The following is a 55,272-nucleotide window of genomic DNA, read 5'->3' on the forward strand; positions in this document are numbered from 1 at the left end:
TGCCCGTTTGGTGGCGATGGCGGAGGGGTTCCACACGTACCCATCCCGAACACGACCGTTAAGCCCTCCAGCGCCGATGGTACTTGGACCGCAGGGTCCTGGGAGAGTAGGATGCCGCCAAGCAAAAATAAAGAGCACTGCCGTATTATCGGCAGTGCTCTTTTTCTTTTTTTATCCTTTTTGAAGAGTAGATCTAATCTTGAACAATAAAAGAATCTAGCTTTAGCTTTTTGAGAAGGACCTTTTTAGAAGACTTATACATGTGAAGCTAGGGGGATTCATTTTGAAGAAGATATTGATTGCTGGCGTGTTTGCTTTATTGCTACTGTTAAGCGTCTGTGAATGGCAACCTCAAAGTTTATACATCGCCGCCTACCGATCAGCCATGGAAGGTGGCCTGGGATTATTTCAGGCTGCGTGGCGAACAAAATTATGATGAAGCCAGTCAAACTGTTGGATGGATACGACAGAGAGGATGAAGGGGCGCGGATTATAAGTCATTTACCTGGAAATGACTTTTAAAAGAAGGGGTACGTTGTCTGCAGAACAAACGGATATCAGAAACGGCTTAAATATTTATGCGATACATGTTAGGGAAGATGAAATTGGCGGCCCTTGGAAAATCGATATGATTGGTGGTTCCCCCAAGATGGACGATTAGGTAATCCGAAGACTGCTGTTGATAATATTAACAGTGGTCCTTATTTAATTCGCAGAATGAAGAGATTTGTTGTCTATACCAGCTTGTTATCCCCAAATTCTCATCCCCCCCCGTTATTGGATTTTCTTTTTATCTCCTTTCATACACATTTTATCCATAGCCGTGTATAAATTCGAACAAAGGTCGAGAACATTCTCCACAAATTCACAAACTCATCCCCATAATCCCCTTTTTAGTTTCGCTAACTCCAAGTATTAATTCGCTGAGAGGCTTAATCTGGCTTTTTGAAAGCATTTATCCACAGGAAAGGACTCAATCTCGATAAGTTTATTCTTTTGGCTTAGGGATAAGTCGAGCATGGGGGAATTTGTTCGTAAAAACGGAAATCGGGTAATAATAAAGACGACTGTAGTGACAACGGTGATTTTGAATGGGCGACTAATTTAGTCCTTAAATGAGGATTTTATCGAGGATCAGTGCTTCAAAATCCCCGTGCAGCAAGAATAAATAATCTCCTGTAAGCCCAAACTAATGATAAAAACGAAAGCACTTGGCAAAAAAGAAAATTGTGCTATAATATGAATAAAGTCAAAGAAAGTCAAAGTCAATAATAGGCTTTTTCTAAGGTTTAAGTAAAGGTAAGTAAGGGTCTAAGTAAAGGTTTAGGTAGAAGTTTAAGGTTTTTTGTAATACTGAGGAGGGGAAGGGATTGCGCAACATCTCGGATATTATTGAGAAATATCTAAAAAGCATGATGCATGATAGTCCTTCCGGAGCTGTAGAAATTCAGCGGAATGATTTGGCTGATAAATTCTCCTGTGTGCCTTCCCAGATTAATTATGTAATAAGCACTAGATTTACGCTGGAGAAAGGTTACCTTGTGGAGAGCAAGCGCGGCGGCGGCGGTTATATCCGCATCAGGCGCGTAGAGCTTCCGGGACCTATGTCGCTTCATACCCATCTGCATCAGACGATCGGTTCCGAAATGGGACAGTCGGCGGCGGAAGGATTGATTTATCAGCTGGAGGAAGCGAAGGTGCTGACGCCTCGCGAAGCCAATCTGATGAGAGCGGCCATTTCCAGGGAAGTGATAGCCTTGAAGCTTCCGTATCGGGATCAGATCAGGGCGAATATCATGAAGGCGATGTTGATTTCGCTTTTGAGCAAGTAACGGAGTCAACGAGTATGAATAGTAAAGAAGAAACTCCTGCAGGAATTGTACAGCAATGTTCAGCCATTTCGTTAAGGAGGGATGCCGAATGCTTTGCCAGGAATGCGGGAAGCGACCGGCCAGTCTTCATTTCAGCAAAATTGTAAATGGAGACAAAAGCGAATATCATTTATGTGAATCCTGCGCCAGGGAAAAAGGGGATTTAATCCCGGGCACATCCGGCGGGTTTTCGATTCATAACCTTTTGTCCGGGCTGCTTAATTTCGAAACTGCCGAGCAGGGAAAACGGGCAACAAGCCCCGAGAATTTAAGATGTGAGGTCTGCGGCATGACTTATTCCCAATTCAGCAAGCTGGGAAGATTCGGCTGCAGTTCTTGTTATAAATATTTTAATGACCGTTTGGACCCGCTTTTCAAAAGAGTTCACGGCAGCACGGTCCACACCGGCAAAGTGCCGGTAAGGGTTGGCGGAGAAATCCGGACGAAACGCCAAATCGCTGATTTGAAACGCCGTTTGCAGGAGAGCATCAACCAGGAGGAATTTGAGGCGGCTGCCCAGCTCAGGGACCAAATCCGGGAGCTCGAGAGACAAATCAGCGAGTGATAGGGGGTCAAAACAATGAGTGCTATCCGTTTTACCGAGCAGCCGCTTAGCCACTGGATGAAGACGACCGGCGCCGAGTCGGAGATCGTCATCAGCAGCCGGGTGCGGATTGCCCGCAACCTGCAGCAGCATCCGTTTCCTCTGCTGGCTACGAACCGGCATTTGGAGGAAGTTCAGGATGAGCTGAAGGAAGTGCTTGAGGATCCAAGGCTTGAGGTTTACGGCGAAATTCATCCCATTGAGCTTTCTGCGCTTGATGAGCTGAACAAGAAGATGCTGGTTGAGAAACACCTGATCAGTCCGAACCTGGCCAATGAATCCCGAAATGGCGCTGTATTTATTAGTGATGATGAAAGCTTAAGCATCATGGTCAACGAAGAAGACCATCTCCGCATCCAATGTTTGTATCCGGGTTTTCAACTTAAGGAAGCCTGGGAGAAAGCGACGGCTGTGGACGATATTTTTGAAGACCATGTCAATTTTGCTTTTGATGATAAAAGAGGGTATCTGACCAGCTGCCCCACGAATGTGGGTACCGGTCTCCGCGCATCGGTCATGATGCATTTGCCGGCGCTGGTGCTGACGCAGCAGATTAACCGCATTTTGTCGGCCGTATCCCAAATCGGTTTGACGGTCCGGGGAATCTATGGCGAAGGCAGCGAAGCGATGGGGAACTTGTTTCAAATCTCAAATCAGATTACACTGGGACAAAGCGAAGCGGAAATTATTGATAATCTCCGCAGCGTAGTGCTCCAAATCATCGGTCATGAGAAAACGGCCCGCGAAAGATTGTTGAACGAATCGCGGCTCCGGGTAACCGACCGGGTGATGCGTTCCTTCGGCATTTTGTCCTATGCGGCGATGATCGACTCGAAGGAGGCGGCCCAGCGGTTGTCGGATGTGCGGCTCGGCATTGATCTTGGGCTGATTGAAGGCATTACCCCTCAGTGCCTGAATGAACTGATGGTGCTTACCCAGCCAGGCTTTTTGTACAATAACTACGAAGGCAGCATGGAACCTGGCGAAATGGATACATTTCGTGCCAGACTGATCCGTGAGAAACTGGGTAAAGGTTTAAAGTGACACCTTAGAGAAACCTAAAGATACATCTGAAGAAATACCTAAAGTAAGAAAAGGTAAATTCACCAATCATGGAGGTGCAGGAGAATGATGTTTGGACGATTTACGGAACGTGCGCAAAAAGTGCTGGCCTTGGCTCAGGAAGAAGCGGTAAGGCTCGGCCATAACAATATCGGTACAGAACATATTTTGCTGGGGCTGATTCGTGAAGGAGAAGGCATCGCCGCTAAAGCGCTTGTCGGACTCGGCCTTGGACTTGAGAAGATTCAGGATGAAGTAGAAACTTTGATTGGACGCGGCCAGGAACAGCCGACCAATATTGCATATACACCACGCGCTAAGAAGGTCATCGAGCTCTCGATGGATGAAGCTCGGAAGCTCGGTCATACTTATGTAGGCACAGAGCACATTTTGCTGGGACTGATTCGTGAAGGAGAAGGCGTAGCGGCCCGCGTGCTGAACAACCTGGGCATTAGCCTGAACAAAGCCCGCCAGCAAGTGCTGCAGCTGCTGGGCAGCAGCGAAGCGGTATCCAGCCACCATGGCCAGCCGGCGAACGTCAATACGCCAACGCTGGACAGCTTGGCCCGCGATCTTACCGCTTTTGCTAAAGAAGGCAATCTGGATCCGGTCATCGGACGTGCGAAAGAAATTGAACGCGTGATTCAGGTGCTCAGCCGCAGGACCAAAAACAATCCGGTGCTGATCGGTGAACCGGGGGTTGGTAAAACAGCCATCGCCGAAGGTCTCGCTCAACGGATCGTGGATAACGAAATTCCGGAAACGCTGCGCGATAAACGCGTTATGACGCTGGATATGGGTTCTGTCGTAGCCGGAACCAAATACCGCGGCGAATTTGAAGACCGCCTCAAAAAGATCATGGATGAAATCCGCCAAGCGGGCAATATCATCCTCTTCATTGATGAGCTGCATACGCTAATCGGTGCAGGCGGCGCGGAGGGTGCGATCGACGCCTCCAACATTCTGAAGCCGGCTTTGGCCCGCGGCGAGCTGCAGTGCATTGGCGCCACAACGCTGGATGAATACAGAAAATATATTGAAAAAGATGCGGCGCTGGAACGCCGGTTCCAACCGATCACGGTTGACCAGCCGTCTCCGGAAGAAGCCATTCAAATTCTGATGGGTCTGCGGGACCGCTATGAAGCGCATCACCGCGTGAAAATTACCGATGAAGCGATTGAACAGGCCGTTAAGCTGTCCGACCGTTACATCTCTGACCGGTTCCTGCCGGACAAAGCGATCGATTTGATCGACGAAGCAGGTTCCAAAGTCAGATTGAACTCTTATACGGCTCCGCCAAACCTGAAACAGCTTGAAAGCCGCCTGGAGGACATCCGCAAGGAGAAAGACGCTGCGGTTCAATCCCAGGAATTCGAGAAAGCGGCGGCTCTCCGCGATACGGAGCAGAAGATCCGCGAAGAGCTGGAGACGACCAAAAACCAATGGAAAGAAAAACAAGGCCGTACCGATTCAGAGGTAACGCCTGAAGATATCGCTCAGGTTGTAGCCAGCTGGACCGGTATTCCGGTAAACAAACTGAAAGAGGAAGAAACCGAACGCCTCTTGAATATGGAGCAGATCCTGCATGAACGCGTCATCGGCCAGGAAGAAGCCGTTAAGGCTGTCAGCCGCGCCATCCGCCGCGCCCGTGCGGGTCTGAAGGATCCAAAACGTCCGATGGGTTCGTTTATTTTCCTTGGGCCAACCGGCGTAGGTAAAACCGAGCTTGCACGCGCGCTTGCGGAAGCGATGTTCGGCGATGAAAATGCGGTCATCCGGATCGACATGTCCGAATACATGGAGAAACATTCGACTTCCCGTCTCGTCGGAGCGCCTCCGGGATATGTGGGTTATGAAGAAGGCGGCCAGCTGACGGAAAAAGTACGCCGCAAACCTTACTCCGTAGTTCTGCTTGATGAAATCGAAAAAGCACACCCTGAAGTGTTCAACATCCTGCTTCAAGTGCTTGAAGATGGACGTCTGACAGACTCCAAAGGCCGTGTGGTTGACTTCCGCAACACGCTGATCATCCTGACGTCCAACGTCGGCGCCGAAGCGATCAAACGGAACACGACTATGGGCTTTACCGCTGCGGTTGACGCAGGTGCGGACTATGACAACATGAAAGGCAAAGTGATGGATGAGCTTAAGAAAAGCTTCCGTCCGGAGTTCCTGAACCGGATCGACGAAATTATCGTCTTCCATTCCCTGCAGGAAGCCCACATTGCCGAAATCGTTACGCTCATGTCCGAAGAGCTGCGCAAACGGCTCCGTGAATACGACGTCGATTTCCTGCTCACCGACAAGGCGAAAGCGTTCCTGGCCAAAGCCGGATTTGATCCGGCCTACGGCGCACGTCCGCTCCGCCGCGCCATCCAGAAGCATATCGAGGACCGTTTGTCCGAAGAGCTGCTGACGGGTAACGTGAAGAAAGGCGATTCCCTCATCATCGATGAAGAGAACGGCGAACTGACGGTAAATCCGGCAGGAAAAATTTCATCGGAAGCGTAAGCTTCCTTTGGAATTCTAACGGGGCACAGAATAAAATAACCCAAAGGCCGCTCTGACACCGGGTGTCAGAGCGGCCTTTTTTTCGTTTTGCCGGGATGCCTTTCGACTGCTAAATAATTTTGGATTTTTGCCGATGAAAAGGTTAGGAAAATAGCGCGGGAGGAACTTTTGTTCCGTCTTGAGAAGTGGTAAACTTTTTAATGGTGACTATTGTATAGGGAGAGGTCAATGGCTAAAACTAAAACAAAATTTTTCTGTACGGAATGCGGCTACGAAACCCCGAAATGGTACGGAAAATGTCCGGGCTGCGGCGCATGGAACTCCATGGTGGAGGAACTGGACACCGTGGTCAAAACGCAAGGCATGTCGTCCGGCATTTTCCAAAGTAAAGAAAAGCCGCTTCCCATCATAAGCATAGATAGTGGTACGGAGCAGCGGGTGCAAACCGGCATCGGCGAGTTGAACCGGGTGCTGGGCGGAGGTCTGGTGCCGGGTTCGCTGATTTTGGTCGGCGGGGATCCGGGCATCGGGAAATCGACCCTGTTGCTGCAAACGTCGCATGAGCTGGCCAAGTCAGGCCTTAGAGTGTTGTATATTTCAGGCGAAGAATCCGTTCGCCAAACCAAAATGCGCGCAGAAAGACTGGGGGCTTTATCTCCGGAGCTGTACGTACTGTGCGAAAGCAGCGTGGAACGGATCGAGGAAGCGATTGACAGCGTAAAACCTGACTTTTTGGTGATAGATTCGATTCAAACGGTTTATTTGTCGGAAATTACGAGCGCACCGGGCAGCGTATCCCAGGTCCGGGAATGCACGGGCCGTTTTATGCGGATAGCCAAAGGGCAGGGCATTGCCACCGTGCTGGTCGGACACGTTACGAAAGAAGGAGCCATCGCAGGCCCGCGGATGCTGGAGCATATGGTGGACTGCGTCCTTTATTTCGAAGGGGAACGACACCATACGTACCGGCTGCTTCGGGCGGTGAAAAACCGCTTCGGCAGTACGAATGAGATCGGGATCTTCGAAATGAACGAATCCGGTTTGGCGGAGGTGTCGAATCCTTCCGAGCTGTTTCTGTCGGAAAGATCGGCGGGAGCGGCGGGCTCGACAGTTGTTGCCAGTATGGAAGGAACAAGGCCTATGTTGGTGGAATTACAGGCGCTGATCGCAGCCACACATTTTCCGGCTCCGAGAAGAATGGGAACCGGCGTAGACCTTCATCGGATGAACCTGATCATCGCGGTGCTGGAGAAACGGATGGGCATGTTCCTGCAAAACCAGGACGCTTACTTGAATGTGGCAGGCGGAGTACGGCTCGACGAGCCGGCCGTCGATCTGGCGATTGCGGTGAGCATCGCTTCAAGCTTCAGGGATGTGCCGACGAAGCCGGAAGACGTGATCTTCGGTGAAATCGGCTTGACGGGCGAGGTTCGGGCGGTGTCCCGGGCAGAGCAGCGGGTGCGGGAAGCGGCAAAGCTCGGCTTTAAGCGGGTTATTTTACCGGAGAAAAGTTTAAAGGGGTGGAACAGCCCCAAAGAAATAAAGGTCATTGGCGTAAATACCGTAGCTGAGGCGCTGTCGGCCGCGTTAAATTAGGGGGCAAGAGGGAATGAAAGAACCGAATCAACTGGAGAAAATGAATGACCTGCTTAGGCTGGTTGCGCCGGGAACCGCTTTTCGCGACGGGCTTGAAAACGTGCTCCGCGCCAAAACAGGCGGCCTGCTTGTCGTCGGCTACAGCCCTGAAGTGATGGAGGTAGTGGAGGGCGGATTTTTCATCAACTGCGATTTCTCGCCGAACTATTTGTATGAGCTGGCCAAAATGGACGGGGCGATTATTCTCAGCGAAGATTTGAAACGGATTTTGTATGCCAACACGCAGCTGATTCCGGATTCGTCGATTTCCTCTTCAGAAACCGGGATCCGGCACCGTACCGCCGAGCGGGTGGCCAAACAGACCGGCAAGCTGGTGGTCTCGATTTCCCAGCGGCGGAATATCATTACCTTGTATCAAGGCGGGCTGCGGTATTCGCTGAAGGAAATCGGCGTAATCCTGACGAAAGCCAATCAGGCGATCCAGACGCTGGAGAAATACAGATCCGTGCTGAATCAGGCTTTGACGAACCTTTCGGCTTCGGAGTTTGAAGAACTGGTTACGCTGCCGGAGGTCATTAACGTCATTCAAAGGGTCGAAATGGTTATCCGAGTCAAGCTCGAAATCAAACGTTTTATCAACGAGCTCGGCACTGAAGGAAGACTGATCAGCATGCAGATGGAAGAGCTGGTCAGCAATATGGAGGAAGAAGCCTGGCTGCTTTATAAAGATTATGCCAAAGAAGACGACGACGAAGCGATTCGTGATATCATTATGGGACTTAAACGCTCAAGCGATGATGAGCTTCTCGACGTTCACCATATTACGCGCCTGCTGGGTTATCCCTCTTCCGCAGCGACCTCCGAAGAGATCATTGCTCCAAGGGGTTACCGGATTTTGAACAAAATCCCGCGCCTGCCGAATGTGATCATTCATAATTTGGTGGAGCGTTTTGATCAGCTGCCGGGAGTTATGATGGCTTCCATCGGAGAACTGGACGAAGTGGACGGTATTGGCGAATCCCGGGCCAGAGCGATCAAAGACGGTTTAAAACGATTGCAAGAGCAGGTATTTATTGACAGACAAATCTGATTGGATTAGAATACATGGATGCGGCTTTTGGAAGGTATCATCTTATGTCGATCCTGCAAGAGGAATTACCAGCGGCTGCTGGTATTCCCAAGTAACCTCCGGAAGGTTTCATGCTGAATCTCAGGAAGGTTGGGGAACAATAAATTAGAGGTGAAGAAATGATAACAAAATCAATTCCGAACATGTTTACGCTCGGTAACTTGTTTCTCGGAATGATCGCCATCATGTTGACGCAAAGCGGGAAGTACAGTTTGGCGGCCATCATGGTCATTGTGGCGATGCTGCTGGACGGACTCGATGGGCGTGCTGCACGAGCGCTGGGATGCCAAAGCGAATTCGGCAAGGAGCTTGATTCATTGTCAGACGTCATTTCTTTTGGCATTGCGCCGGCCATGATTATGTACAGTATCTCCTTCCACAGCGTACCGACTGCACTTGCCTGGATTGTCACCGCGATCTTCCCGATGTGCGGCGCTCTCCGATTGGCCCGTTTCAACGTAAAGCCCGGCATTCCGGGGTATTTCGTAGGTCTGCCGATTCCGGCTGCGGGAAGCGTGCTTGCAACGCTGTCTTTGTTCCACAAAGAAATCAGCGCTCTTTATTTTATTATCGCCATGCTGCTGTTGTCTTATTTGATGGTCAGCACGGTTCGTTATCCTAATTTCAAGAAAATCGGGTTACCCCGCAAGGCCGTTTGGATTGCTCCATGGATTGTTATGGCGGCGATCGTTATTGCGGTCAAGTTTCCGGAGGAATTGTCGAAGCTTATTTTTGTCCCGCTGGTCCTTTATGCCCTGTATGGCTTCAAACAAAACATTGAACGCCTGTTTAAACGGAAAAATCATTCCTCCGAAGAAGTATATCGTTCGAAGAACTCATAATATAAACCTGATTCAGCAAGAAAAGCCGTCCGGCTCGCCGGGCGGCTTTTTTGCATTTGCTTATATAGACTAAACCAGGCTCAAGACAAGTTAAACAAACCAAGCGTACTGCATTTTTTGGATTCGTTTTCGACGACTTCATCCATATTGATATCAAGCAAATTGCACAGTGCGGACATGTAGAACAAATTTCGGCCCAATTCGGCGCTGATGGCTTCCCGGCAAGCGTCGCACAATTGTCCGTGGACATGTTTGCCCGCGACTTCCTTCGCCTGCTCAAGGCTCATTTCCGGTTCGAGAATTTGTTTGGTCGCATGGAGTTCAATGCAGCCGCATTCCGTTACCGCTTTGACGACAGCTCGATTGACAGAAGCGCTGCTCTGACCGTTTTTGGAGAGAACATCCAGCAGACTGCGGTGACGGAGCAGCAATTCAGAGACTTGTTCTTGAAAAGACTGTAAGGTTAATGCGCTCATTTTTCCATCCACCTTTATCAAGTTAAGTTGCATTTATTATAGTCTAGGCCCAAAACCATTTTCAACCAAAAAAGAAAAGCTTCGCCTAACTGAAAATCCCTGTTCTGAAGCAAATTGAAGCTAACAAGGCTGGAATTCGGCAGCAGTCCGGCATAAAAAATTTTCCCCGCGGGGATTGAAATACCAGTATTTGGTTCATACTGGGTAACAAAAGGAGGTGAAAGGACTCCATGATAAAGAGAGCCTTTCAAATATTAGCAGGCCTTTGCGGGGCCTGGGCTGGCTATACGAATGAAGCCTTGTATCCCTATTTGCCGCAGTCATTCCAAAATGTATTGGTCTCTATGAATGAGTTGAGCGTTCATCTTATTTTTGCTGCCGTAGGTGCTTGCCTCTTTCTTTTGATCTTCTCTATCTTTGCAAAAATGATTTCAGACCGTGTGCTTTCCGGCATCACTTCTTTGTCCAGACAACCTATGGATCAGCTTGCGGCCGGCGCGGCCGGGCTGATGGCGGGACTGCTTATTTCACTGCTGCTGTACCCGGCAACGACATGGCTTGGAGACATGAGCGATTGGGTAAGGCTGGCCAGCGCCTGTCTGCTTGGTTATGCGGGTTTGCGTATCGGGCTGGAGAAAAAAGAAGAGCTCGGCTCCTTCTGGAAGTCCGGCAAATGGAATGCCGTGCAAGCGGAAGAGAAGTGGGCCCATGAACACAAAATCCTGGATACCAGCGTCATAATCGACGGGCGGATCGCGGATATTTGCAAAACCGGTTTTATTGAAGGTACGATCGTGATCCCTCAATTTGTACTGGAAGAACTTCAGCATATTGCCGATTCTTCGGATTTGCTCAAACGCAACCGGGGACGCAGAGGGCTGGATATCCTGAACAAGATCCAGAAAGAGCTGGATGTGCAGGTGTTGATTTATGAGGGGGATTTCGAAGAGATTTCCGAAGTGGACAGCAAGCTGGTCAAGCTTGCCAAACTTCTTCACGGCAAAGTCGTCACCAACGACTTCAACCTGAACAAAGTGTGCGAGCTGCAGGGCGTGTCCGTGCTGAATATCAATGACCTGGCTAATGCGGTTAAACCGGTTGTGCTGCCGGGCGAAGAGATTATGGTCCAGGTGATCAAAGACGGGAAAGAATACGGGCAAGGCGTAGCTTATCTGGATGACGGGACTATGATCGTCGTCGAGGGAGGACGCGATTTTATCGGCAGCATCACCGAGGTTCTGGTGACGAGCGTGCTGCAGACCTCGGCGGGACGGATGATTTTTGCGAAACCGAAACTGTTGGAAAAAGCCCAATAACAAGGTATGATGGATGAAGGAAATCGGCGGATATAAAGCCGGAGCCGGATTGCGGCGGTTAATGCCGCATTGGAACGGCACCGGATTCCGCACATCATATTAAGCAGGGCAGGAGATACGTTTGACGGAACCGGGAATGAGGCGGCAGGTCGGCGCCGTGATTGTGGCGGCGGGCCGCGGCACAAGGATGGGAACAACCGAAAGCAAGCAGTACCTGCTGCTGGACGGCAAACCGATTATTGTACATACGCTTGAAGTTTTCGAGCAGGAGCCCCTTATTTCAGAGATTGTACTTGTGACAGGGGAACAGGATGTGGAACGCTGCCGCAGTTGGGTGGCCAGTTACGGACTCCAGAAAGTGACCACGGTCATTTCAGGCGGTGCGGAACGCCAGGATTCGGTATATAAAGGGCTGCAGCAGTTGGCTGCCGAGTGGGTGCTTGTTCACGACGGAGTCCGTCCGTTTGTGTCCGGCGCTCTTATTCGTTCGTGCTGCGAAGGGGCCTGGGAAAGCGGAGCCTCGGTGCTGGCCGTTCCCGTTAAGGATACGGTGAAGGTCGTGGGTGCGGACGGTTTTGTGAGTGCTACACCGGACAGGCGGAGCTTGTGGGCCATTCAGACCCCACAGGCTTTTCGGCGTTTAGAGCTGATGGAGGCGCATGAGGACGCCCGGAGGAACGGCTTTATCGGCACCGACGATTCGATGCTGGTTGAACGGATGGGAACCCGGGTTAAAATTGTGCAAGGCGATTATACCAATATTAAAATTACAACCCCGGAGGATCTGGATTATGCGGCGTTTATCCGGTCCGTGCGGGGACGGCAGGGAGAGGACAAGAAATGATTAAAGTGGGACAGGGATTTGACGTCCATCAGCTGGTGGAAGGCAGGCCGTGTATTATTGGGGGAGTAACCATTCCTTATGAAAAAGGGCTGCTCGGCCATTCCGACGCGGATGTGCTTCTGCACGCGATCAGCGACGCCATACTTGGCGCCATTGGCGAAGGAGATATCGGCCGTCATTTTCCAGATACGGATGCGGCTTTCAAGGATGCGGACAGCCTGAAGCTGCTGGAGCAGGTGTGGGCGATGGTGGAGAAACGGGGCCTGAAGCTCGGCAACCTTGATGCCACGATTATTGCCCAAAAGCCGAAAATGGCTCCGTATATTCCTCAAATGGTGGAAATCATCGCCGGCGCCTTGAAGGCGGAACCGGCCAATGTGAACGTCAAGGCTACTACGACGGAGCAGCTCGGATTTGCCGGCCGCGGGGAAGGCATTGCTGCGCAGTGCATCGTTTGTCTGACGGCCTAATCTATTGTCTGTGCGGATTAAATTATGCTATGATCGTGGAATGAACCCGGGATTTCAGGCGTGAATACGCTGATGCCGGGTAATTACTTTTTACCGAAGGAATAGAAATCGTGGAGGGGACTTACCAATGAGCGAAGTACGTGTCCGTTATGCACCGAGTCCGACGGGGCATTTACATATCGGCAATTCGAGAACCGCTTTGTTTAACTACTTGTTCGCCCGCAGCCAGGGCGGAAAATTCATTATCCGGATCGAGGATACGGACGTGAAGCGGAACGTGGCCGGCGGGGAAGAAAGTCAGCTGAAATATTTGAAATGGCTTGGCTTGGACTGGGACGAAAGCGTGGACGTGGGCGGCGAATATGGTCCTTATCGTCAGACTGAACGTCTGGAAATTTATAAAGAGTACTGGCAGGATCTGCTGGACCGCGGTCTGGCGTACAAATGTTATTGTACGGAAGAAGAGCTGGAGGCGGAACGCGAAGCCCAGCAGGCCAGAGGCGAAACGCCCCGCTATTCCGGCAGATGCCGCCATTTGACGGATGAGCAGCGTGCTGCTTTTGAAGCGGAAGGCCGTGTGCCGAGCGTTCGGTTCAGCGTGCCGCAAGGACGGACTTTTTCCTGGGACGACCTTGTTAAAGGCACGATAAGCGTAGAGTCGGATATTTCCGGCGACTTCGTCATTGTGAAGAAAGATGGAATCCCGACTTATAATTTTGCGGTGGTGCTGGACGATCATCTGATGAAAATCTCGCACGTGCTGCGCGGGGAAGACCACGTATCCAATACGCCCCGCCAGCTGATGATTTATGACGCGTTCGGCTGGGAGCCGCCGGTATTTGCGCATATGACGCTTATTGTGGGCGAAAACCACAAAAAGCTGAGCAAACGCGACGAATCGATCATCCAGTTCATCGAGCAGTATGATAAACTTGGGTATCTGCCGGAAGCGCTGTTCAACTTTATTTCCCTGCTTGGCTGGTCGCCGGAAGGGGAAGAGGAGTTTTTCACGCGCGAACAGCTGATTTCGATCTTCGATGCCAAACGCCTGTCACGCAGTCCGGCCGTGTTTGACACGAACAAGCTGGCGCATTTGAACAACCATTACATTAAAAATTCCGACCCGAAACGTATTGCCGACCTCGCGATCCCGCATCTTCAGCAGGCGGGCCGTCTGCCGCAGGAGCTTTCGGCTGAGCAGCGGCAGTGGGCGGAAGCCCTGGTGGCGCTGTATCAGGAGCAGATGACGGCGGCTTCCGACATCGTCGGGTTGTCCGAATTGTTTTTCCGCACACATCTGGAGCTGGATACCGAAGCCGCGGCGATTCTGGCGGAAGAGCAGGTGCCTACGGTGCTTAAGGCCTTGCTGGATAAGCTGGCTGCGACCGAAGAGTTCAGCGCTCCGCATATCGCGGCTTTAATCAAGGAAGTGCAGAAGGAAACCGGCTTTAAAGGAAAACAGCTGTTTATGCCGATCCGCGTTGCTTTGACCGGGCAAATGCACGGCCGCGATCTTAACCAAACGATTTATCTCCTGGGCAAAGATACGGTGCTCGACCGTTTAAAAGCCCAAATTAAAGGTTAATTCCGCTCGCTTCTTGTCAGATGTGCGGCTTTTGAGTAAGATGAAGGCATATGAAACCTATATAAACCAGCGATGAACAGGAGAAGTAAGCCTGGCAACGCGCCTTACAGAGAGGATGACCGGCAGCATGAAACGAGCTGCGCGGCTGAGAGTCGTCCGGTGAGCGTTCGGCCGAAATGCACCTTGGAGCTGCCGCTTGAATGCGCGGGGACTGAGAGATGTCCGCTCGCCGCTGTAGAGTGCGCCGTTTTGTCCCCGTTAAGGACACCGGAGAGGATCTGGCTCTTGTCTGTCCGCCTTTTGCTTGCATGCAAAAGACGAGGGGGGATCAGATAAGCAGAGTGGGACCGCGTTTATAAAGCGCCTCTGCAGCATGATGCTGCAGGGGCGTTTTTTCATTTTGGATCGGGAAGAGTCGCGATCGAAAGAAAGTTCCGGGTTCCTGAACCTTTTTTATAGGGATCGGCTCAACCACAAACCACAGAGCACCAGGGTTCTCTTGAACCGATGGCATCATGCATTTCATGCTTTACCGAAAGTTGGAAGATGCAGGCAGCGGAAAAGGCTGCAGGGTATTGACAGGGGGAGGGATCAGGTATGTTCAAGGCGTTCAGATCAGATATCCAGGCCGTGTTTGACAATGATCCCGCGGCTAGAGGATGGTTTGAAGTGGTGTTCACTTACTCGGGGCTTCATGCGATATGGAATCACCGCGTCGCCCACTGGTTTTATAAACGGCGCTGGTTTACCATCGCCCGGATTATTTCTCAGGTGAGCCGTTTCTTTACCGGCATTGAGATCCACCCGGGGGCGGTAATCGGGAATCGATTATTTATCGACCATGGCATGGGGGTCGTCATCGGGGAAACCTGCGTGATCGGGGACGATGTTGTTCTTTATCAAGGGGTAACCCTGGGGGGGAGCGGGAAAGAAAAAGGAAAACGCCACCCCACAATCGGCAATAATGTAGTTATCGGCTCCGGGGCGAAGGTGCTTGGTTCTTTCAAGGTCGGGGATCAAAGCAATATCGGGGCCAATTCCGTTGTGCTTCGCGAGGTTCCTCCGAATACGACGGTTGTAGGCATTCCGGGCAAGGTTGTCAAACAGGGCGGCAAACGGACGGACCGGCTCAATCATGAACTGCCGGATCCGATCATCGACGCGCTCCAGAGCATGAACAGCGAAATCGAAAGGCTGCGGGAAGAGGTGCGGGAAATGCGGGGCCGGCTCGGGGAACGGCAACCGGAAGCGGTAAAGGAGCCTTAGCCTCAGGGGCAGGGAGTTTCCGGGCAATCGGAATGACTTTGACGGTTTAAGGATACAATGGGGAACAAATCTTGACTTAGGGATGCAGTTATCCCTCTTTTGGATGCTGCGCGAAAGGATTGATGCTTTTATGGCTCTTCAAATTTATAATACGATGACCAGAACAAAAGAAATCTTCACCCCTCAAACGGAAGGGAAAGTGTCCATGTACGTTTGCGGACCGACCGTTTACGGGTATATCCATATCGGCAACGCCCGTCCGATGATCTTTTTCGACGTGGTTCGCAGCTATTTGGAGAATCGTTCCTATGACGTCAACTATGTGGTGAACTTCACCGACGTAGACGATAAGCTGATCCGTGTAGCCAAAGAGATGAATAAAACGGTTCCCGAAGTGGCTGACATGTTTATCCAGGCTTATTACGAGGACCTCGACGGTCTCGGCATTCCGCGGGCGACCGCGAATCCGCGGGTGACGGAGAATATGGGCCTGATCATCGACTTTATCTCCGAATTGGAGCAAAAAGGCTACGCCTACGAAAACGGCGGGGACGTGTTCTACCGGACGGCTAAATTTGAGGATTACGGCAAGCTGTCGGGACAAAACATCGGGGAGCTGCAGTTCGGCATCCGGATCGACGTAGACACGCGCAAGGAAAATCCGGAGGACTTCGTCCTTTGGAAAGCCGCCAAGCCCGGCGAAATTTCCTGGGCCAGTCCATGGGGCGAAGGCCGTCCGGGCTGGCATATCGAATGCTCGGCCATGGCCCGCAGCCTGCTTGGAGACACGCTCGACATCCATGGCGGCGGCCAGGACCTTCAATTTCCGCACCATGAATGCGAATGCGCCCAGTCGGAAGCTTTAACCGGCAAACCGCTGGCGAACTACTGGATGCACAACGGATATATCAACATCGGCGGGGAAAAAATGTCCAAATCCCTCGGTAACGGGGTATTGGTTAAAGATCTTCGCCAAAACTATAAACGTACGGCGATTCGTTATTTCATGTTGTCCGGCCATTACCGCAATCCGCTGAATTATACGGATGAAGTGATGGAGCAGGCTCAGCGCAGCGTAGAGCGGATTGCCATCGCAGTCGGCAACGTGAAGCACCGCCTGAACGGTCAAGAGGGCAGCCCGGAAGAAGCGACGCCTGAGTTCAAAGAGAAGCTGGAGGCCATCCTGGAGCAGTTCCATGAGAAAATGCAGGATGACTTCAATACGCCGGATGCCATTACCGCCGTATTTGACTGGGTCAGCGAAGCCAATCTGCTGCTGCAGAAGGCTCACTGCAGACCGGCAGATCTGCTGGCCGCTTTGGCGGCGTTTGACGAAATGAACAGCGTGCTGCGGGTTTATGAGGAAGAAGCAGCCGAGCTGCCGAGTGAAGAAATCGAACGCCTTATCGTGGAACGGACGGAAGCCCGCAAAGCGAAAAACTGGGCGAGAGCGGATGAAATCCGCGACCAGCTGGATGCGCAGGGCATCATTTTGGAGGATACGACGCAGGGTATCCGGTGGCGCCGGAAATGAGCCAAGACGATCTGACTCCGCAAGACGGTTTGACTTCTGAAGGGGGCGGCGGCCTTTCGCCGCTCTGGTTCCCTTATCCGGCATCCAAGCCCGTAAAGCTGCTTCCCCCGCTGGTGCTGGCCTATATCGGCGACGCTGTTTTTGAGGTGGCAGTGCGGCAATATCTGATTTCGCGGCCGAAGCTGAAGCCGCACCATCTTCACGTGCAGGCGACCCGGTTCGTCTCGGCGAAATCGCAGGCCAGGCTGCTCGCGCTGATTGATCCGCAGCTGACGGAGGAGGAGCAGGACGTCGTCCGGCAGGGGCGCAATGCCAAGTCGGGCAGCGTGCCGAAAAATGCAGACGTCATCGATTACCGTCATGCGACCGCCCTGGAAGCCCTGGTCGGCTTTTTGTACTACAGCGGCCGGCATGAACGGCTGCAGCAGCTGGTCGACCAGGGGATGAAGCTGCTGGAAACGGACAAGTAAGGACGGAATCCGCTCTTTTTTGCGGGATCAGCTTTAGATAGTGTTTTTTCAGGGAATATGTAGGGAGGAAAAGGAATGGAACAAGAACAACAGGAATGGATCGGCGGCAAGCACTCGCTGCTTGAGGCTTTGCGGGCCGGCCGGACAATCAATAAAATTTGGATTGCGGAGGGTGCTCAGAAACATCTGACCGCGCCAATTATCGCCGAAGCGCGGAAACTCGGCATTATTACGCAAACGGTCGATAAACGCAAGCTGGATCAAATGGTTCCCGACTTGCAGCACCAGGGCGTAGTTGCGCAGGTAGCGCCATATGCTTATGCCGAAGTGGAAGATCTGCTGGAAGCGGCGAGCGAATCAGGGCGTCCCCCTTTTCTGCTTATTTTGGATGAAATCGAAGACCCGCATAATCTCGGCTCCATTTTGCGTACGGCCGAATGTACAGGGGTTCACGGGGTTATTTTGCCAAAGCGTCGTTCGGCTTCCATCACGGCTACCGTGTCCAAAACCTCGGCGGGTGCCGTTGAATATGTGCCTGTAGCCCGGGTCACGAATCTGGCCCAAACCATCGACCAGTTGAAGGAAGCCGGCGTCTGGGTAGTTGGCACGGACGTGGAAGCGCGCGAAGAAATCTATGACACTAATATTTTTACAGGTCCCGTAGCGGTGGTGATCGGAAACGAAAACAAAGGCATGGGCAGACTGATCAAGGAAAAATGCGACGTTCTCGTCAAGCTCCCGATGGCCGGCAAACTAAACTCCCTGAATGCGTCCGTGGCTGCCGGAGTCGTCATGTATGAAGTGCTGCGCCGGCGCGCTCAAGGCTAGAGTCCATGGCAGAGGTGCAAAATGTGCTCCTCGTGGACGGCTACAACATGATTGGCGGCTGGCCCGAGCTGGCGGAGCTGGCCAAAATCGGCATGCAGGAAGCGCGGGACCGGCTGCTCGAGCGGCTGGCCGATTTTCAGGCTTTTTCCGGCTGGAAGGTGATCGCCGTGTTTGATGCCTACCAGGTGCCTGGTTTAGGTAAAGCTTTTAAACAGCGGAATGTGCAAATCTATTTCACGAAGGAAAAAGAAACCGCCGACGAATGCATCGAACGCCTCGTGCGTGAACTGAGCAACCGGCTGCGCCGGATCTATGTCGCAACAAGCGATATGATCGAGCAGCACGTGATCTTCGGACAGGGGGCCCTGCGCCTTTCGGCTCGGGAACTGCTGACGATGCTCGAACAGAACGAGCGTGAACTGAAGGAAAGGATTGTCGAGGAGGGTCGAACTTCTTCCAGAAATACGGTGGCGGGCAAGCTTTCTCCGGAACTGCTGATGGAGCTGGAACGCCTGCGAAGGCAATGATTTTCGTGACTCTAAGTACTGCTCCCAGATGCTCTTGACAAACTTCGACCTGACATAATTTAGGACTTTTGTGGTTGACGCTGTGTATGCTCTCCTATATACTGATCGTATACTTGACTAGAGTGACGGAGCACCGTGCGTTGCGGCCGGAGGGATTGTATTGAGTGTCGACCTCAACTTATTCATAACATCAGATTATGAAATTCTGAGTGATGAAGATATCGTAGAATCTGTCCGCAGTGGGGACAGCGAAGCCTTGGAGTATCTGATTCATAAATATCGGAGTTTCGTCCGCGCCAAAGCAAGATCCTATTTCTTGATCGGAGCGGATCGGGAAGACATTATTCAAGAAGGCATGATCGGTCTCTATAAGTCTATTCGGGACTACAAAGGGGATAAGCTTTCCTCCTTTAAAGCGTTTGCCGAGCTGTGCATCACGAGACAAATCATTACCGCAATCAAGACGGCAACGAGGCAGAAGCATATTCCGCTGAATTCTTATGTCTCCCTGGACAAGCCTATTTATGATGAAGATTCCGATCGCACGCTGCTGGACGTCATTTGCGGCTCACAGGTATGCGATCCGGAAGAGCTGATCATCAACCAAGAGGAGTTTACCGGCCTCGAGGACAAAATGTCCGAGATTTTAAGCGATCTTGAACGCAAAGTGCTCATGCTTTATCTGGACGGTCGTTCCTATCAGGAAATTTCCGTAGATTTAAAGCGGCATGTGAAGTCGATTGACAATGCGCTGCAGCGTGTTAAGCGCAAGCTGGAACGTTACCTTGAAGTGCGTGACGGTTTGTAAATTAATATCAGTAAATTAATATCAGTAAATCAATAGCTGTCAATCAATACCTGGAATTATTAACTTCGTAACTCAATAACGTTGATTATGGCAAGCGAATTTGCATGACGTGAATCTGCAAGCCTTTTTAGGAAAGGACTCGGCACCGGGTCTTTTTTAGTATGAAAGTCATGATGGATTGTTTCTCGCAGGGCAGTTAAATCGGTTGAGGCAGTTAAAACCGTTCAAGCAAGCTTTAATTATGTTCCAGACACCCCAGCTTTGAGGGGTGTTTTTTTTGCACCTTCAGTCGGAGGAGCGGGAAGAGGCTTAATTGACGCTGGCCGTAATTGAATTTTTGTTCAGCAGCCGATTATTCTTCGCCGTTCAGGTTTAACAAGGGGCTTAAGTGATTATACTTGGGAAATGGTGCGTCAAACAGTTCAGGAGAACATTGGAAAACGGCCTCCGCGCAGGCTGCGTAGAGGGTCAAGGAACTTATTCTTGCGTTGACACGGATGTTGGAAATATGATAAAGTGTTTCGAGTAGGCCTAAATTCATGCTTATTTGGCATGGATAAGAAAGTATAGCTGCAAGTTCCCTATTTTCTTATCCATACCGCGCTGAATGAAGACCTGCTTTTGCCGGTTAGTCCGGATATTAAGAGACTTCTAACTTGATTAAGATGTCTTCGGGAGGTGCACATCATGCGGGTAATTATTACGTTGGCTTGTACGAATTGCAAACAAAGAAACTACACGACAACAAAGAACAAGCGTAACCACCCCGACCGCATGGAGATGAAGAAATTTTGCAAGTTCTGTAACGAGCAAACTCCTCATCGCGAAACCAGATAGTCTGTGGAGGTGTAGTCGCGCATGAAACGCAGTTTCAAGTCGATGTTTTCTTTTTTCTCCGAAAGCTGGGCTGAACTTAAAAAGGTTCGCTGGCCCAATCGTAAAGAGTTGACGAATTACACGCTGATTGTGCTGGGTACAATTGTAGTTGTCGCCGTTTACTTTTGGGTTATTGACATCGGTATCTCCGCTGTGATCGAAGCGATAATTTAAGAAGGGTCCTTAGGTGGCTTGATATGGAAAAAAGATGGTACGTAGTTCATACCTATTCCGGGTATGAGAATAAGGTCAAAGCCAATTTGGAGAAACGCGTCGAGTCGATGGGTATGGAAGACAAGATTTTCCGGGTTCTTGTTCCTATGGAAGAAGAAGTGGTAAACAAAGACGGTAAGAAGAAGACTGTCATGCGCAAAGTTTACCCTGGTTATGTCTTGGTCGAAATGATCCAAACTGACGATTCCTGGTACGTTGTCCGCAATACGCCTGGTGTGACCGGCTTTGTCGGTTCTACAGGTTCCGGCTCCAAACCGACTCCGCTCCTTCCTGAGGAAGTGGAACAAATTCTTCATCATATGGGCCTTCAAGAGCCTAAACCGACTATTGAGTTTGAGATCAAAGAATCCGTACGGATTAAAGTGGGTCCATTTGCCAATTTCGTCGGCTCTGTTGAAGAAGTGCTTGCCGATAAGAGCAAGGTCAAAGTTCACGTCAACATGTTTGGCCGGGAAACCCCGCTTGAACTGGACTACACTCAAGTCGAGAAGCTTTAGCATCATGTTTTTATGCAGGGACTGATTTTTTGACTCTGCATTACTAGGTCAAGGAGGTGTCTTACATGGCTAAAAAGGTAATTAAAGTTGTAAAACTGCAAATTCCTGCGGGTAAAGCGAATCCAGCTCCTCCAGTAGGTCCGGCTCTCGGTCAAGCAGGTGTTAACATCATGGCTTTCTGTAAGGAGTTTAACGCTCGTACAGCTGACCAGGCTGGTTTGATTATCCCGGTTGAAATTTCCGTATTTGAAGACCGTTCTTTCACATTCATTACGAAAACTCCACCGGCTGCAGTATTGCTTCGCGTAGCTGCTAAAATCGAGAAAGGTTCCGGCGAACCTAACAAGAAGAAAGTAGCAACGGTTAAACGTGATACTGTTCGTCAAATTGCAGAACAAAAAATGCCTGACCTGAACGCAGCTTCCGTTGAAGCAGCTATGCGTATGGTTGAAGGTACTGCCCGCAGTATGGGTATCACAATCCAAGACTAATCTTGGGCTTGCAACGAAAGTTGCTGTTTGCAACAGAAGTTGCCTTTAATTCATTTGTTAGCCTTCGGAGAACTAAATGAATTAAAGATAGTGGGAGGAATTTCCGCTAATACCACACAAGGAGGAAAATTTCATGGCTAAACACGGTAAAAAATACCTGGAAGCTGCTAAGCTGATCGACAGCGAAGCAACTTATGAGCCTTCTGAAGCTGTTGAGCTTGTGAAGAAGGCAGCTACTGCGAAGTTCGACGAAACTGTTGAAGCTGCAGTACGTCTGGGCGTTGACCCTCGTAAACAAGACCAAGCCGTTCGTGGTGTCGTTGTCCTGCCTCATGGTACGGGTAAAACACAACGCGTTCTGGTATTCGCTAAAGGCGAGAAAGCAAAGGAAGCGGAAGCTGCTGGCGCTGACTTCGTAGGCGATCAAGACATGATCAACAAAATCCAACAAGGCTGGTTCGAGTTCGATGTCTGCGTAGCTACACCGGACATGATGAGCGAAGTTGGTAAATTGGGCCGTCTTCTCGGCGGTAAAGGCCTTATGCCTAACCCTAAAGCCGGCACAGTTACGTTTGACGTAACGAAAGCCGTTCAAGAAATCAAAGCAGGTAAAATCGAGTACCGTCTGGACAAAGCGGGTCAAATCCACGCTCCAATCGGTAAAGTTTCTTTCAGCGCTGAACAGCTGAACGACAACTTGAAAGCTCTGGTTGACGCATTGAACCGTGCGAAACCTGCAGCAGCTAAAGGCGTTTACTTGAAGAACATCGCCGTATCTTCGACGATGGGACCAAGCGTCCGTGTTGCTACTGCCGTTTACAGATAATATTTCCAGGCTTAGGCTTAGGAATAAAGGTTGACTCTGCGGAGTATTCCTTATATACTGTAATGGTTGCATTGATTTCAATCAAATCGAATATGCTTACCGTAGACAGTAGGTGCTGAAAGGCTTAATTTCCTACCGAGGTGTTGTGATATAAGTTCGGAATTTGCTTTGCAAAGGATGAATCATCAGACCTTCGTAGTTCTACTGCGAAGGTCTTTTTCATATCCCGGGGCTTCTGAAGAAGCAAAGTCTTACGGATTAAGTAATCTTTATAGGAGGTGTACAATTTGGCAAACGCAAAAGTAATCGAGTCCAAACAGGCGGCGGTTGAGCTGGTAGCTTCCAAGCTGAAAGCTAGCACAACTACGGTTGTTGCCGACTATCGTGGTCTTAATGTTTCCCAAGTTACGGAACTGCGCAAGCAGCTTCGCGAAGCGGGTGTTGAATTTCAAGTTTTGAAAAACACACTCGTACGTCGCGCGACTGCAGCAGCGGAACTGAGTGAACTTGATGAAGTTCTGACAGGACCTACTGCAATTGCTTTCGGTGCTGAAGATGCTGTAGCGCCAGCAAAAATTCTTAGTGATTTCGCTAAGAAAAATGAAGCATTGAAAATTAAAGGTGGCGTTGTTGAAGGCCGTGTAGTTGGCGTTGACCAAATTAAAGCGCTGGCTGATCTTCCTTCCCGCGAAGGTCTCCTTTCCATGCTCCTCAGCGTGCTTCAAGCTCCAGTTCGCAACTTTGCGCTGGCAGTCAAAGCCGTTGCAGACAAAGGCGAAGGCGAAGCAAGCGCGTAAGCGTCTTGTTCCAATGTTCGTAGCGTAACAACAAATCAAATCAACTAATATATTGGAGGTTTAACTCATGAGCAAAGAAACAATTTTGGAAGAAATTAAAGGTATGACTGTTCTTGAACTGAACGAATTGGTTAAAGCAATCGAAGAAGAATTCGGCGTAACTGCCGCAGCTCCAGTTGTAGTAGCAGGTGGCGGCGGCGCAGCTGAAGCTGCTGAGCAAACTGAGTTCGACGTAATCTTGACTAACGCTGGTGCTTCCAAAATCAACGTTATCAAAGTCGTTCGCGAAATCACTGGCCTGGGTCTGAAAGAAGCAAAAGACCTGGTAGACAACGCTCCAAAACCATTGAAAGAAAAAGTAGCTAAAGAAGAAGCTGAAGCTACTAAAGCTAAATTGGAAGAAGCAGGCGCAACTGTAGAAGTTAAATAATTTCTTCCTTTTATAAGACAAACCCCTTGAGTCTTTCAAGGGGTTTGTTTTTATAATCCTAATAAAGTATGGATAAGTCCGTGCTTTGCCGGAGGTTTATCGATGACGGATCATTATTATTCCAGCAAACCTGAAACGGCGCATGATAAGCGCACCCTGGAAACGGTTCTTCGAGGGCGTAAGTTCCGCTTTGCGAGTGACGCAGGCGTTTTTTCCAAGCAAGGCGTTGATTACGGCAGTAAAGTGCTGATCGAAGCTATGGAAATCGGAAGCGAGGATTGTGTGCTGGATGTTGGGTGCGGTTATGGGCCGATCGGTTTGACGGCTGCTGTCTTGGCGGTGAACGGGCATGTGGCCATGATCGATGTAAACGAGCGGGCTGTCGGGCTGGCTGCCGAAAATGCAAAGGTCAACGGGATCTCTAATGTAACGGTGCTTCAAAGCGATATTTATTCCAATGTTCCTGAAGCAGAGGTTTTTGATACGATTTTGACCAATCCACCGATCCGTGCCGGAAAAGCTGTTGTACATGCGATCTTTGAAGGTGCGTATAATCGGTTGAAGCCTGGAGGATCGCTTTGGATCGTCATTCAAAAGAAGCAGGGAGCACCGTCGGCCAAGGAGAAGCTGGAACAACTCTTTAGTTCCGTAGAGGAAGTTACGAAAGACAAAGGGTACCGAATTTTCAAAGCTGTCAAATAAGAAGGTATAACCTTGACTTTTTTTCTCAAAGGGCTATTGACTTGTAAGTGGGCGCATGATATTATTATAAAATGTCAGCATTAGGATGCCCTCTATGTCTTTAGTTTGTGAAGATGTCAAGCATATTTTTGAACGGCAGCGTATAGTTCGGTGCTTGTTTACGTATAATATGTACATTTTGGGCAAATCTATTGAATATGGGGGATTCCGTCAAGGATGACGCGGAATTCAATATGCTCTTTCTTCGAAGTATCGGGTAGGGGCTTTTTCTTTGCCGGGAGAATGGAGCTGCATCTCTTTCGGTTGTTAAAACGGGTGTCGGCCTAAATTACAGGTCGTAAAGCCGTTTTTGCTTGTTTGTAGAATCCGTTCATGGGTTTTATTATAAGCGTACAAACACGGGTTCGCAATGTATTTTTAAAGTGAGTAGACATGAGGGGTGAGTTTAAGTTGGCAGGACATCTTGTTCAATATGGTCGACGCACTCGGCGGAGTTATGCAAGGATTAACGAGGTTCTCGAAATTCCGAACCTGATTGAAATCCAACAGAAATCATATGAGTGGTTTTTGGAGGAAGGTTTGCGGGAAATGTTCCAGGACATCTCGCCGATTCAGGATTTCACGGGCAACCTGGTCTTGGAATTTATCGATTACAGCCTAGGCGAACCGAAGTATACAGTAGACGACGCGAAAGAACGCGACGTTACGTATGCAGCGCCGCTTAGAGTAAAAGTTCGGCTCATTAATAAGGAAACCGGCGAAGTCAAGGAACAGGAAGTGTTCATGGGGGATTTCCCGTTGATGACAGAAACCGGTACATTCGTTATCAATGGTGCAGAACGGGTTATTGTCAGCCAGTTGGTACGCTCCCCAAGCGTCTATTTCAGTACGAAAGTCGATAAAAACGGCAAAAAGACGTACACCGCTACAGTGATTCCGAATCGCGGCGCATGGCTGGAGCTTGAAACGGACGCCAAGGACATTATTTATGTCCGGATCGACCGTACACGTAAAATACCGGTAACGGTATTGCTGCGTGCTCTTGGTTTTGGCACGGATGCTGAAATTTTGGATTTGCTCGGTAACGATGAATATATCCGCAATACCCTGGATAAAGACAACACGGATTCCACGGAAAAAGCGCTGATTGAAATTTACGAGCGCCTTCGTCCGGGCGAGCCGCCAACGCTTGAAAACGCGAAAAGCTTGCTCGTTGCCCGTTTCTTTGATCCAAAACGTTACGACCTTGCGAACGTAGGTCGCTACAAAATCAATAAGAAGCTTCATATTAAAGATCGTTTGTTCAACCAACGTCTGGCTGAATCCCTGATTGATACGACTACAGGCGAAATTATCGCTGAAGCGGGTCAATTGGTCGATCGCCGCCTGCTGGATGAAATCCTCCCGCTGCTTGAGCAAGGTGTGAGCTTCAAGGATTACCACTTGGCTAACGGCGTGCTTGGTGCGGAAGATGTTCCGCTGCAAACGATTGATATCTTCTCGCCTATCGAGGACGGCAAGGTAGTTAAAGTGATTGCGAACCGGAATATTGATAAATCCGTTAAGCACATTACACCTGCTGATATTATTTCCTCGATCAGCTATTTCATTAACCTGCTGCACGGCATCGGCAGTACCGACGATATTGACCATTTGGGCAACCGTCGTTTGCGTTCTGTAGGTGAGCTTTTGCAGAATCAGTTCCGTATCGGTTTGTCCCGTATGGAACGTGTGGTTCGCGAAAGAATGTCCATTCAAGATGCTAACGTCATTACGCCACAAGCTCTGATCAACATTCGTCCGGTGATTGCGTCCATTAAAGAATTCTTCGGCAGCTCGCAGCTGTCCCAGTTCATGGACCAAACAAATCCGCTGGCAGAACTTACTCATAAACGCCGTCTTTCCGCACTCGGACCTGGTGGTCTGACTCGGGAACGCGCGGGCATGGAAGTTCGAGACGTTCACCATTCTCACTATGGCCGTATGTGTCCTATCGAGACGCCGGAAGGTCCGAACATCGGTTTGATCAACTCCTTGTCCACTTTTGCCCGCATCAACGAATATGGCTTTATCGAAGCTCCATACCGTTGGGTGGATCCGAAGTCGGGTCAAGTAACCGAACAGATCGCTTACCTGACGGCTGATGAGGAAGATAACTATGTTATCGCCCAGGCGAACGTTGAGCTTACCGAAGAAGGTAAGTTTAAGGACGATATGGTTATCGTTCGTTATAACAAACAGTCCGACAACATTTTGACGATGCCTAGCGACCGGGTCGACTACATGGATATCTCTCCTAAACAGGTTGTATCCGTAGCGACGGCGCTCATTCCGTTCTTGGAAAATGACGACTCCAACCGCGCGCTCATGGGATCCAACATGCAGCGGCAGGCCGTTCCTCTCCTTATTCCTAAAGCTCCGCTGGTAGGTACAGGTATGGAACATAAAGCTGCTAAAGATTCCGGGGTATGTATCGTTACGAAATATGATGGTGTTATCGAACGCTCCACAGCTGATGAAATTTGGCTGCGCCGTACTGAAATTGTGGACGGCAAGGAAGTTAAGGGAGACATCATTAAACATAAATTACACAAATTTAAGCGTTCGAACCACGGGACATGCATCAACCAGCGTCCAATCGTAAGACGTGGCGACATTGTCAAAAAAGGAGACATCCTTGCTGACGGTCCGTCCACGGAAATGGGCGAATTGGCACTCGGCCGCAACGTAGTCGTTGCCTTCATGACTTGGGAAGGTTACAACTACGAGGATGCGATCCTGCTGAGTGAAAAACTGGTCAAAGAAGACGTGTACACTTCCATTCATATTGAAGAATATGAATCCGAAGCTCGCGATACGAAGCTTGGACCGGAAGAAATTACGCGTGATATCCCGAACGTCGGCGAAGAAGCGCTCCGCAACCTCGACGAACGCGGTATTATCCGCATCGGTGCCGAAATTGCCGCTGGCGATATTTTGGTCGGTAAAGTAACTCCTAAAGGCGTTACCGAGTTGACTGCTGAAGAACGTTTGCTGCATGCCATTTTCGGTGAAAAAGCCCGCGAAGTTCGCGATACTTCCCTGCGTGTGCCTCACGGTACGGACGGGATCGTCGTTGACGTTAAAGTATTTACTCGTGAGAACGGCGACGAGCTGCCTCCTGGCGTAAACCAATTGGTTCGCGTTTATATCGCACAAAAACGTAAAATCTCCGAAGGCGATAAAATGGCCGGACGTCACGGTAACAAAGGTGTCGTTGCCCGTATTTTGCCGGAAGAAGATATGCCGTTTATGCCGGACGGAACGCCGGTACAGGTTGTCCTCAACCCGCTGGGCGTACCATCTCGGATGAACATCGGTCAGGTGCTGGAAATTCACCTCGGTATGGCTGCTATGAAGCTCGGCATCCACGTGGCGACGCCGGTATTTGACGGCGCGAACGAATACGACGTATTCGATACGATGGAAGAAGCCGGTATGCAGCGCAACGGTAAAACGATGCTGTACGATGGCCGTACAGGCGAACCGTTTGAACGTGAAGTTACCGTCGGTGTCATGCACATGATCAAACTGGCGCACATGGTCGATGATAAAATCCATGCTCGTTCTACTGGTCCTTACTCTCTCGTTACGCAGCAGCCTCTGGGTGGTAAAGCCCAATTCGGCGGACAGCGTTTCGGTGAGATGGAAGTTTGGGCGCTGGAAGCTTATGGCGCCGCTTATACCCTGCAAGAAATCTTGACCGTTAAATCCGATGACGTGGTCGGCCGGGTGAAAACTTACGAGTCCATCGTCAAAGGTGAAAACGTACCGGAACCAGGCGTGCCGGAATCCTTCAAAGTTTTGATCAAAGAGCTTCAAAGCTTGGGCATGGACGTTAAGATCCTGAGCGAAAACGAAGAAGAGATCGAAATGAAAGAGCTGGATGACGAAGAGGATGCAGCCGGCGATAAGCTGAGCTTGAATCTGGAAGGATCGGAAGTCGGCGTAGAATAGAGTATAAATCAGGACTTGGTTAAGGAGGGATGCTCCTTGTTGGACGTCAACAACTTCGAGTTTATGAAAATTGGGCTTGCTTCCCCAGAAAAAATTCGTTCTTGGTCCCGCGGAGAAGTTAAGAAACCGGAAACGATTAACTATCGTACACTTAAACCGGAAAAAGAAGGGCTGTTCTGTGAAAAGATTTTCGGCCCTACGAAAGACTGGGAATGTCATTGCGGTAAATATAAACGCGTCCGTTACAAAGGCGTTGTCTGCGACCGCTGTGGTGTAGAAGTTACGCGTGCGAAAGTGCGCCGTGAACGTATGGGCCACATCGAATTGGCAGCTCCCGTATCTCATATCTGGTATTTCAAAGGGATTCCTAGCCGTATGGGTCTGGCTTTGGATATGTCCCCAAGATCGCTGGAAGAGATCATTTATTTTGCATCTTATGTAGTTACAGATCCTGGTGATACGCCGCTTGAGAAGAAACAGCTTTTGTCCGAAAAAGAATACCGCAGCTACCGTGAGAAATACGGCTACGGTTTCCAAGCGGGCATGGGCGCTGAAGCGGTTAAGAAATTGCTGCAGGACCTGGATGTCGATAAAGAGCTGGATTTCCTGAAAGAGGAACTCCGTACGGCTCAAGGACAACGCCGCAACCGGGCGATTAAACGTCTCGAAGTAATTGAAGCGTTCAAGAGCTCCGGCAACCAGCCGGAGTGGATGATTCTCGACGTGCTTCCGGTCATCCCTCCGGAACTGCGTCCGATGGTTCAGCTGGATGGCGGACGTTTTGCAACGTCTGACCTGAACGACCTGTACCGCCGCGTAATCAACCGGAACAACCGTTTGAAACGCCTTCTTGACCTCGGCGCTCCGGACATCATTGTCCAGAACGAAAAACGGATGCTCCAAGAAGCGGTTGACGCCTTGATCGACAACGGCCGCCGCGGACGTCCGGTAACGGGCCCGGGCAACCGTCCTTTGAAATCCCTCAGCCATATGCTGAAAGGTAAACAAGGGCGTTTCCGTCAGAACCTGCTTGGTAAACGGGTTGACTACTCCGGTCGTTCCGTTATCGTCGTAGGGCCTTACCTGAAAATGTACCAATGTGGTCTCCCTAAAGAAATGGCCTTGGAGCTGTTCAAGCCGTTTGTCATGAAGGAGCTTGTCAATAAAGGACTCGCCCACAACATTAAGAGCGCAAAACGCAAAGTAGAACGCGTAAGCCCTGAAGTTTGGGATGTCCTTGAAGAAGTGATCAAGGAGCACCCGGTTCTGCTGAACCGTGCCCCTACGCTTCACCGTCTCGGTATCCAGGCGTTCGAACCGATTCTGGTTGAAGGCCGCGCCATCCGTCTTCACCCGCTCGTATGTACGGCTTATAACGCCGACTTCGACGGTGACCAAATGGCTGTGCACGTACCTTTGTCTGCCGAAGCTCAAGCAGAAGCACGCATTTTGATGCTGGCTTCCGGCAACATTTTGAACCCTAAAGACGGTAAACCGGTTGTTACTCCGTCCCAGGATATGGTCCTCGGTTCCTTCTATCTGACTATGGATAATAAGGATGCCCAAGGTTCCGGCATGATCTTGGGTAACGTCAACGAGGCTGTTTCGGCTTACCAGCGCGGTGCGGCTTCCCTGCATGCCCGTGTGGCGATCCCGGTTAAAGCGCTGAACAAGGTGATCTTTAACGAGAAGCAGCAGGATGCCTTGCTCATCACAACCGTGGGTAAAATTATCTTTAACGAAATTTTCCCAGAGACGTTCCCTTACATCAACGAAGCAACCCGGGATAACCTTTTCAACGGTACTCCTGAGAAATACTTCATTTATGAAAAAGGCGCCGACGTCAAAGCGCTGCTTGATGCTTCTCCAATCGCAAGTGCGGTAGGTAAAGAATACTTGGGCTCGATCATTGCCCGCTGCTTCGAAACTTATCACACGACGGAAACGTCCGTGATTCTTGATAAAATCAAACAACTCGGCTTCACTTATTCCACACGCGCCGGTGTCAGCATCGCCGTATCCGACGTTGTGGTTCCGGAAGAGAAGAAGCAAATCATGTCCGATTCGGATGAAAAAGTCCGGGTTGTTACGAACCAATACCGTCGTGGTCTGATTACAGATGAAGAACGGTATGACCGGGTTATCGACATCTGGTCCAAAGCGAAAGACCAGCTGACCGACGTCCTCATGAAATCGATGGATCGCTTCAACTCCATCATGCTCATGGTGGATTCCAAAGCGCGGGGTAACAAATCGCAGATCACCCAGCTTGGCGGCATGCGGGGTCTGATGGCAACGCCATCCGGCCGGATTTATGAACTGCCGATCAAAGCGAACTTCCGCGAAGGCCTGACCGTCCTCGAGTACTTTATCTCGACGCACGGTGCACGTAAAGGTTTGGCGGATACCGCGCTTCGTACCGCGGATTCCGGTTACCTGACTCGTCGTCTGGTAGACGTGGCTCAGGATGTTATCGTTCGCGAAGAAGATTGCGGAACCGATAAAGGTATCGTGGTATCACGGATCCAGGACGGTAAGGAAATCATCGAAGATCTCTTCGACCGTATTGAAGGCCGCTACTGCTTCGAAACGATCCGTCATCCGGAAACCGGTGAAATCATCATCCATCGTGATGAGCTCATCGATACGGATAAAGCAAACGCGATCGTGAACGCAGGCATCGAGAAACTTCAAATCCGTTCTGTGCTCAGCTGCCGCGCTCGTCATGGCGTATGTAAGAAATGTTACGGACGCAACCTGGCGACAGGCAAACACGTTGAAATCGGCGAAGCGGTTGGTATCATCGCGGCTCAATCCATCGGTGAACCGGGAACTCAGCTTACTATGCGTACGTTCCACACCGGCGGTGTTGCAGGTGACGATATCACGCAAGGTCTTCCGCGTATCCAGGAGCTTTTCGAAGCCCGGAACCCGAAAGGTCAAGCAACTATCAGTGAAATTGACGGCGTAATCAAAGAAATCCGCGAAGCTAAAGACCGCCGTGAAATCGAGGTACAAGGCGAAGCGGAAACGAAAGTTTACTCCGTCACTTACGGATCGCGCCTCCGCGTAAGCGAAGGCATGGAAATCGAAGCGGGCGACGAGCTCACCGACGGTTCCATCGACCCTAAAGAAATTTTGCGTATCAAAGGGATCCGCGGCGTACAGAACTATATCCTTCAGGAAGTTCAGCGCGTATACCGGAACCAAGGCGTAGAAATCAACGACAAACACGTCGAAGTCATGATCAAGCAGATGCTGCGCAAAATCCGTATCGTAGATGCCGGAGACACTCAACTTCTGCCAGGATCTTTCGTAGACCTGTATGAATATGAAGTAGCGAACAAAGAAGCGATCCTGTCCGGCAAAGAGCCAGCTGTTGCGAAACCGGTATTGCTCGGTATCACCAAAGCGTCGCTCGAAACTGACTCCTTCTTGTCTGCAGCATCCTTCCAGGAGACCACTCGTGTCCTGACTGATGCAGCGATTAAAGGTAAAGTGGATAAACTGCTCGGTCTTAAGGAGAATGTTATCATCGGTAAGCTGATCCCAGCGGGTACGGGGATGAACCGTTACCGCAATGTGGAGTTTGACGGACCGGTTGATGAGGAAGCGGCTGAAGGTTTGGAGCCTGTATCCGTAGACTAATACGGGTGGAGGTATAGCTTTTTCAGTAAAAAATATCGGTGTGGACGCGGCAGGAAACCGGTAATTCGGTTTTCTGCCGGCTGTCGGCGCCGGTTTTTTTTTGCGGCAAAAATATTAGAACTCTTTCTTGACATTCAAATTCCGTAGTGATAATATAACAAAGTGCGTGAGTACGTGAATTCCTGTCTTTCTTCGGAGGGTTGACCATGTCGAATGACAACGGGCTACAGGAGGCTCATGTAAGAATCGGCACCAAGCAGACCATGCGAATGGTTCAATTGGGACTAGCTGAAGAAGTATATGTAGCGCAGGATGCAGATCCGCGAATTACTTCAAAGATTGTAGCGCTTTGCGAAGAATCATCCGTGAAGATTACTTATGTCGATACGATGAGAAATCTGGGCAAGGCATGCGGCATCGAAGTTGGTGCGGCAATGGCTGCGATTGTAAGACCATAACGGCTTGAAACGTTTTTGCAGAAGGGGAAACCTCGATGTAAAAACTTTTCCTTTGTTCTTTTATGAACCGCCTGGCTCTGTGGGCTTAAAAAGTAGGTTTGTAAAGAGCTTTTAAAATTCGAGGAAGGGGGTGGCAACAACATGCCAACTATTAACCAATTAGTCCGTAAAGGACGCCAAGCTAAAGTTGAGAAGTCCAAATCACCTGCTTTGCAACGTGGTTTTAACGCTTTGAAACGTGAGGCTACTGATCTGAGCGCTCCACAAAAACGTGGGGTTTGCACACGCGTAGGTACTATGACTCCTAAGAAACCAAACTCCGCACTTCGTAAATATGCCCGTGTTCGCTTGACGAACCGCGTAGAGGTGACGGCTTACATTCCAGGTATCGGTCATAACCTGCAAGAGCACAGTGTCGTGCTGATCCGTGGTGGCCGGGTTAAGGACTTGCCGGGTGTACGTTACCATATCGTACGCGGAGCTTTGGATACTGCAGGTGTTAACAACCGTATGCAGGCTCGTTCCAAATACGGCGCTAAACGTCCTAAAGCTAAAAAATCCTAAGTTTAACATACTTGATTTAGAAATTTTTCCGAAAGGGGGATATCCATGCCACGCAAAGGTCCTGTTACAAAAAGAGACGTGTTGCCGGATCCGGTATACAACAGCAAACTTGTTACACGCCTGATCAACCGCATCATGCTTGACGGTAAACGTGGTGTTGCTCAAAGTATCTTGTACAATGCGTTCAACTTGATTCAAGAACGTACTGGCAACGATCCAATGGAAGTCTTTGAAGCAGCGCTTAAGAATATCATGCCAGTTCTGGAGGTTAAAGCTCGTCGTGTCGGTGGTGCAAACTACCAAGTGCCGATCGAAGTTAAACCGGAAAGACGTACATCCCTGGGATTACGTTGGCTTGTAAACTACTCCCGCAACCGCGGTGAGAAAACGATGGAAGAGCGTTTGGCGGCTGAGATCATCGATGCTTCCAACAACACCGGCGCTTCCGTTAAGAAACGCGAAGACACACACAAAATGGCTGAAGCGAACAAAGCGTTTGCTCACTACCGCTGGTAGGATTCGGCTTGTAAGACCAATACTTCAATTTTGAAGGGAGATCCCATTCATGGCAAGAGAGTTCTCCTTGAAAAATACACGTAACATCGGTATCATGGCGCATATTGACGCCGGTAAGACCACTACCACTGAACGTATTTTGTTCTACACAGGCCGTACGCACAAAATCGGTGAAGTTCACGAAGGCGCTGCGACAATGGACTGGATGGAACAAGAGCAGGAGCGCGGGATTACAATTACTTCCGCCGCTACAACGGCTCAATGGAAAGGTCACCGCGTCAATATCATTGATACTCCGGGACACGTTGACTTCACTGTAGAAGTTGAACGTTCCCTCCGTGTATTGGACGGGGCCGTAGGCGTTTTCAGTGCTAAAGAAGGCGTTGAGCCGCAGTCTGAAACAGTATGGAGACAGGCTGACCGTTATGGCGTTCCACGGATCGCTTATGTCAACAAAATGGACATTATCGGTGCCGACTTCCTGAACGTAGTTAAGGACATGCGCGATCGTCTGCAAGCGAATGCAGTTGCAATCCAACTGCCTATCGGTGCAGAAAATGACTTCGTAGGCATCATCGATATTGTTGGCCAAAAAGCGTATATGTATAAAGACGATTTGGGTCAAAATATCGAAGAAGTAGAAATTCCGGAACAATACCTCGACCAAGTCGAAGAGCTTCGTAACGAACTGGTTGAGAAAGTAGCTGAACTGGATGAAGAATTGACTATGAAATACCTCGAGGGCGAGGAAATCACAGTCGAAGAACTGAAAGCGGCACTCCGTAAAGGTGTTGTTGAAGTTAAAATCTTCCCAGTCATCTGCGGTTCCTCTTATCGCAACAAAGGGGTTCAGCTGATGCTGGACGCTGTTATCGATTACTTGCCAGCTCCAGTGGACGTTCCGGATATCAAGGGTCACCTTGAAGACGGTACAGAAGCGATTCGTCATTCTTCTGACGAAGAGCCGTTCTCGGCTTTGGCATTTAAAATCATGACTGACCCTTATGTAGGTAAGTTGACATTTTTCCGCGTATATTCCGGTATCTTGCAATCCGGTTCTTACGTATTGAATGCTACAAAAGGCAAACGCGAACGGATCGGCCGTATCCTTCAGATGCACGCTAACAGCCGTCAAGAAATCAGCGAAGTATACGCTGGTGACATCGCGGCAGCGGTAGGTTTGAAAGATACAGGTACAGGTGATACACTTTGTGATGAGAAGAATCCGGTAATCTTGGAATCCATGAACTTCCCGGATCCGGTTATCGAAATCGCAGTTGAGCCTAAAACCAAAGCTGACCAAGATAAAATGGGCGTTGCTCTCGGCAAACTGACAGAAGAAGACCCTACGCTCCGGGCTCATACAGACGAAGAAACAGGTCAAACTATTCTGGCTGGTATGGGTGAGCTTCACCTGGATATCATCATCGACCGTATGCGCCGTGAGTTCAAGGTAGAAACTAATGTGGGTAAACCACAGGTTGCTTACCGGGAAACGATTACAGTGCCTGCGCGCGTTGAAGGTAAATTTGTTCGTCAGTCCGGTGGTCGTGGTCAATACGGTCACGTTTGGGTTGAATTCGAACCTCTCGAAGCAGGAACAGGCAGCCAATTCGAAAGTAAAGTCGTTGGTGGTTCCGTACCAAGAGAGTATATTGGACCGGCGCAACAAGGTATTGAAGAAGCTATGAAAAATGGTATGCTCGCCGGCTTCCCGGTTGTAGACGTTAAAGCCACTATCGTAGACGGTTCTTACCATGATGTCGACTCCAGTGAAATGGCGTTTAAGATTGCAGGCTCCATGGCGCTTAAAGCGGCTAAGGACAAATGTAAGCCTGTATTGCTTGAGCCAATCATGAAAGTAGAAGTAACAGTGCCTGAGGAGTACATGGGCGATGTTATGGGTATGCTGAACTCCCGTCGTGGACGTATCGAAGGTATGGACACTCGTGGCGGTACTCAAATTATCCGTGCAAAAGTACCTCTCTCTGAAATGTTCGGTTACTCCACAACACTCCGTTCCGGTACTCAAGGACGCGGCGTATTCTCCATGGAACTCTCCCACTATGAAGAAGTTCCTAAGAACATCGCTGAAGAAATCATCTCCAAGAACAAAGGCGGAGAATAATCGTTTTACCTGTTGGAGCGGAAGTGCCCATAGCGGCTCCTTCGTTCTGACCTAACATAACAAACCTTAAATTTGAGGAGGAATTGTTTAAAATGGCTAAGGCTAAATACGAACGTAATAAACCGCACGTTAATATCGGTACTATCGGTCACGTCGACCATGGTAAAACAACTTTGACTGCTGCTATCACAACTGTATTGTCCAAAAAATACGGTGGCGCAGCTGTAGCTTTCGACCAAATCGACAAAGCTCCAGAAGAACGCGAACGTGGTATCACAATCTCCACAGCTCACGTAGAATATGAAACTCCTGCTCGTCACTATGCACACGTTGACTGCCCAGGACACGCCGACTATGTTAAAAACATGATCACCGGCGCTGCCCAAATGGACGGCGCGATCCTGGTTGTATCCGCAGCTGACGGCCCAATGCCGCAAACTCGCGAACACATCCTGTTGTCCCGCCAAGTAGGCGTTCCTTACATCGTTGTATTCTTGAACAAATGCGACATGGTAGAAGACGAAGAGCTTTTGGAACTGGTTGAAATGGAAGTACGTGACCTGTTGTCCGAATACGACTTCCCAGGCGACGATACTCCAATCACTCGTGGTTCCGCTCGTGAAGCTCTGCAAAACCCAGACGGCGAATGGGCTCAAAAAATCGTCGAAATGTTCGAAACTATCGACACTTACATCCCATTGCCAGAACGTGAAGTTGACAAGCCGTTCTTGATGCCTGTCGAGGACGTATTCTCCATCACTGGCCGTGGTACAGTTGCTACAGGTCGTGTAGAGCGCGGTACTGTTAAAGTCGGCGACGAAATCGAAATCGTGGGTATCCACGAAGAAACTAAAAAATCCGTTGTAACTGGCGTGGAAATGTTCCGCAAATTGCTGGACTCCGCTCAAGCCGGCGACAACATCGGCGCACTGCTTCGTGGTGTTGACCGTAACCAAATCGAACGTGGTCAAGTATTGGCTAAACCAGCTTCCGTTAAACCGCACACTGAGTTTGAAGCTCAAGTATACGTTTTGACTAAAGAAGAAGGTGGCCGTCATAAGCCTTTCTTCACTGGCTACCGTCCACAGTTCTATTTCCGTACAACTGACGTAACTGGCGTTATCAGCCTGCCAGAAGGTACTGAAATGGTTATGCCTGGTGACAACATCACTGTAACTGTAACCCTGATCTCCCCAATCGCGATCGAAGAAGGAACTAAGTTCTCCATTCGTGAAGGCGGACGTACAGTAGGTGCGGGTTCCGTAGCTACAATCTCCAAATAATAAGGTTGATTAACCTTATCTTTTATAAAGCAACAATGTGCTGTGAAGAGTAACAATGTGCTGTGAACGCAAGTTAGAGAATCCGGTGTCGCTTTGGCGGCGCCGGATTTTTTATGGATGAAGCAAGATTCCGGACGCTGGAATAAATGACTTTTTACTATATATAGGGTCGGGAAATAAAGCGTTTGTGAAGCTTAATTTCGTTCAGAAATACCGGCAATATTTAGCTTCGATAATTATTCAGCTTTTTTTAAAATAAGCTTGCATAAGGCCTAACTTTTCTATATAATAATGAATGTTGTTCTGTGACGTTGCGATGATGTGAGAGGTTACTGACACACCCGGCCCCTTTGCCATGGGGCGGCGGTCAGAAAATTTTCACGGAGTATGTCCGATACTAAATTGGGCGATAGAAGGAGGGACTAAAATGGCAAAGCAAAAAATTCGTATTCGTTTGAAAGCTTACGACCACAGAATTCTTGATCAATCCGCTGAGAAGATCGTTGAAACTGCAAAACGTTCCGGTGCTGGTGTATCCGGGCCGATTCCGCTTCCAACTGAGAAGCAAGTTGTTACAATTCTCCGTGCGGTACACAAGTACAAGGATTCCCGGGAACAATTCGAACAACGTACTCATAAACGTTTGATCGATATTGTTAATCCGACTCCACAAACTGTGGATGCCTTGATGCGCTTGGATCTGCCGTCGGGTGTGGATATCGAAATTAAATTGTAATTTTTGAAGTAAGTCAATTAGTAAAGGGAATGAGGTGTCAACATGAAAGGTATCTTAGGTAAAAAACTTGGAATGACCCAGTTGTTTACTGCAGAAGGTAACGTGGTTCCTGTAACGGTAATCGAAGCAGGTCCGAACGTAGTTCTTCAAAAGAAAGATGTTGAGAACGACGGTTATGAAGCAGTTCAGCTCGGCTTCTCCGATAAGAAAGAAAAAAGAGCAAACAAACCTGAAGTAGGGCATACCAAAAAGGCTAACTCTACACCTAAGCGCTACGTTCGTGAAATTCGCGGTGTTGATCTTGCAGGATATGAAGTTGGCCAAGAGGTTAAAGCTGATGTCTTTGCAGAAGGCGAATTCGTTGACGTAACAGGTATTTCTAAAGGTAAAGGTTTTGCCGGCGTTATCAAACGTTGGGGACAAAGCCGCGGACCAATGGCTCACGGTTCCCGTTACCATCGCAGACCAGGTTCCATGGGTTCTATCCAAGCGAACCGTGTTCCTAAAGGCAAACACCTTCCAGGACATATGGGTCACGAGACAGTAACGATCCAAAACCTTGAAGTTGTTAAAATTGATGTAGAACGTAACGTTCTGCTTGTAAAAGGATCCATTCCAGGTCCTAAGAACGGTTTCGTTAAAATTCAAGAAACGGTTAAGAAATAATCGACTGAAGAAAGGAGGAACACAAAATGCCTAAAGTAGCACTTTATAATGTAAGTGGCAGCCAAGTGGGCGAAGTTGAATTGAACGATGCTGTATTCGGTATCGAGCCGAACACACATGTTCTGCACGATGCAGTAGTTATGCAACGCGCTTCTCTTCGTTTTGGCACGCACAAAGTAAAAGGACGTTCTGAAGTACGCGGCGGCGGACGTAAACCTTGGAAACAAAAAGGTACTGGCCGCGCACGTCAAGGTTCCATTCGTGCCCCACAATGGGTAGGTGGTGGTGTGGTCTTCGGCCCAACTCCACGCAGCTATTCTTTCAAACTGCCTAAGAAAGTTCGTCGTTTGGCTATCAAATCCGCGCTTTCTTCGAAAGTGATCGACAACGAAATTATCGTACTTGACGCCTTGACGCTTAACGCGCCTAAGACGAAAGAGTTCGCAGCGATTCTTAACAACCTGAAAGTGGACCGCAAAGCTTTGGTTGTAGCTCCTAGCTATGACGATAACGTAGCGCTCTCCGCTCGTAACATTCCAGGGGTTAAGTTTGTTGCAGCTGATGGCATCAATGTTCTTGATGTCCTGACATACGACAAGCTGATCATTACGAAAGAAGCAGTTCAGAAGGTAGAGGAGGTGCTCGCGTAATGAAAGATCCTCGTGATATTATCAAACGTCCTGTAATCACAGAACGTACTGCTGAATATATGGGTGACTTGAAATACGTTTTCGAAGTTGACATTCGTGCCAACAAAACCGAAATCAAACAAGCTGTTGAAGCGATCTTCAAAGTCAAAGTTAAGAATGTAAACACTTTGCGCGTTCCTGCGAAGCCTAAACGGTATGGACGTCATTCTGGTTACACTTCCGAGTGGAAGAAAGCATTCGTAACCCTGACTGCAGACAGCAAACCGCTTGAGTTCTTTGAATCGGTATAACATTTCTTTAAGTTAGGAGGGAAACACAGTGCCAATCAAAAAGTATAAACCGACGTCCCCGGCAAGACGTGCTATGTCCGTCTCTACATTTGAAGAAATTACAACAAATGTACCGGAGAAATCTTTGCTTGCGCCGCTGAGCAAAACTGCTGGCCGCAACAACCAAGGTAAAATTACGGTTCGTCACCATGGCGGCGGACACAAACGTAAATACCGCATTATCGACTTTAAACGGAACAAAGACGGCATTCCAGGTAGCGTTGCTACAATCGAATACGATCCGAACCGTACTTCCAACATCGCATTGATCCACTATGTGGACGGCGAAAAACGTTACATCCTCGCTCCTAAAGGCTTGAAAGTGGGCGACCAAGTCATTTCCGGTCCTGGATCTGACATCAAAATCGGTAACGCGCTGCCTTTGGAAAACATTCCAGTAGGTACAGTTATCCACAACATCGAGCTGAAACCAGGTAAAGGCGGACAACTCGTTCGTGCTGCCGGGACAGAAGCTCAATTGCTCGGTAAAGAAGAAAAATACGTAACCGTTCGCCTTTCTTCCGGCGAGGTTCGCAGAATTCTTAAAGTTTGCCGCGCTACTATCGGCTCCGTAGGTAACGAAGACCACGAGCTCGTTAAAATCGGTAAAGCTGGACGCAGCCGCTGGCTCGGACAACGTCCTGAAGTCCGCGGTGTTGTAATGAACCCTAACGATCACCCACACGGTGGTGGTGAAGGTCGTGCTCCAATCGGTCGTAAATCTCCATTGTCTCCTTGGGGCAAACCAACCCTTGGTTACAAAACGCGTAAAAAAGGAAAAGCTTCTGATAAATATATTGTTCGCCGCCGTACGAAGTAATGCGTTTCTACGCATAACTTCGCGGTGGGAACGGTTCGACATCATCTGAAGTTGTTTCGAAGGGAGGATTTAACCTATGAGTCGCAGTTTGAAAAAGGGACCTTTCATCGATGGGTACCTGCTCAAGAAAGTTGAAGAGATGGAAGCTTCCAGCAAGAAAGCAGTCATCAAAACTTGGTCCCGTCGCTCCACGATTTTCCCGCAATTCATCGGACACACTTTCGGCGTTTACGACGGCCGCAAGCATGTACCGGTTTACGTAACGGAAGATATGGTTGGACATAAACTTGGCGAATTCGCGCCAACACGTACGTACAAAGGACATACGGACGACGACAAGAAAACAAGACGTTAATTTAAGTTCTTCTTTATGAGAGGAGGTTACGAAATTGGAAGCAAAAGCACATGCTAATATGATCCGCATCGCTCCGCGTAAAGCTCAACTCGTTGTTGACTTGATTCGCGGTAAGAAAGTGGGCGAGGCTATCGCAATCCTTCGCCATACTCCTAAAGCAGCTTCTCCGATCTTAGAAAAGTTGCTGAACTCGGCTATCGCAAACGCTGAGCACAACTATTCTATGGACGTTAATAAATTGGTGATTACGCAGGCTTACGTAAACCAAGGACCAACGATGAAACGTTTCCGTCCGCGGGCTATGGGTCGTGCAAGCCGCATCAACAAACGCACCAGCCACATCACATTGGTGGTATCTGAAAAATAAGGAGGGAAAACGTGTGGGCCAAAAGGTAAATCCAGTCGGATTGCGGGTAGGTATTATCCGTGATTGGGAATCTAAATGGTACGCAGGGAAGGACTTCGGCGATCTTCTTCTGGAAGACGTGAAAATCCGTGAACACCTGAAAAATAAATTGAAAGAATCCGCTGTATCTCGCATCGAAATCGAGAGAGCGGCTAACCGTGTGAACGTAACTATCCACACTGCTAAACCAGGTATGGTAATTGGTAAAGGCGGTTCCGAAGTTGAGAACCTGCGCAATGAAATTACTAAAATCGCTGGCGGCAAAAAAGTTCACATCAACATTTCCGAAATCAAAACTCCAGATCTTGACGCGATTCTTGTCGCTGAAAGCATTGCACAACAATTGGAACGTCGCGTTTCTTTCCGTCGTGCTCTGAAACAAGCGATTCAAAGAACTATGCGTTCTGGTGCAAAAGGAATTAAAACAGCAGTCAGCGGTCGTCTTGGCGGTGCTGAAATTGCTCGTACAGAAGGCTACAGTGAAGGAACTGTTCCACTTCATACGCTTCGTGCCGACATCGACTATGGAACGGCTGAAGCTCATACAACCTATGGCCGCATCGGCGTAAAAGTATGGATCTATCGTGGAGAGGTTCTTCCTACGGCTAAGAAACAAGCTGCTCAGGAAGGAGGCAACTAATCATGTTGGTACCAAAACGTGTAAAACACCGCAAACAACAACGCGGTAGTCTTAGAGGTCAAGCTAAAGGCGGCACTGAACTGAACTTCGGCGAATTCGGCCTGCAAGCTACAGAACCATCATGGATCACTAACCGTCAGATCGAAGCAGCGCGTATCGCGATGACTCGTTACATCAAACGTGGCGGTAAAGTATGGATTAAAATTTTCCCTGACAAACCGATCACTCAAAAGCCTCTCGAGGTTCGTATGGGTAGCGGTAAAGGTAACGTAGAAAAATGGGTCGCAGTTGTTAAACCAGGTAAAATCCTGTTTGAACTTGCTGGTGTATCGGAAGAAATCGCTCGTGAAGCGATGCGTCTTGCCGCCCACAAACTGCCGATCAAAACAAAGTTTGTGAAACGTGAAGAATTGGGTGGTGAAGCAAATGAAAGCTAATGAACTTCGCAACTTGACCACTGCTGAGATCGAACAAAAGATTGCCGGATTTAAAGAAGAACTCTTTAACCTCCGTTTTCAATTGGCTACAGGTCAGCTTGATAACCCGACTCGGATCCGTGACGTGCGCAGAGAAATAGCTCGTGCTAAAACCGTTTTACGTGAAAGAGAACTTGGGATTTCCAGTTAAGATACTTGCTGCAGGTAGCAGCACCCGAACTCAGGAAGGAGGCCAACCATGAGCGAACGTAATGCCCGCAGAGTGCAAATTGGCAAAGTAGTCAGCGACAAAATGGATAAAACCATCGTAGTAGCTGTTGAAACTTACAAAAAGCATGATTTGTATCACAAACGTATTAAATATACGAAAAAGTTCAAAGCGCATGACGAGAACAACACGGCTAAAATCGGCGACGTTGTAAGAATCGTTGAAACTCGCCCGTTGTCCAAAGACAAACGCTGGAGACTTGCTGAAGTTATTGAAGAAGCGGTTATTATCTGATTGCACGGTAGCTTAACCGAAAGGAGGAAATTTCAATGATTCAACCATTTACACGTTTGGCTGTTGCTGACAACTCCGGCGCGAAGGAATTGATGTGTATCCGCGTTCTGGGCGGTACTGGACGTCGTACAGCTCAAATCGGTGACTTGATCGTTTGTTCTGTAAAACAAGCAACACCAGGCGGCGTTGTCAAAAAAGGCGATGTTGTTAAGGCGGTTGTTGTTCGTACTAAACGTTCCGTTCGTCGTAAAGACGGATCTTATATCGCGTTTGACGAAAATGCAGCGGTTGTTGTTAAAGAAGATAAGAGCCCACGCGGTACTCGTATTTTCGGACCAGTTGCTCGCGAACTTCGTGACAAGGATTTCATGAAAATCGTTTCCTTGGCTCCGGAAGTTATCTAATCAACACCCCAAAGTTTCGGCTGTGCTTTCAAGGCTTTAGCCAAATGCTTCGGGGACCCCGATAAATTGGAGGTGTAATAGATGCCTAGACTTAAAAAGATTTTGGAGTCTCATAACAATAAACTTCATGTGAAAAAAGAAGATACTGTTATCGTGATCAGCGGTAAAGACAAAGGTAAAAAAGGCCGCGTCATCGCTGCTTACCCTCGTGAGAACCGCGTTCTGGTTGAAGGTGTGAACATGGTGAAGAAACACCAAAAGCCTAACCAACTGAACCCGCAAGGCGGAATCATCGAGAAAGAAGCTCCGATCCACGTTTCCAACGTAATGCATGTTGATCCTAAGAGCGGAAAAGTAACCCGTATCGGTTACAAAACATTGGACAACGGCAAAAAAGTGCGTGTAGCTAAAAGATCCGGAGAAGTGATCGATTAATTCACTTACGTAAGAAAGGAGGAACACCATTCATGGCAGCAAGACTTAAAGAACGTTATCTGAACGAAGTAACACCTGCTTTGGTTCAAAAGTTTAACTATACAACAGTTATGCAAGTGCCTAAAATCGAGAAAGTCGTTATTAATATGGGTGTTGGCGACGCGGTTTCCAACTCGAAAGTGCTTGACGCAGCTGTAGCTGAATTGGAACTGATCGCTGGTCAAAAGCCAGTTATCACAAAAGCGAAAAAATCCATTGCCGGATTTAAACTTCGCGAAAACATGCCTATCGGCGCAAAGGTTACTCTTCGCGGCGAGCGCATGTACTACTTCCTGGACAAATTGTTCAACGTAACTCTTCCGCGCGTTCGTGACTTCCACGGCGTATCGAACAAAGCGTTCGACGGTCGCGGCAACTACACACTGGGCCTCAAGGAACAACTGATTTTCCCTGAGATCGAGTATGATAAAGTTGATAAAGTACGCGGTATGGACATCGTTATCGTAACTACGGCCAAAACGGATGAAGAATCCCGTGAATTGTTGACTCAACTGGGAATGCCTTTCGTTAAGTAATAAATTCAAGATTCTCCGAAAATATTTGGGAGGTGTCAGGCTAAAGTGGCTAAAACTTCGATGAAAGTAAAACAACAACGCACGCCTAAGTTCAAAGTAAGAGCTTATACTCGTTGCGAACGTTGTGGTCGTCCACATTCAGTCCTGCAAAAGTACAAAATTTGCAGAATTTGTTTCCGTGAATTAGCTTATAAAGGCCAGATCCCTGGCGTGAAAAAAGCAAGCTGGTAATTATCGAGACCGGGAAGGAGGTTTACACGAATGACTATGTCAGATCCTATTGCAGATATGCTTACACGTATTCGTAACGCCAACACTGTGCGTCATGAAACTGTAGAATTGCCTGCATCGACGATTAAAAAACAAATCGCTGAGATTTTGAAGCGTGAAGGTTTTATCCGCGACGCGGAATATATCGACGACAACAAACAAGGGATGATCCGTATCTTCTTGAAATACGGCCCTAACAACGAGCGTGTTATTACTGGTCTGAAAAGAATCAGTAAACCAGGTCTGCGCGTTTACACGAAGAGCAATGAAGTTCCTCGCGTACTCGGCGGTTTGGGAATCGCGATTATCTCGACATCGAAAGGTGTTATGACCGACAAAGAAGCTCGCCAGTCCAAAGCCGGCGGCGAAGTTGTCTGCTACGTTTGGTAATAAACGTCACATAACAAGGAGGTGCACAAAATGTCCCGTATTGGTCGCAAACCAATTACAGTACCAAGTGGTGTGGATGTCACACTGAATAACACGGTTATTACGGTTAAAGGTCCTAAAGGATCCTTGACTCGTGAACTTCATAGAGACATGAAGGTCGTGGTTGAGGGCAACGTCATCAACATTGAACGTCCTTCTGATAATAAATTGCATCGCTCCCTTCATGGTACAACACGCAGTGTTGTAAACAACATGGTAAGTGGTGTAACTGAAGGTTTCTCCAAAAACCTTGAACTGGTGGGTGTCGGTTACCGCGCAAGCTTGTCCGGCAAAAAAATCGTACTTAACGTAGGATACTCCCATCCAGTTGAAATCACGCCGGAAGACGGTATCGAGTTTGAAGTTCCTTCTAACACGAAGATTATCGTTAAAGGCATCGACAAAGAGCGCGTAGGTGCTTACGCTGCTAAAATCCGTTCCGTACGCGAACCAGAGCCATACAAAGGCAAAGGTATCAAATACGAAGGCGAACGTATCATCCGCAAAGAGGGTAAAGCTGGTAAGAAGAAATAATCTTCTTTACCGCGGCCCCCTCTGGCTTTTTAATGTTAGTATGCTTGCATCGTAATCCGAAAGGAGTGAAATGAGACTCATGATTACAAAAGGTGATAAAAACAAAGCGCGTTTGAAAAGACATCTGCGTGTGCGCAAGAAAGTTCAAGGAACTGCTGAGCGTCCAAGATTGAACGTTTACCGTTCCGAGAAACACATCTATGCACAATTGATCGATGACGTGGCAGGCGTAACTTTGGCTTCCGCTTCTACGGTTGACAAAGAACTGGCTTCTGAAATCGGCAATGGAGCAAACGTTGAGTCCGCTCGTAAAGTTGGCTCTTTAATCGCTAAACGTGCTCAAGATAAAGGCGTTAAAGTTGTGGTATTTGACCGTGGAGGATACTTGTACCATGGACGTATTCAAGCGCTGGCAGACGCAGCCCGCGAAGCAGGCCTTGAATTCTAAGACATTCTTAAAAGGAGGTAAACGACTTGCGTGTAGATCCGAATACTCTTGAACTGACTGAAAGAGTTGTAAACATTAACCGCGTAGCTAAAGTAGTTAAAGGCGGACGTCGCTTCAGCTTCAGCGCACTGGTAGTTGTCGGCGACGGCAAAGGCTGGGTAGGCGCTGGTATCGGTAAAGCTGGCGAAGTTCCAGATGCGATCCGTAAAGGCATCGAAGATGCTAAGAAAAACCTGGTTCATGTACCACTCGTGGGTACAACGATCCCTCACCTTGTAACTGGTCACTTCGGCGCTGGCCGCGTATTGCTGAAACCAGCATCCGAAGGTACTGGGGTAATCGCTGGTGGTCCGGTTCGTGCGGTTCTTGAACTAGCTGGTGTAGGCGACATTTTGACAAAATCTTTAGGTTCTTCGAATTCCATCAACATGGTCAACGCTACTTTGGAGGGCTTGTCCCGTCTGAAACGCGCTGAAGATGTGGCGAAATTACGCGGTAAAACCGTCGAAGAACTTCTCGGTTAAGGAGGGAATCCAAGTGGCAAAACTTCAAATTACCCTCGTACGGAGTTTGATCGGCCGTCCGGAGAACCAACGTACAACTGTTAATACTTTGGGTCTTCGCAAAATCAACCAGACCGTGACTCATGAAGACAATGCTGCCATCCGTGGCATGATCAACCATGTAACTCACCTGGTTAAAGTTGAAGAACTTCAAGACTAATCTTCATAGAATTACTGACATTTTATTAAGGAGGTGCAACGAACGATGAAGTTACATGAACTTTCTCCAGCTCCTGGTTCCCGTAAAGAACGCAAACGCGTTGGTCGTGGTACAAGTAGCGGTATGGGTAAAACTTCCTCCCGTGGTCACAAAGGTCAAAACGCCCGTTCCGGCGGTGGCGTGCGTCCTGGCTTCGAAGGTGGTCAAAACCCATTGTATCGTCGCTTGCCTAAACGTGGTTTCGTCAATCCTACCCGTAAAGAGTATGCGATTGTGAATCTGGAAACTCTGAACAACTTTGCTGCGGATACTGAAGTGACTCCTGAGCTGTTGTTTGCACAAGGGATTGTGAAAGACGCAAAAAGCGGAATCAAAATCCTGGGCAACGGCGAAATCACTGTTAAGCTGACTGTTAAAGCTAACAAGTTCTCTCAATCTGCGGTAGAGAAGATCGAGGCTGCCGGCGGTAAAACCGAGGTGATCTAATGTTTAAGACGGTTAAGAATATATGGCATGTTAAGGAACTCCGTAACCGGATCCTGTTTACATTATTTATCTTTATTATTTACCGGATCGGTACATTCGTACCGGTACCGGGCGTTAATAAAGATGTGTTTAACTCCACGAATAATGCCGGCAGTGAATTGTTCGGGCTTTTGAGCACCTTTTCCGGAGGCGCATTGAAGAACTTTTCGATCTTTGCCCTCGGAATCATGCCGTATATTACTTCATCGATCATCGTACAGCTGCTTTCCATGGATGTCATTCCGAAGTTGGCTGAATGGGCAAAGCAAGGTGAGCAAGGGAAGAAGAAATCAGCTCAGCTTACCAGATACGGTACGGTTGTTCTTGGTCTGATTCAATCGTTTGCGATGGCTATCGGGTTTAACCGCCTGTATGGCACGGAGATGGTACCAAACGCTACGTTTGTCGACTATCTTCTGATTGCAATTGTGTTGACGGCAGGTACTTCGTTCCTGATGTGGCTGGGTGAGCAGATTACCGAAAAAGGCATCGGCAACGGGATCTCGATTATCATCTTTGCCGGTATCGTGGCTGCCATTCCGCAGCACATCCAATCGGTAGCTCAATCTGATTTCATCAAAGATGGCCAAACCTTCTATAATGCAATGAAAACAGTGATCATTCTGGTCATTTGTGTTCTGATCGTTATCGGTGTTGTATTTATTCAACAGGCCATTCGTAAAATTCCGGTACAATATGCTAAACGTGTAGTTGGCAACAAAATGTATGGCGGACAAAATACGCATATCCCGCTGAAAATTAACGCGGCTGGCGTTATTCCAGTAATCTTTGCGGTATCGCTCCTGCAGTTCCCGGTTATTATCGCGAACTTCTGGTCGACACACGCTTGGGCACGGTGGATTACCACGCATTTGAGAACCAGCGATCCGCTTGGTATCGTATTGTATGTTATCATGATCATCGGCTTTACCTTCTTCTACACCTTCGTTCAGATGAATCCTACTCAAATGGCGGATCAGATGAAGAAAAACGGCGGTTATATTCCGGGCATCCGTCCGGGTAAAACGACGGAGAAGTACTTGGTTCGGGTTATGTCCCGTTTGACAATGACCGGTGCGCTTTTCCTGGCTGTGGTCTCTATCCTTCCGGTCGTATTCGGAGCTTTGGCTGGACTCCCGCAGTCGGTGCAAATCGGAGGTACTTCGCTGCTGATCGTCATTGGTGTAGCACTGGATACGATGAAGCAGATCGAAAGCCAATTGATCAAACGGCATTACAAAGGATTTATTAAGAAGTAGGCGACAGGTTCCAGGATCGGGATTGTGCTTGATGATCTCGCCTGGCGCCTTTCGTGCTGTTTCATGCAGCATCTGTTAGTCAGAGAGGGAGCGATAAAGCATGAACATTTTATTCATGGGACCTCCTGGAGCAGGAAAAGGAACACAAGCTGAAGTCATTGTCGGTACATTCGGCATTCCTCATATTTCTACGGGCGATGCGTTTCGCCTGGCGATCAAACAAGGGACGCCTGTTGGCCTCAAAGCCAAAGAGTATATCGATCAAGGCCTGCTGGTGCCTGATGATGTGACCGTGGGGATTGTTCGCGAGCGTTTGCAGCAGCCCGATTGTGAAAAAGGTTTTCTCTTGGACGGTTTTCCAAGAACTCTTTCACAAGCGGAAGCTCTGGAAGAGCTGCTTTCCGAACAAGGCCGCAGCCTGGATCATGTTATTAACCTGAAAGTAGACCGTGATAAATTGCTGGCGCGTCTGACTGGACGCCGCATTTGCAAAAATTGCGGTACCACTTATCATGTGATCTTTAATCCTCCCAAACAGGAAGGTGTTTGTGATAAATGCGGCGGTGAGTTGTACCAGCGTTCGGATGATAATGAAGAAAGCGTAGGTACTCGACTCGACGAATATATCAACAAAACAGCACCACTCCTCAAGTTTTACGAAGCTAAAGGTTCACTGCGTGAAGTAGACGGCGAACAGGAAATTGGTACGGTATCGGAAGAAATCGTATCTTTATTGCGAGGTTAGGTTAATGATCATTATTAAATCCGAAACGGAACTGGGCTTTATGCGAGAAGCAGGGCGGATCGTAGCGGAAACGCACCGGATCTTGGCTCAAGCGATCGAGCCGGGCATTACGACGGGGGAACTTGATCAGATTGCCGACAAATACATTCGCAGTCAAGGCGCAGTGCCATCTTTTAAAGACTATAACGGTTTTCCTTACAGCATTTGCGCTTCGGTTAACGAAGAATTGGTGCATGGATTTCCCGGCAAGCGTAAATTAAACGAAGGCGACATTGTCACATTCGATATCGGTGCTGAGTACCGTGGTTATCACGGGGATTCTGCCTGGACCTATCCGGTCGGCCGCATCTCGGATGAAGCTCAGAAGCTTCTTGATGTAACAGAAGGCTCTTTGTATGCCGGTCTTGAGCTTGTGAAGCCGGATGTCCGCTTGTTTACAATTTCTCATGCGATTCAGACCTATATTGAGAAAGAAGGTTTTTCGGTCGTACGTGAGTATGTCGGTCACGGCATTGGCACGGAGCTGCATGAAGAACCGCAAATTCCGAACTATGGGGTTCCTGATCGCGGACCAAGATTGAAGCCAGGCATGGCTCTTGCCATCGAACCGATGGTCAATGCCGGAAAGCGTTATGTAAGAACGCTTGAAGACAATTGGACTGTCGTTACAGTGGATGGATCTCTGTGCGCGCACTTCGAACACACGGTTGCTGTGACGAAGGATGGTATGGAAATACTCACAAAGCTGAATGCTTAGTAGGTGGGGTATTTGGTAGATTACAGAGCTGGGCAGATCGGGCAGCTGGTCAAAGTGCTGAAGGGGAAAGACGCCGGCTCCATCGGCGTAATCGTTGAACGGGTGGATGATAAATTCGTCCGGATTGCCGATGGCGACAAACGCAAGTTTGATCAGGCCAAACGCAAGAACCTGCAGCATCTGGAACTGATGTCTTGGATCAGTGAAGAGGTTGTTAACAGTTTAAATGAAAACGGTCGGGTCACGAACGGGAAATTGCGTCATGCGGTTATATCGTTCAAACAATTCACCGATACTAGAACCGAAGAGAAAGGAGACTGACTTTGGCTAAAGAAGATGTCATTGAAGTCGAAGGTACGGTTATCGAACCGCTGCCGAATGCAACATTTAAGGTAGAGCTTGAGAATGGTCACCAAATCCTTGCCCATGTTTCCGGTAAGCTGCGGATGCACTTCATCCGTATTCTGACAGGGGATAAAGTGGTCGTACAATTGTCGCCTTACGATTTGACGAAAGGCCGTATTACTTACCGTAAATAGATTCCATTACCGCTTTTCCATAGAATTGTGGTATACTAATAAAGTTGGGCTTTCATGAAGCCTCATAAGGCTCGCTTTAAGGAGGTAATTAAAATGAAGGTAAGACCTTCTGTGAAGCCAATTTGCGAAAAATGCAAAGTCATTCGCCGCAAAGGCAACGTTATGGTAATTTGTGAAAATCCTAAGCACAAACAAAAACAAGGTTAATTAAGAAGGGGGTGTAGCGTAAAATGGCACGTATTGCTGGTGTGGATTTGCCACGTGATAAACGCGTTGAGATCGCCTTGACTTATATTTTCGGAATCGGTAAGACGACTTCCCAGAAAATTTTGGCTGAAACAGGCATCAGCCCGAACACTCGCGTTCGGGATTTGACGGAAGATGAAGTGGGCAAATTACGTGAAACGATCGACAAAACGGTTAAAGTAGAAGGCGACCTGCGTCGTGAAATTTCCTTAAATATTAAACGTTTGATTGAAATCGGATGCTATCGCGGTGTTCGTCACCGTCGTGGCCTGCCTGTTCGTGGACAACGTACTAAGACCAATGCTCGTACTCGCAAAGGTCCTCGTCGTACTGTAGCGAACAAGAAGAAATAAGAAGGGGGGATAACAGACAATGGCAAAACCAAAAAAAGTCGTACGTACTAAACGTCGTGACCGTAAAAATATTGAATCTGGTGTGGCACATATCCGCTCCACTTTCAATAATACGATTGTAACGATTACCGATCCGCATGGAAACGCGATCTCTTGGGCAAGCTCAGGCGGTCTCGGTTTCAAAGGTTCCCGGAAATCGACTCCATTTGCTGCGCAAATGGCTGCAGAATCTGCGGCTAAAGCTGCAATGGAACATGGCATGAAAACCGTCGAAGTTATGGTTAAAGGTCCTGGCGCCGGCCGTGAAGCTGCGATCCGCTCGCTTCAAGCTGCAGGCCTCGAGGTTAACATGATTAAAGACGTAACTCCAATCCCGCACAACGGGTGCCGTCCTCCAAAACGCCGTCGTGTCTAATTGAAGCCAGCCTTTAGTGTGGTATAACGGCATCAGTATTTGGTAACAATGGATGTTTAGGCATACTACATGAACTTAACTCACAGGTAGAGTTTCATTAGGAGCGACGCTTCGAAGGAGGGTAATGCAGTGATAGAAATCGAAAAGCCAAAAATTGAAACCGTAGATGTTAACGAAAACGGCACCTATGGGAAATTCGTGGTAGAACCGCTTGAACGCGGGTATGGCACGACATTGGGCAACTCGCTTCGGCGCATTCTGTTGTCCTCTCTCCCGGGTGCTGCGGTAACTTCGGTTCAAATCGATGGTGTTCTTCATGAATTCTCAACGATTCCTGGCGTAAAGGAAGACGTTACGGAAATCATTCTGAACCTGAAAGCTCTCTCGCTCAAAATTCATTCGGACGAGGAGAAAGTGCTCGAAATCGATGCTGAGGGCGAGGGCGTTGTCACTGCAGGTGATATTCGTGCGGATAGCGACGTTGAAATTCTGAATCCGGATCTTCATATTGCAACACTGGGACCGGGATCCAGACTTCATATGCGTATCTTTGCAAACCGCGGACGCGGTTACGTACAGGCCGACAAGAACAAACGTGAAGATCAGCCGATCGGAGTCATTCCTGTCGATTCGATCTATACGCCGATTTCCCGTGTGAACTACGTGATCGAGAACACACGTGTCGGACAAGTGACGAATTACGACAAACTCACCATGGAAGTTTGGACGGACGGAAGCATTCGTCCGGAAGAAGCGGTAAGTCTTGGAGCCAAGATTCTTACCGAGCATCTGTATCTGTTCGTTGGTTTGACTGACGAAGCCAAGGATGCAGAGATCATGGTCGAGAAGGAAGAAGACAAGAAAGAAAAAGTGCTTGAGATGACGATTGAAGAACTCGATCTCTCGGTTCGGTCTTATAACTGCTTGAAACGTGCAGGCATTAATACCGTTCAGGAGCTTACTACGAAAACGGAAGAAGATATGATGAAGGTGCGTAACCTTGGTCGCAAATCTTTGGAAGAAGTTCAAGAGAAGCTTCAAGAGCTCGGACTTGGTCTCCGTTCGGAAGACTAAGACTCGTCTGTCTAAGCTTTTGACAAGGGAGGGAAAAACAGATGGCATACCAAAAGTTGGGACGCGACTCCAGCGCTCGTAAAGCTTTGTTTCGCGACCTGGTAACAGATTTGTTCTTGTACGAGCGTATCGAAACTACTGAAGCTAAAGCTAAAGAAGTTCGTTCGATCGCCGAGAAACTGATTACAAAAGCAAAACGTGGTGACTTGCACGCTCGTCGTCAAGTTGCAGCTTACGTTCGTCGCGAATCCATCGACGGAGAGCAGGATGCAATCCAAAAGCTTTTCGCTGAAATCGCACCTCGTTACAACGAACGTCCAGGCGGATACACTCGTATCCTTAAACTGGGACCTCGTCGTGGTGACGCAGCTCCAATCGTTTATTTGGAACTGGTTGACCGCGCATAAGGTTACCTTTTTAACCTGGCTGTGATGATAAACTCTCTGTAGCGGCTGCCGTATGGCTCAGCTATCGGAGAGTTTTTCTGTTTAAACTCCCTCCAAAAACGAGGATGAACAAAATGTGGAGGACAACAAGTTGCGTAATTTACTGATGACAGTCTCTTATGACGGCACGAACTATTATGGTTTCCAGACACAACCGGGAGGAAATACGGTACAGGATTGCTTAGAAGAGGCGATAAAAGGTTTGACAGGCGAAAGCATCAAGATCCACGGGTCCGGCCGGACAGATGCCGGTGTGCATGCTCGCCGGCAGCCTTTTCATTTTATTACCTCGTCTAAAATTCCTCTTGAACGTTGGCGTATGGCCTTAAACGGTCGTTTGCCTGCGGACATCCGGATTATTGATGTTATCGAAGTTCCGCTTGATTTCCATTCCAGACGCTCAGCTAAAAGGAAGACCTACCGATATACAATTAACGGTAACCGGGTGCCTGACGTGTTCTGGAGGAATTATCAGGTCCACCATCCCGGCGTGCTGGATACGGAAGCCATGCGTCAAGGACTCAGTTATCTTGTTGGTACACACGACTTCACTTCGTTTGCTTCGCGGCACTCCACCAAGGCCAGCCATATCCGCACCATTTATGAGGCTGCGCTTGAAGTGGATACCTCCCCTCTATATTCTGGCTCTAAAGAGCAGGGTATCATTCATATTATGCTCACTGGAAATGGATTCCTCCAGCATATGGTTCGCATTATCGTCGGCACTCTGCTTGAGGTAGGCGAAGGGAAACGCAGGCCCGAGGACATGAAAACGATTCTTGAAGCGGTAGACCGCAAAGCGGCGGGCCCAACTGCGGAGAGTAGAGGATTAATGTTGTGGAGTGTAGAGTATGATGCAATAGAGATGGAAGGGACAAATTTAAATCATTAAAAATGTCCGTTCTTTGAAACCCAACTTAGTTCTTTACGTATATCCTACAAAAGGCTAAGGAGGGCTCTATTTCATGAAATGTCCGGTTTGTCATGATGTGCGTATGAAGGAAGTCCAGAAAGACGGGGTCTTGATCGACGTTTGTCCGGAATGCAAAGGGGTATGGCTTGACCGCGGGGAGCTGGATAAGCTGCTCGGCGGAATACGCGAGATTCGCCCGGCATTTAACGAATGGTCAGAAGGTCGTAACTATGACCGTGATGATGATGGGGATGACGATGATTATAAGCACCGTTCTGCCAATCCTTCATATAAAGAAGGCAAAGGATATGACTCTCACCATGGACAGGGGCACTATAAGCCGAAGAAGAAAAAGTCGGTTCTGGATGTATTCGGAGATCTTTTTGACTAAAAAAGGATTCCTGGGTTAAACAACCAAGCTGATTTTCTGCTGAATAAATAATCGAAAAGGCTTGCTTATTTATACTCTATCCTGTAGAATATAAGTTGTGTTTTCTTGATGGCTATCCCACGGCCCCGAGTCAAGAAACGCGCAAAAATAAGGTATTTCAACAAGCTTTTTCAAACCATGAATAATCAACGAACGAACATAAATATGCGATGTTTGGCTTAGGAAGCTCCTGAGCCCGCAACGTATACTAAAAGACGATTTGTGATGATAATGAAGGAGGATCTTTTCATGCGTACCACCTATATGGCGAAGCCAAACGAAGTTGAGCGCAAATGGTATATCATTGACGCTGAAGGCAAAACTTTGGGTCGTTTGGCAAGTGAAGTAGCTGCGCTGATCCGCGGCAAACATAAACCACAATTTACTCCTCATGTGGATACTGGGGATTTCGTAGTTGTTATCAACTCCGAGAAAATCGCTTTGACAGGCAAGAAAATGCAAAACAAAAAATACTACCGTCACTCCCTGCATCCAGGTGGTTTGAAAGTGACAGTGGCTCAAGATTTGTTGAAAACAAAACCTGAGCGTATGATCGAATCCGCTGTACATGGCATGCTGCCTAAAACACGTCAAGGCGAGAAAATGAAGCTGAGACTGAAAGCATATGCTGGTACTGAGCATCCACATGCAGCACAAAAACCTGAAGTTTACGAACTTCGCGGATAATTAAAAGGGAGGACAGTTTCATGGCACAAGTACAATACTATGGGACAGGTCGTCGTAAACATTCGGTAGCTCGTGTTCGCCTTGTACCGGGTGAAGGACGCATTGTCATCAATAAACGTGATATCAACGAATATTTCGGTTTGGAAACTCTCAAACTGATCGTAAAACAACCTTTGAACCTTACTGAAACTTTGAACAGCTACGACGTTATCGTTATCGCTAACGGCGGCGGCATCTCCGGTCAAGCCGGTGCAATCCGTCACGGTATCTCCCGCGCTCTGCTGAAAGCAGACCCTGAGTTCCGTCCTGCTTTGAAAAAAGCCGGATTCCTGACTCGTG

General features: G+C 48.7%; 69 protein-coding genes, 1 rRNA gene and 1 other annotated feature (1 of these 71 only partly in view). Of the genes, 69 read left to right on the forward strand and 1 reads right to left on the reverse strand.

Going from position 1 to position 55,272, the window contains the following annotated elements:
- Positions 1-6: 6 nt before the first annotated feature.
- The 9 genes from rrf (at position 7) to pssA (ending at position 9,615) form a co-directional block, all read left to right on the forward strand.
- Positions 7-123: ribosomal RNA gene (rrf, locus tag AC3ZPD_RS21695) — 5S ribosomal RNA — on the forward strand.
- A gap of 160 nt (positions 124-283) precedes the next feature.
- Positions 284-436 (forward strand): hypothetical protein, encoded by a 153-nt coding sequence (locus AC3ZPD_RS21700; RefSeq protein WP_490986355.1) that lies wholly within the window; start codon positions 284-286, stop codon positions 434-436.
- 934 nt (positions 437-1,370) lie between these two features.
- Positions 1,371-1,832 (forward strand): CtsR family transcriptional regulator, encoded by a 462-nt coding sequence (locus tag AC3ZPD_RS21705; RefSeq protein WP_490986356.1) that lies wholly within the window; start codon positions 1,371-1,373, stop codon positions 1,830-1,832.
- Between the two features lie 88 nt (positions 1,833-1,920).
- The gene (gene mcsA, locus AC3ZPD_RS21710) at positions 1,921-2,436 is read left to right on the forward strand and encodes a protein-arginine kinase activator protein McsA (protein WP_490986357.1); all 516 of its coding nucleotides are present in this window, start codon (positions 1,921-1,923) and stop codon (positions 2,434-2,436) included.
- 15 nt (positions 2,437-2,451) lie between these two features.
- Positions 2,452-3,519 carry a protein-arginine kinase McsB gene (mcsB, locus tag AC3ZPD_RS21715; RefSeq protein WP_490986358.1) on the forward strand — a complete coding sequence of 356 codons (1,068 nt, stop codon included), beginning with the start codon at positions 2,452-2,454 and terminating at the stop codon, positions 3,517-3,519.
- A gap of 84 nt (positions 3,520-3,603) precedes the next feature.
- Complete coding sequence (gene clpC / locus AC3ZPD_RS21720; RefSeq protein WP_068698290.1) at positions 3,604-6,048, forward strand: ATP-dependent protease ATP-binding subunit ClpC; 2,445 nt, start codon at positions 3,604-3,606, stop codon at positions 6,046-6,048.
- Positions 6,049-6,276: 228 nt separating this feature from the next.
- Positions 6,277-7,644, forward strand: coding sequence for a DNA repair protein RadA (gene radA / locus AC3ZPD_RS21725; RefSeq protein WP_490986359.1), 1,368 nt, complete (start codon positions 6,277-6,279; stop codon positions 7,642-7,644).
- 13 nt (positions 7,645-7,657) lie between these two features.
- The gene (gene disA, locus AC3ZPD_RS21730) at positions 7,658-8,734 is read left to right on the forward strand and encodes a DNA integrity scanning diadenylate cyclase DisA (protein WP_490986360.1); all 1,077 of its coding nucleotides are present in this window, start codon (positions 7,658-7,660) and stop codon (positions 8,732-8,734) included.
- A gap of 158 nt (positions 8,735-8,892) precedes the next feature.
- Entirely contained in the window at positions 8,893-9,615 is a 723-nt protein-coding gene (pssA, locus tag AC3ZPD_RS21735; protein WP_490986361.1) for a CDP-diacylglycerol--serine O-phosphatidyltransferase, read from the forward strand.
- A gap of 80 nt (positions 9,616-9,695) precedes the next feature.
- On the opposite strand, the gene AC3ZPD_RS21740 is transcribed toward pssA, so the two are convergent.
- Positions 9,696-10,091: a nucleoside triphosphate pyrophosphohydrolase family protein gene (locus AC3ZPD_RS21740; protein ID WP_094094370.1), complete on the reverse strand. Its 396-nt coding sequence runs from the start codon at positions 10,089-10,091 to the stop codon at positions 9,696-9,698.
- A gap of 230 nt (positions 10,092-10,321) precedes the next feature.
- Here AC3ZPD_RS21740 and AC3ZPD_RS21745 point away from each other — a divergent pair, with 230 nt between their 5' ends.
- The 60 genes from AC3ZPD_RS21745 to rpsI all read left to right on the forward strand — a co-directional run.
- Positions 10,322-11,407, forward strand: coding sequence for a PIN/TRAM domain-containing protein (locus tag AC3ZPD_RS21745; protein ID WP_490986362.1), 1,086 nt, complete (start codon positions 10,322-10,324; stop codon positions 11,405-11,407).
- Positions 11,408-11,543: 136 nt separating this feature from the next.
- Positions 11,544-12,251: a 2-C-methyl-D-erythritol 4-phosphate cytidylyltransferase gene (gene ispD, locus AC3ZPD_RS21750; RefSeq protein WP_490986401.1), complete on the forward strand. Its 708-nt coding sequence runs from the start codon at positions 11,544-11,546 to the stop codon at positions 12,249-12,251.
- The gene (ispF, locus tag AC3ZPD_RS21755; protein WP_490986363.1) at positions 12,248-12,721 is read left to right on the forward strand and encodes a 2-C-methyl-D-erythritol 2,4-cyclodiphosphate synthase; all 474 of its coding nucleotides are present in this window, start codon (positions 12,248-12,250) and stop codon (positions 12,719-12,721) included. The genes ispD and ispF overlap by 4 nt, the downstream gene beginning before the upstream one ends.
- Before the next feature lie 127 nt (positions 12,722-12,848).
- Complete coding sequence (gene gltX, locus AC3ZPD_RS21760) at positions 12,849-14,306, forward strand: glutamate--tRNA ligase (protein ID WP_490986364.1); 1,458 nt, start codon at positions 12,849-12,851, stop codon at positions 14,304-14,306.
- A 597-nt stretch (positions 14,307-14,903) separates the two neighbouring features.
- On the forward strand, positions 14,904-15,572 hold the full coding sequence (cysE, locus tag AC3ZPD_RS21765) for a serine O-acetyltransferase (protein WP_490986365.1): 669 nt from the start codon (positions 14,904-14,906) through the stop codon (positions 15,570-15,572).
- Between the two features lie 130 nt (positions 15,573-15,702).
- Positions 15,703-17,106 carry a cysteine--tRNA ligase gene (gene cysS / locus AC3ZPD_RS21770; RefSeq protein WP_490986366.1) on the forward strand — a complete coding sequence of 468 codons (1,404 nt, stop codon included), beginning with the start codon at positions 15,703-15,705 and terminating at the stop codon, positions 17,104-17,106.
- Positions 17,103-17,576 (forward strand): Mini-ribonuclease 3, encoded by a 474-nt coding sequence (locus tag AC3ZPD_RS21775; RefSeq protein WP_490986367.1) that lies wholly within the window; start codon positions 17,103-17,105, stop codon positions 17,574-17,576. The genes cysS and AC3ZPD_RS21775 overlap by 4 nt, the downstream gene beginning before the upstream one ends.
- A 75-nt stretch (positions 17,577-17,651) precedes the next feature.
- Positions 17,652-18,404, forward strand: a complete 753-nt coding sequence (gene rlmB, locus AC3ZPD_RS21780; protein WP_490986368.1) for a 23S rRNA (guanosine(2251)-2'-O)-methyltransferase RlmB — start codon at positions 17,652-17,654, stop codon at positions 18,402-18,404.
- A 5-nt stretch (positions 18,405-18,409) separates the two neighbouring features.
- Entirely contained in the window at positions 18,410-18,931 is a 522-nt protein-coding gene (locus AC3ZPD_RS21785; RefSeq protein ID WP_490986369.1) for an NYN domain-containing protein, read from the forward strand.
- Positions 18,932-19,091: 160 nt separating this feature from the next.
- Positions 19,092-19,739 (forward strand): RNA polymerase sporulation sigma factor SigH, encoded by a 648-nt coding sequence (sigH, locus tag AC3ZPD_RS21790; RefSeq protein ID WP_068698268.1) that lies wholly within the window; start codon positions 19,092-19,094, stop codon positions 19,737-19,739.
- 687 nt (positions 19,740-20,426) lie between these two features.
- The gene (gene rpmG / locus AC3ZPD_RS21795; protein WP_076176720.1) at positions 20,427-20,576 is read left to right on the forward strand and encodes a 50S ribosomal protein L33; all 150 of its coding nucleotides are present in this window, start codon (positions 20,427-20,429) and stop codon (positions 20,574-20,576) included.
- 21 nt (positions 20,577-20,597) lie between these two features.
- Positions 20,598-20,789, forward strand: coding sequence for a preprotein translocase subunit SecE (gene secE, locus AC3ZPD_RS21800; RefSeq protein ID WP_068698266.1), 192 nt, complete (start codon positions 20,598-20,600; stop codon positions 20,787-20,789).
- Between the two features lie 23 nt (positions 20,790-20,812).
- On the forward strand, positions 20,813-21,346 hold the full coding sequence (nusG, locus tag AC3ZPD_RS21805) for a transcription termination/antitermination protein NusG (RefSeq protein ID WP_490986370.1): 534 nt from the start codon (positions 20,813-20,815) through the stop codon (positions 21,344-21,346).
- Positions 21,347-21,411: 65 nt separating this feature from the next.
- Positions 21,412-21,837, forward strand: coding sequence for a 50S ribosomal protein L11 (rplK, locus tag AC3ZPD_RS21810; RefSeq protein ID WP_016310704.1), 426 nt, complete (start codon positions 21,412-21,414; stop codon positions 21,835-21,837).
- 133 nt (positions 21,838-21,970) lie between these two features.
- Positions 21,971-22,663: a 50S ribosomal protein L1 gene (gene rplA / locus AC3ZPD_RS21815; RefSeq protein WP_490986371.1), complete on the forward strand. Its 693-nt coding sequence runs from the start codon at positions 21,971-21,973 to the stop codon at positions 22,661-22,663.
- 81 nt (positions 22,664-22,744) lie between these two features.
- Positions 22,745-22,892, forward strand: a sequence feature (ribosomal protein L10 leader region).
- A gap of 58 nt (positions 22,893-22,950) precedes the next feature.
- Positions 22,951-23,460, forward strand: a complete 510-nt coding sequence (gene rplJ, locus AC3ZPD_RS21820) for a 50S ribosomal protein L10 (RefSeq protein ID WP_490986372.1) — start codon at positions 22,951-22,953, stop codon at positions 23,458-23,460.
- A 67-nt stretch (positions 23,461-23,527) separates the two neighbouring features.
- Positions 23,528-23,890 (forward strand): 50S ribosomal protein L7/L12, encoded by a 363-nt coding sequence (gene rplL / locus AC3ZPD_RS21825; protein WP_490986373.1) that lies wholly within the window; start codon positions 23,528-23,530, stop codon positions 23,888-23,890.
- Between the two features lie 102 nt (positions 23,891-23,992).
- Positions 23,993-24,592, forward strand: a complete 600-nt coding sequence (locus AC3ZPD_RS21830) for a class I SAM-dependent methyltransferase (RefSeq protein ID WP_490986374.1) — start codon at positions 23,993-23,995, stop codon at positions 24,590-24,592.
- A gap of 450 nt (positions 24,593-25,042) precedes the next feature.
- Positions 25,043-28,588 carry a DNA-directed RNA polymerase subunit beta gene (gene rpoB, locus AC3ZPD_RS21835; protein WP_490986375.1) on the forward strand — a complete coding sequence of 1,182 codons (3,546 nt, stop codon included), beginning with the start codon at positions 25,043-25,045 and terminating at the stop codon, positions 28,586-28,588.
- A 36-nt stretch (positions 28,589-28,624) separates the two neighbouring features.
- A complete protein-coding gene (gene rpoC, locus AC3ZPD_RS21840; RefSeq protein WP_490986376.1) occupies positions 28,625-32,236 on the forward strand; it encodes a DNA-directed RNA polymerase subunit beta' in 3,612 nt (1,203 codons plus the stop codon).
- Between the two features lie 206 nt (positions 32,237-32,442).
- The gene (locus tag AC3ZPD_RS21845; RefSeq protein WP_490986377.1) at positions 32,443-32,694 is read left to right on the forward strand and encodes a ribosomal L7Ae/L30e/S12e/Gadd45 family protein; all 252 of its coding nucleotides are present in this window, start codon (positions 32,443-32,445) and stop codon (positions 32,692-32,694) included.
- A gap of 141 nt (positions 32,695-32,835) precedes the next feature.
- Positions 32,836-33,258 (forward strand): 30S ribosomal protein S12, encoded by a 423-nt coding sequence (gene rpsL, locus AC3ZPD_RS21850; protein ID WP_490986378.1) that lies wholly within the window; start codon positions 32,836-32,838, stop codon positions 33,256-33,258.
- 45 nt (positions 33,259-33,303) lie between these two features.
- Positions 33,304-33,774, forward strand: a complete 471-nt coding sequence (gene rpsG / locus AC3ZPD_RS21855) for a 30S ribosomal protein S7 (RefSeq protein ID WP_044482526.1) — start codon at positions 33,304-33,306, stop codon at positions 33,772-33,774.
- Between the two features lie 49 nt (positions 33,775-33,823).
- Positions 33,824-35,902 carry an elongation factor G gene (gene fusA, locus AC3ZPD_RS21860; RefSeq protein WP_490986379.1) on the forward strand — a complete coding sequence of 693 codons (2,079 nt, stop codon included), beginning with the start codon at positions 33,824-33,826 and terminating at the stop codon, positions 35,900-35,902.
- A 92-nt stretch (positions 35,903-35,994) separates the two neighbouring features.
- Positions 35,995-37,185, forward strand: coding sequence for an elongation factor Tu (gene tuf / locus AC3ZPD_RS21865; protein WP_490986380.1), 1,191 nt, complete (start codon positions 35,995-35,997; stop codon positions 37,183-37,185).
- 427 nt (positions 37,186-37,612) lie between these two features.
- Positions 37,613-37,921, forward strand: a complete 309-nt coding sequence (rpsJ, locus tag AC3ZPD_RS21870) for a 30S ribosomal protein S10 (RefSeq protein WP_068698242.1) — start codon at positions 37,613-37,615, stop codon at positions 37,919-37,921.
- Positions 37,922-37,963: 42 nt separating this feature from the next.
- Positions 37,964-38,587, forward strand: coding sequence for a 50S ribosomal protein L3 (rplC, locus tag AC3ZPD_RS21875; protein ID WP_490986381.1), 624 nt, complete (start codon positions 37,964-37,966; stop codon positions 38,585-38,587).
- 26 nt (positions 38,588-38,613) lie between these two features.
- Positions 38,614-39,237: a 50S ribosomal protein L4 gene (gene rplD / locus AC3ZPD_RS21880; protein WP_068698238.1), complete on the forward strand. Its 624-nt coding sequence runs from the start codon at positions 38,614-38,616 to the stop codon at positions 39,235-39,237.
- Entirely contained in the window at positions 39,237-39,527 is a 291-nt protein-coding gene (gene rplW, locus AC3ZPD_RS21885; RefSeq protein ID WP_068698236.1) for a 50S ribosomal protein L23, read from the forward strand. Before rplD ends, rplW begins: the two co-directional genes overlap by 1 nt.
- Before the next feature lie 28 nt (positions 39,528-39,555).
- A complete protein-coding gene (gene rplB / locus AC3ZPD_RS21890) occupies positions 39,556-40,386 on the forward strand; it encodes a 50S ribosomal protein L2 (protein WP_490986382.1) in 831 nt (276 codons plus the stop codon).
- Between the two features lie 76 nt (positions 40,387-40,462).
- Entirely contained in the window at positions 40,463-40,741 is a 279-nt protein-coding gene (gene rpsS / locus AC3ZPD_RS21895) for a 30S ribosomal protein S19 (RefSeq protein WP_094094347.1), read from the forward strand.
- Positions 40,742-40,775: 34 nt separating this feature from the next.
- Complete coding sequence (gene rplV, locus AC3ZPD_RS21900) at positions 40,776-41,108, forward strand: 50S ribosomal protein L22 (RefSeq protein WP_094094346.1); 333 nt, start codon at positions 40,776-40,778, stop codon at positions 41,106-41,108.
- A 13-nt stretch (positions 41,109-41,121) separates the two neighbouring features.
- A complete protein-coding gene (gene rpsC / locus AC3ZPD_RS21905; RefSeq protein WP_094094345.1) occupies positions 41,122-41,787 on the forward strand; it encodes a 30S ribosomal protein S3 in 666 nt (221 codons plus the stop codon).
- Between the two features lie 2 nt (positions 41,788-41,789).
- On the forward strand, positions 41,790-42,224 hold the full coding sequence (gene rplP / locus AC3ZPD_RS21910; RefSeq protein WP_068698226.1) for a 50S ribosomal protein L16: 435 nt from the start codon (positions 41,790-41,792) through the stop codon (positions 42,222-42,224).
- Complete coding sequence (rpmC, locus tag AC3ZPD_RS21915) at positions 42,214-42,414, forward strand: 50S ribosomal protein L29 (RefSeq protein ID WP_068698224.1); 201 nt, start codon at positions 42,214-42,216, stop codon at positions 42,412-42,414. The genes rplP and rpmC overlap by 11 nt, the downstream gene beginning before the upstream one ends.
- Positions 42,415-42,462: 48 nt before the next feature.
- Positions 42,463-42,726 (forward strand): 30S ribosomal protein S17, encoded by a 264-nt coding sequence (gene rpsQ / locus AC3ZPD_RS21920; RefSeq protein ID WP_094094344.1) that lies wholly within the window; start codon positions 42,463-42,465, stop codon positions 42,724-42,726.
- A 35-nt stretch (positions 42,727-42,761) separates the two neighbouring features.
- Positions 42,762-43,130: a 50S ribosomal protein L14 gene (rplN, locus tag AC3ZPD_RS21925; RefSeq protein WP_068698221.1), complete on the forward strand. Its 369-nt coding sequence runs from the start codon at positions 42,762-42,764 to the stop codon at positions 43,128-43,130.
- An 81-nt stretch (positions 43,131-43,211) separates the two neighbouring features.
- The gene (gene rplX, locus AC3ZPD_RS21930) at positions 43,212-43,565 is read left to right on the forward strand and encodes a 50S ribosomal protein L24 (protein WP_068698219.1); all 354 of its coding nucleotides are present in this window, start codon (positions 43,212-43,214) and stop codon (positions 43,563-43,565) included.
- A 32-nt stretch (positions 43,566-43,597) separates the two neighbouring features.
- The gene (gene rplE / locus AC3ZPD_RS21935; protein WP_490986383.1) at positions 43,598-44,140 is read left to right on the forward strand and encodes a 50S ribosomal protein L5; all 543 of its coding nucleotides are present in this window, start codon (positions 43,598-43,600) and stop codon (positions 44,138-44,140) included.
- Positions 44,141-44,185: 45 nt separating this feature from the next.
- The gene (locus AC3ZPD_RS21940) at positions 44,186-44,371 is read left to right on the forward strand and encodes a type Z 30S ribosomal protein S14 (RefSeq protein ID WP_009226651.1); all 186 of its coding nucleotides are present in this window, start codon (positions 44,186-44,188) and stop codon (positions 44,369-44,371) included.
- A 30-nt stretch (positions 44,372-44,401) separates the two neighbouring features.
- Positions 44,402-44,800: a 30S ribosomal protein S8 gene (gene rpsH, locus AC3ZPD_RS21945; RefSeq protein WP_094094342.1), complete on the forward strand. Its 399-nt coding sequence runs from the start codon at positions 44,402-44,404 to the stop codon at positions 44,798-44,800.
- Between the two features lie 30 nt (positions 44,801-44,830).
- Positions 44,831-45,373, forward strand: a complete 543-nt coding sequence (rplF, locus tag AC3ZPD_RS21950) for a 50S ribosomal protein L6 (protein ID WP_490986384.1) — start codon at positions 44,831-44,833, stop codon at positions 45,371-45,373.
- Positions 45,374-45,452: 79 nt separating this feature from the next.
- A complete protein-coding gene (gene rplR / locus AC3ZPD_RS21955) occupies positions 45,453-45,821 on the forward strand; it encodes a 50S ribosomal protein L18 (RefSeq protein WP_083180377.1) in 369 nt (122 codons plus the stop codon).
- A gap of 26 nt (positions 45,822-45,847) precedes the next feature.
- Positions 45,848-46,345, forward strand: a complete 498-nt coding sequence (gene rpsE, locus AC3ZPD_RS21960) for a 30S ribosomal protein S5 (RefSeq protein WP_044482508.1) — start codon at positions 45,848-45,850, stop codon at positions 46,343-46,345.
- 13 nt (positions 46,346-46,358) lie between these two features.
- Complete coding sequence (gene rpmD / locus AC3ZPD_RS21965; protein ID WP_094094340.1) at positions 46,359-46,544, forward strand: 50S ribosomal protein L30; 186 nt, start codon at positions 46,359-46,361, stop codon at positions 46,542-46,544.
- A 45-nt stretch (positions 46,545-46,589) separates the two neighbouring features.
- Positions 46,590-47,030 (forward strand): 50S ribosomal protein L15, encoded by a 441-nt coding sequence (gene rplO, locus AC3ZPD_RS21970; protein WP_068698206.1) that lies wholly within the window; start codon positions 46,590-46,592, stop codon positions 47,028-47,030.
- Positions 47,030-48,328 carry a preprotein translocase subunit SecY gene (gene secY, locus AC3ZPD_RS21975; RefSeq protein ID WP_490986385.1) on the forward strand — a complete coding sequence of 433 codons (1,299 nt, stop codon included), beginning with the start codon at positions 47,030-47,032 and terminating at the stop codon, positions 48,326-48,328. The genes rplO and secY overlap by 1 nt, the downstream gene beginning before the upstream one ends.
- Positions 48,329-48,428: 100 nt before the next feature.
- A complete protein-coding gene (locus AC3ZPD_RS21980; RefSeq protein WP_490986386.1) occupies positions 48,429-49,073 on the forward strand; it encodes an adenylate kinase in 645 nt (214 codons plus the stop codon).
- Positions 49,074-49,077: 4 nt separating this feature from the next.
- Positions 49,078-49,830 carry a type I methionyl aminopeptidase gene (gene map / locus AC3ZPD_RS21985; RefSeq protein ID WP_490986387.1) on the forward strand — a complete coding sequence of 251 codons (753 nt, stop codon included), beginning with the start codon at positions 49,078-49,080 and terminating at the stop codon, positions 49,828-49,830.
- A gap of 12 nt (positions 49,831-49,842) precedes the next feature.
- A complete protein-coding gene (locus AC3ZPD_RS21990; protein ID WP_490986388.1) occupies positions 49,843-50,151 on the forward strand; it encodes a KOW motif-containing protein in 309 nt (102 codons plus the stop codon).
- A gap of 2 nt (positions 50,152-50,153) precedes the next feature.
- Positions 50,154-50,369: a translation initiation factor IF-1 gene (gene infA / locus AC3ZPD_RS21995; protein ID WP_006212898.1), complete on the forward strand. Its 216-nt coding sequence runs from the start codon at positions 50,154-50,156 to the stop codon at positions 50,367-50,369.
- A gap of 93 nt (positions 50,370-50,462) precedes the next feature.
- A complete protein-coding gene (gene rpmJ / locus AC3ZPD_RS22000) occupies positions 50,463-50,576 on the forward strand; it encodes a 50S ribosomal protein L36 (RefSeq protein WP_003333770.1) in 114 nt (37 codons plus the stop codon).
- Positions 50,577-50,599: 23 nt separating this feature from the next.
- Positions 50,600-50,968 carry a 30S ribosomal protein S13 gene (gene rpsM, locus AC3ZPD_RS22005; RefSeq protein ID WP_068698195.1) on the forward strand — a complete coding sequence of 123 codons (369 nt, stop codon included), beginning with the start codon at positions 50,600-50,602 and terminating at the stop codon, positions 50,966-50,968.
- 19 nt (positions 50,969-50,987) lie between these two features.
- On the forward strand, positions 50,988-51,383 hold the full coding sequence (rpsK, locus tag AC3ZPD_RS22010) for a 30S ribosomal protein S11 (RefSeq protein WP_009226663.1): 396 nt from the start codon (positions 50,988-50,990) through the stop codon (positions 51,381-51,383).
- 129 nt (positions 51,384-51,512) lie between these two features.
- Complete coding sequence (locus AC3ZPD_RS22015) at positions 51,513-52,457, forward strand: DNA-directed RNA polymerase subunit alpha (RefSeq protein ID WP_490986389.1); 945 nt, start codon at positions 51,513-51,515, stop codon at positions 52,455-52,457.
- A 41-nt stretch (positions 52,458-52,498) separates the two neighbouring features.
- A complete protein-coding gene (gene rplQ, locus AC3ZPD_RS22020) occupies positions 52,499-52,864 on the forward strand; it encodes a 50S ribosomal protein L17 (protein ID WP_068698191.1) in 366 nt (121 codons plus the stop codon).
- A gap of 130 nt (positions 52,865-52,994) precedes the next feature.
- The gene (truA, locus tag AC3ZPD_RS22025) at positions 52,995-53,795 is read left to right on the forward strand and encodes a tRNA pseudouridine(38-40) synthase TruA (protein ID WP_490986390.1); all 801 of its coding nucleotides are present in this window, start codon (positions 52,995-52,997) and stop codon (positions 53,793-53,795) included.
- Positions 53,796-53,868: 73 nt separating this feature from the next.
- Entirely contained in the window at positions 53,869-54,207 is a 339-nt protein-coding gene (locus AC3ZPD_RS22030; protein WP_490986391.1) for a TFIIB-type zinc ribbon-containing protein, read from the forward strand.
- Positions 54,208-54,495: 288 nt separating this feature from the next.
- Positions 54,496-54,933 carry a 50S ribosomal protein L13 gene (gene rplM, locus AC3ZPD_RS22035; protein ID WP_490986392.1) on the forward strand — a complete coding sequence of 146 codons (438 nt, stop codon included), beginning with the start codon at positions 54,496-54,498 and terminating at the stop codon, positions 54,931-54,933.
- Between the two features lie 20 nt (positions 54,934-54,953).
- Positions 54,954-55,272, forward strand: partial view of a 30S ribosomal protein S9 gene (gene rpsI / locus AC3ZPD_RS22040; protein WP_068698182.1) — the 5' portion only. It continues 74 nt past the right edge of the window; only the first 319 of its 393 coding nucleotides appear in the window; its start codon is at positions 54,954-54,956; the stop codon falls past the right edge of the window.

It is taken from the genome of Paenibacillus mobilis, from assembly GCF_058267595.1.

What these genes read in the sequence shown, in the direction of transcription:
- rplR (WP_083180377.1), top strand. Translation starts at nt 45,453, where the DNA reads ATGATTACAAAAGGTGATAAAAACAAAGCGCGTTTGAAAAGACATCTG.
- pssA (WP_490986361.1), top strand. Translation starts at nt 8,893, where the DNA reads ATGATAACAAAATCAATTCCGAACATGTTTACGCTCGGTAACTTGTTT.
- rplM (WP_490986392.1), top strand. Translation starts at nt 54,496, where the DNA reads ATGCGTACCACCTATATGGCGAAGCCAAACGAAGTTGAGCGCAAATGG.
- ispF (WP_490986363.1), top strand. Translation starts at nt 12,248, where the DNA reads ATGATTAAAGTGGGACAGGGATTTGACGTCCATCAGCTGGTGGAAGGC.
- rpmJ (WP_003333770.1), top strand. Translation starts at nt 50,463, where the DNA reads ATGAAGGTAAGACCTTCTGTGAAGCCAATTTGCGAAAAATGCAAAGTC.
- rpsK (WP_009226663.1), top strand. Translation starts at nt 50,988, where the DNA reads ATGGCAAAACCAAAAAAAGTCGTACGTACTAAACGTCGTGACCGTAAA.
- AC3ZPD_RS21740 (WP_094094370.1), bottom strand. Translation starts at nt 10,091, where the DNA reads ATGAGCGCATTAACCTTACAGTCTTTTCAAGAACAAGTCTCTGAATTG.
- AC3ZPD_RS21980 (WP_490986386.1), top strand. Translation starts at nt 48,429, where the DNA reads ATGAACATTTTATTCATGGGACCTCCTGGAGCAGGAAAAGGAACACAA.
- radA (WP_490986359.1), top strand. Translation starts at nt 6,277, where the DNA reads ATGGCTAAAACTAAAACAAAATTTTTCTGTACGGAATGCGGCTACGAA.
- gltX (WP_490986364.1), top strand. Translation starts at nt 12,849, where the DNA reads ATGAGCGAAGTACGTGTCCGTTATGCACCGAGTCCGACGGGGCATTTA.
- rpsG (WP_044482526.1), top strand. Translation starts at nt 33,304, where the DNA reads ATGCCACGCAAAGGTCCTGTTACAAAAAGAGACGTGTTGCCGGATCCG.
- rpmC (WP_068698224.1), top strand. Translation starts at nt 42,214, where the DNA reads ATGAAAGCTAATGAACTTCGCAACTTGACCACTGCTGAGATCGAACAA.
- rpsJ (WP_068698242.1), top strand. Translation starts at nt 37,613, where the DNA reads ATGGCAAAGCAAAAAATTCGTATTCGTTTGAAAGCTTACGACCACAGA.
- ispD (WP_490986401.1), top strand. Translation starts at nt 11,544, where the DNA reads ATGAGGCGGCAGGTCGGCGCCGTGATTGTGGCGGCGGGCCGCGGCACA.
- rplO (WP_068698206.1), top strand. Translation starts at nt 46,590, where the DNA reads ATGAAGTTACATGAACTTTCTCCAGCTCCTGGTTCCCGTAAAGAACGC.
- mcsA (WP_490986357.1), top strand. Translation starts at nt 1,921, where the DNA reads ATGCTTTGCCAGGAATGCGGGAAGCGACCGGCCAGTCTTCATTTCAGC.
- rplP (WP_068698226.1), top strand. Translation starts at nt 41,790, where the DNA reads ATGTTGGTACCAAAACGTGTAAAACACCGCAAACAACAACGCGGTAGT.
- tuf (WP_490986380.1), top strand. Translation starts at nt 35,995, where the DNA reads ATGGCTAAGGCTAAATACGAACGTAATAAACCGCACGTTAATATCGGT.
- AC3ZPD_RS21845 (WP_490986377.1), top strand. Translation starts at nt 32,443, where the DNA reads ATGTCGAATGACAACGGGCTACAGGAGGCTCATGTAAGAATCGGCACC.
- mcsB (WP_490986358.1), top strand. Translation starts at nt 2,452, where the DNA reads ATGAGTGCTATCCGTTTTACCGAGCAGCCGCTTAGCCACTGGATGAAG.
- rpmG (WP_076176720.1), top strand. Translation starts at nt 20,427, where the DNA reads ATGCGGGTAATTATTACGTTGGCTTGTACGAATTGCAAACAAAGAAAC.
- secY (WP_490986385.1), top strand. Translation starts at nt 47,030, where the DNA reads ATGTTTAAGACGGTTAAGAATATATGGCATGTTAAGGAACTCCGTAAC.
- rplL (WP_490986373.1), top strand. Translation starts at nt 23,528, where the DNA reads ATGAGCAAAGAAACAATTTTGGAAGAAATTAAAGGTATGACTGTTCTT.
- rplA (WP_490986371.1), top strand. Translation starts at nt 21,971, where the DNA reads ATGGCTAAACACGGTAAAAAATACCTGGAAGCTGCTAAGCTGATCGAC.
- clpC (WP_068698290.1), top strand. Translation starts at nt 3,604, where the DNA reads ATGATGTTTGGACGATTTACGGAACGTGCGCAAAAAGTGCTGGCCTTG.
- rplK (WP_016310704.1), top strand. Translation starts at nt 21,412, where the DNA reads ATGGCTAAAAAGGTAATTAAAGTTGTAAAACTGCAAATTCCTGCGGGT.
- cysS (WP_490986366.1), top strand. Translation starts at nt 15,703, where the DNA reads ATGGCTCTTCAAATTTATAATACGATGACCAGAACAAAAGAAATCTTC.
- fusA (WP_490986379.1), top strand. Translation starts at nt 33,824, where the DNA reads ATGGCAAGAGAGTTCTCCTTGAAAAATACACGTAACATCGGTATCATG.
- rpsS (WP_094094347.1), top strand. Translation starts at nt 40,463, where the DNA reads ATGAGTCGCAGTTTGAAAAAGGGACCTTTCATCGATGGGTACCTGCTC.
- cysE (WP_490986365.1), top strand. Translation starts at nt 14,904, where the DNA reads ATGTTCAAGGCGTTCAGATCAGATATCCAGGCCGTGTTTGACAATGAT.
- AC3ZPD_RS21775 (WP_490986367.1), top strand. Translation starts at nt 17,103, where the DNA reads ATGAGCCAAGACGATCTGACTCCGCAAGACGGTTTGACTTCTGAAGGG.
- rplE (WP_490986383.1), top strand. Translation starts at nt 43,598, where the DNA reads ATGGCAGCAAGACTTAAAGAACGTTATCTGAACGAAGTAACACCTGCT.
- AC3ZPD_RS21785 (WP_490986369.1), top strand. Translation starts at nt 18,410, where the DNA reads ATGGCAGAGGTGCAAAATGTGCTCCTCGTGGACGGCTACAACATGATT.
- rpsM (WP_068698195.1), top strand. Translation starts at nt 50,600, where the DNA reads ATGGCACGTATTGCTGGTGTGGATTTGCCACGTGATAAACGCGTTGAG.
- secE (WP_068698266.1), top strand. Translation starts at nt 20,598, where the DNA reads ATGAAACGCAGTTTCAAGTCGATGTTTTCTTTTTTCTCCGAAAGCTGG.
- rplW (WP_068698236.1), top strand. Translation starts at nt 39,237, where the DNA reads ATGAAAGATCCTCGTGATATTATCAAACGTCCTGTAATCACAGAACGT.
- rpsL (WP_490986378.1), top strand. Translation starts at nt 32,836, where the DNA reads ATGCCAACTATTAACCAATTAGTCCGTAAAGGACGCCAAGCTAAAGTT.
- rplN (WP_068698221.1), top strand. Translation starts at nt 42,762, where the DNA reads ATGATTCAACCATTTACACGTTTGGCTGTTGCTGACAACTCCGGCGCG.
- AC3ZPD_RS21830 (WP_490986374.1), top strand. Translation starts at nt 23,993, where the DNA reads ATGACGGATCATTATTATTCCAGCAAACCTGAAACGGCGCATGATAAG.
- rplD (WP_068698238.1), top strand. Translation starts at nt 38,614, where the DNA reads ATGCCTAAAGTAGCACTTTATAATGTAAGTGGCAGCCAAGTGGGCGAA.
- rplX (WP_068698219.1), top strand. Translation starts at nt 43,212, where the DNA reads ATGCCTAGACTTAAAAAGATTTTGGAGTCTCATAACAATAAACTTCAT.
- AC3ZPD_RS22030 (WP_490986391.1), top strand. Translation starts at nt 53,869, where the DNA reads ATGAAATGTCCGGTTTGTCATGATGTGCGTATGAAGGAAGTCCAGAAA.
- rlmB (WP_490986368.1), top strand. Translation starts at nt 17,652, where the DNA reads ATGGAACAAGAACAACAGGAATGGATCGGCGGCAAGCACTCGCTGCTT.
- rplQ (WP_068698191.1), top strand. Translation starts at nt 52,499, where the DNA reads ATGGCATACCAAAAGTTGGGACGCGACTCCAGCGCTCGTAAAGCTTTG.
- rplF (WP_490986384.1), top strand. Translation starts at nt 44,831, where the DNA reads ATGTCCCGTATTGGTCGCAAACCAATTACAGTACCAAGTGGTGTGGAT.
- disA (WP_490986360.1), top strand. Translation starts at nt 7,658, where the DNA reads ATGAAAGAACCGAATCAACTGGAGAAAATGAATGACCTGCTTAGGCTG.
- rplC (WP_490986381.1), top strand. Translation starts at nt 37,964, where the DNA reads ATGAAAGGTATCTTAGGTAAAAAACTTGGAATGACCCAGTTGTTTACT.
- AC3ZPD_RS21745 (WP_490986362.1), top strand. Translation starts at nt 10,322, where the DNA reads ATGATAAAGAGAGCCTTTCAAATATTAGCAGGCCTTTGCGGGGCCTGG.
- rpsQ (WP_094094344.1), top strand. Translation starts at nt 42,463, where the DNA reads ATGAGCGAACGTAATGCCCGCAGAGTGCAAATTGGCAAAGTAGTCAGC.
- map (WP_490986387.1), top strand. Translation starts at nt 49,078, where the DNA reads ATGATCATTATTAAATCCGAAACGGAACTGGGCTTTATGCGAGAAGCA.
- rpsH (WP_094094342.1), top strand. Translation starts at nt 44,402, where the DNA reads ATGACTATGTCAGATCCTATTGCAGATATGCTTACACGTATTCGTAAC.
- nusG (WP_490986370.1), top strand. Translation starts at nt 20,813, where the DNA reads ATGGAAAAAAGATGGTACGTAGTTCATACCTATTCCGGGTATGAGAAT.